We start from the raw sequence: 51585 nt of genomic DNA, 5'->3' as shown, positions 1-51585 counted from the left end.
GGAGCGCCGGATGGCGGGCAGCGTCAATGTGATTCGCTGCGGCGGCGGTTTGGGGGAGTCCTCGACGCCGACCACCATGCGGCTGGTCTCGTGCACGGCCGGGGTGTCCGGGAAGAGGGAGTTGATGTGGCCCTCTGGCCCCATTCCCAGCAGGTGGACGTCGAAATTCGGCACGGGCTGGCCGGGTTCGGCGTTGGCGGCCAGCAGCTGCTCGTAGGCCAGCGCCGCGGCCGCGAGGTCCGCGCCGAATTCGCCGTCGCTGGCCGGCATTGCGTGCACCTGGCTCGACGGGATGTCGACGTGATCGAGCAGGGCCTCCCGCGCCTGCTTGTCGTTGCGCTCGTCGTCGTCCTCGGGCACGTAGCGCTCGTCCCCCCAGAACAGGTGCACCTTGGACCAGTCGATCTGGTCACGACGGGTGGCGAGGTAGCGCAGCAGGCCGATGCCGTTGCCGCCGCCGGTCAGCACGATCAGGGCCCGGCCCCGCGCCGCCGCGGCGTCCTGGATGGTCTTGACCAGCCGTTCACCCGCGGCCTCGACGAGGGCGTCGCCGTCCTTGAAAACTTCGACGGTCGGGCTCATACGTACTGCACCTTCTTGATCCCCTCCAGCGCTGTTCGGTAGACCTCGTCGGCGTCCAGCCGCCGCAGGTCCTCGGCCAGGCATTCACCGGTTTCCCTGCGCGCCAACGGAACCAGGGCGTCCGGGCGCGCCGTGCGGCTCAGGGTGGCGGTCCTGCCCTCCTGGGGCCGGCTGAGTGTGATGGTCTCGCTCTGGCGGGTCAGCTCGACCTTGAGCTCACCGACCGCCCGGCGCACCGGACCGTCGATGCGGCTGGCCAGCCAGCCCGCCAGGATGTCGAGCGCGGGCTCGGTCTTGAGGCCGGAAACCACCGCCGACTCGATCGGTTCGTGCGGCGGCTGGTCCACGGCGGAGGTCAGCAGCGCCCGCCAGTAGGTGATGCGCGCCCAGCACAGGTCGGTATCGCCGGCGCTGTACCCGGGCAGGCGGCTCTTGATCGCCGACAACGGGTCGATGCCGTTGGTGGCGTCGGTGATGCGCCGGATTGCCAACTTGCCCAACGGGTCCTGCGCTGGCTTCTCCGGGGCGATGTCGGGCCACCACGCCACGACGGGGATGTCGGGCAGCAGGAACGGGATGACCACGCTGGCGGCGTGGCCCGACAGCGGCCCGGACAGGTTGAGGATCACCACTTCGCTGGCGCCGGTGTCGCCGCCGGAGCGCAGCTGGGCGTCCAGGCGCGGTTGGTCGGCGTACGGGTCGCCCCGCATCGTGACGATGATGCGGCTCGGGTGCTCGTGGCTCGCGTCGTTGGCCGCCTTGAGCGATTCCTCGAGCACGTCCTCGCTGTCGGGCGCGACGAGCAGCGTCAGCACCCGCCCCATCGTGACGGCGCCGGCCTTCTCGCGCAGCTCGCTCAGTTTCTTGTTGACCGCGGTGGTGGTCGTGTCGGGCAAATCGACGATCATTGGCGCCGCTCCTCAGCATCACTGCGTTCTGCATCGTCGCCGGCGCGGATCACGGCCGCCGCCATTCCCTGCCCGTGCGGCGCAGCATCTCGAACGCCGATTCCGGGCCCCAGGTGCCGGCCTCGTAGGGGTCGGGCTTGCCATGCGAAGCCCAGTTCTCGAGGACGGGATCGAGGATCTCCCAGGCCAATTCGACTTCCTCGTTGACCGGGAACAGGGATGGCTCACCGAGCAGCACGTCGAGGATGAGCTGCTCGTAGGCCTCCGGTGATTCCTCGGCGAACGCCGATCCGTAGGAGAAGTCCATGTTGACGTCGCGGACCTCCATGGCGGTGCCCGGCACCTTGGAGCCGAACCGCAGGGTGGTGCCCTCGTCGGGCTGCACCCGGATGACCATCGCGTTGGCGCCCAGCTCGTCGGTCATGGTCGCGTCGAACGGCAGATGCGGTGCGCGCTTGAAGATCAGGGCGATCTCGGTCACCCTGCGGCCCAGGCGTTTACCGGTTCGCAGGTAGAACGGCACGCCGGCCCAGCGGCGGGTGTCGACCTCGAGCGTGATCGCGGCGAACGTCTCCGTGGTGGAGTCCTTCGAGAACCCCTCCTCGTCGAGCAGCCCGACGACCTTCTCGCCGCCCTGCCAGCCAGCGGTGTATTGGCCGCGGCTGGTGGTCTCGTCGAGCGGTTCGGCGAGCTGCGTCGCCGAGAGCACCTTGATCTTCTCCGTTTGCAGCGCAGCCGGATTGAAGCTCACCGGCTCCTCCATCGCGGTCAGCGCCAGCAGCTGCATGAGGTGGTTCTGGATGACGTCGCGGGCCGCGCCGATGCCGTCGTAGTAGCCGGCCCGGCCACCCAGCCCGATGTCCTCGGCCATGGTGATCTGCACGTGGTCGACGTAGTGGGCGTTCCAGATCGGGTCGAACAACTGGTTGGCGAACCGCAGCGCCAGGATGTTGCGGACCGTCTCCTTGCCCAGATAGTGGTCGATGCGGAACACCGCCTCCTCCGGGAAGACAGCGTTGACGGTTTTGTTCAGCTCGCGGGCGCTTTCCAGGTCGTGACCGAACGGCTTTTCGATGACGACCCGGCTCCACCGGTCGCCCTGCGGGCGGGCCAACCCGGACTTGTGCAGCTGCTCGCACACCACCGGGAAGGCGTTCGGAGGGATCGCCAGGTAGAAGGCGTGGTTGCCGCCGGTGCCGCGCTCGGCGTCGAGCTTCTCCAGCGTCTCGGCGAGCCGGGCGAACGCCTCGTCGTCATCGAAAGCGCCTGGCACGAAACGGAATCCCTCGGCCAGCCGCTCCCAGTTCTCCTCCCGGAACGGCGTGCGGCAGTGCTCCTTGACGGCCTGGTAGACCACCTTGCGGAAATCCTGCGTCTGCCAGTCCCGGCGGGCAAAACCCACCAGCGAAAAGGTGGGCGGCAGCAACCCCCGGTTGGCCAGGTCGTAGATGGCCGGCATCACCTTCTTGCGGGCCAGGTCGCCGGTGACCCCGAAGATCACCATGCCGCACGGGCCGGCGATCCGGGGCAGCCGCTTGTCCTGCTTGTCCCGCAACGGGTTTCGCCACTGCGCGGCGTCGCGGGAGCCCGCCTTCGAGCCCGCCGGGCTCATTTGCCGAGGGAATCGAGTTGCTTCTGCGTCTCTTCCAACAGCTCGGTCCAGGACTCCACGAACTTTTCCACGCCCTCTTTTTCCAGCACCACGAAGACGTCGGTCAGGTCGACGCCGACCGCGGCCAGCTTGTCGAACACCTCCTGAGCGGCCGATGCGGTGCCGCTGACGGTGTCGCCCTTGATTTCACCGTGATCGGCGACGGCGTCGATCGTCTTCTCCGGCATGGTGTTAACCGTGTTCGGGGCGACCAGCTCGGTGACGTAGAGGGTGTCGGAGTAGTCGGGGTTCTTGACCCCCGTCGACGCCCACAGCGGCCGCTGCACGCGCGCCCCATCGGACTTGAGCGACTCGTAGCGATCGCCGCCCTTGAAGACCTCTTCGTAGGCGGCGTACGCCAAGCGGGCGTTGGCGACGCCGGCCTTGCCCCGCAGCGCGAGCGCGTCTTCGGAGCCGATCTTTTCCAGCCGCTTGTCGACCTCGGTGTCCACCCGGGAGACGAAGAACGATGCCACCGAATGGATCTTGGACAGGTCGTGCCCGGCCTCGCGGGCCTTCTCCAGCCCGGCCAGGTAGGCGTCCATCACCTGGCGGTGCCGCTCGACGGAGAAGATCAGCGTGACGTTGACCGAAATCCCCTCCGCCAGAACGGAAGTGATGGCCGGAATGCCGGCCTTGGTCGCCGGGATCTTGATGAACAAGTTGGGTCGATCGACGATCTTCCACAGCTCGACGGCCTGCGCGGTGGTCTTGTCGGTCTCGGCGGCGAGTCGCGGGTCGACCTCGATGGACACCCGGCCGTCGACACCGTCGGAGGCCTCCCACTGCGGCCGCAGCACGTCGCACGCGTTGCGGACGTCGTCGGTGGTGACCGTGCGAATAGTGGCGTCCACGTCGGCACCGCGTTCGGCCAACTCGGAGATCTGCTCGTCGTAGGTGTCGCTGTCGGCGAGCGCCTTCTGGAAGATCGAGGGGTTGGTGGTCACGCCGACAACGCTTTTGGTGTCGATCAGCTCCTGCAGGTTGCCCGACTGTAGCCGCTCGCGCGACAAGTCATCCAGCCAAACGGACACCCCTGCTGCGCTCAACGCCGCGAGGTTGGGGTTCTGACTGGCCATGTGAATCACCCTTTCTCAGTTATCGACTACCTGCTCCGCGGCCGCCGCGACGGCTTCGGCGGTAAAGCCGAACTCACGGAACAAAGTCTTGTAATCGGCGGATTCGCCGTAGTGCTCGATCGACACGATGCGACCGGTGTCGCCGACGAGCTTGTGCCAGGACTGCGCGATCCCCGCCTCGACCGCCACCCGCGCCGACACCGACGGGGGCAGCACGCTGTCGCGGTACTCCTCGGGCTGCGACTCGAACCACTCGACGCACGGCATGGACACCACGCGTGCCACGATGTCCCTGTCCGCCAGCAGGTTTCGCGCCTCGACCGCGAGCTGAACCTCGGAGCCCGTGGCGATCAGCACGACGTCCGGCTCGTCGCCGCCGTCATCACCGAGGATGTAGCCGCCGCGGCCGACACCCTCGAAGTTGGTGCCCTCCAGGACCGGCACGCCCTGGCGGGTCAGGATCAGCCCGACCGGACCGCTGCCGTTGCCGCGGGCCAGAATGGTGCGCCACGCGTACGCAGTCTCGTTGGCGTCGGCCGGGCGCACCACCGACAGGTGGGGGATGGCGCGCAGCGCGGCCAGGTGCTCGATCGGCTGGTGCGTCGGGCCGTCCTCGCCCAGCCCGATCGAATCGTGCGTCCACACGTAGATGGTGTCGATGTTCATCAGCGACGCCAGGCGCACGGCCGGGCGCATGTAGTCGGAGAACTGCAGGAACGTGCCGCCGTAGGCGCGGGTCGGGCCGTGCAGCACGATGCCGGACAGGATGGCGCCCATCGCGTGTTCGCGAACGCCGAAGTGCAGTGTGCGACCGTACCAGTCGGCGGTGTAGTCCTTCGTCGAAATCGACGGGGGCCCAAACGATTTGACGTTGTCCATGGTGGTGTTGTTGCTGCCCGCCAGGTCGGCCGAACCGCCCCACAGCTCGGGCAGTTTCGGCCCCACCGCGTTGAGCACCTTGCCGGACGCCGCGCGGGTGGCCAGCGGCTTGTCCTCCGGGGTCCAGGTCGGGACGTCGGCGTCCCAGCCGTCGGGCAGCTTCTCGGCGGTCAGCCGGTCAAGCAGCGCTTTGCGTTCGGGTTCGCGCTGCGCCCAGGCGTCGAATTCGGGTTGCCACTTTTCGTGTGCTTCCTTGCCCCGGTCCACCAACTTGCGGGTGTGGGCGAGCACCTCGTCGCGCACCTCGAAGTTCTTATCCGGGTCGAAGCCCAGGATCTTCTTGACGGCCGCGACCTCTTCGTCGCCGAGGGCGGCGCCGTGCGCCTTGCCGGTGTTCATCAGCTTGGGCGCCGGGTAGCCGATGATGGTGCGCAGCTCGATGAACGACGGCCGGTCGGTGACGGCCTTGGCGTTGGCGATGGCCTCCTCGATGCCGACGACGTTCTCGCCGCCCTCCACCCGCTGCACGTGCCAGCCGTAGGCCTCGTAACGCGCGGCGGTGTCCTCGCACAGCGCGATGTTGGTGTCGTCCTCGATGGAGATCTGGTTGTGGTCGTAGAACACGATCAGGTTGCCCAGCTGCTGCACGGCCGCCAGCGACGACGCCTCGGACGTCACGCCCTCCTCGATGTCCCCATCGGAGGCGATCACGAAGATGAAGTGATCGAACGGGCTGGTGCCCGGCTCGGCGTCCGGGTCGAACAGGCCGCGCTCGTAGCGCGACGCCATCGCCATCCCGACCGACGACGCCAGGCCCTGACCGAGCGGGCCGGTGGTGATCTCAACGCCCTTGGTGTGCCGGAACTCCGGGTGCCCGGGCGTCTTGGATCCCCACGTGCGCAACGACTCGATGTCCGACAGCTCCAGGCCGAACCCGCCCAGGTACAGCTGCAGGTACAGCGTGAGGCTGCTGTGCCCGGCCGACAGCACGAACCGGTCACGACCCAGCCAGTAGGTGTCGCTGGGGTCGTGGCGCATCGTGCGCTGAAACAGGGTGTAGGCCAGCGGGGCCAGGCTCATCGCCGTTCCGGGGTGGCCGTTGCCGACTTTTTGGACCGCGTCCGCGGCCAGCACCCGGATCGTGTCGACCGCGGCCGAATCGATCTCGGTCCAGTCGTCGGGGAGGTGCGGTTGGGTCAGCGTGGAGATCTCTTCGAGTGTCGTCACAGCCTCAGTCCTTGGGTCATCAAGCTGATATTGCCTACCCTAATGCGGGAGTGCCGGCTCCTGCAGTGCAGAGTTCTGTAGTACCCAACGCCGGCCGCTGTGAAAATACGCCCCGGTCGCCTGGGCTTTGCAATCTGTTCGGAATTCTCGGAAGAATCCCTTTCGGACCCTCCGGGCAGGCGGCCGCCGGCACGCGGTCTACCATCGTGCGTAGTAGATGCTGCGCGCTGCTGCGACCCCGAGGAGTTATTGCGTGAGCGTTCGCGGGCGCGTCGCGCCGAGTCGAGAGGCACCGGGCCGGGTGCAAGGCACGGTCCTGGCGTACCTGGCGCTCACCAAGCCGCGGGTCATCGAGTTGCTGCTCGTCACCGCGATCCCGGCGATGCTGCTCGCCCACCGCGGCACCGTGAACCCGCTGCTGATCCTCAACACGCTGATCGGCGGGATGCTGGCCGCCGGCGGCGCCAACACGCTCAACTGCGTGGCCGACGCCGACATCGACAAGGTGATGAAGCGCACTGCGCGCAGGCCGTTGGCGCGCGCCGCGGTGCCGACGCGAAACGCCCTGGTCCTGGGGCTGGTGCTCAGCGTGGGCTCGTTCTTCTGGCTCTGGTGGACGACCAACCTGCTGTCCGGGCTACTGGCCGTGGCCACCATCGCGTTCTACGTGTTCGTCTACACGCTGTTGCTCAAGCGCCGCACGTCGCAAAACGTCGTATGGGGCGGGGCGGCGGGCTGCATGCCGGTGATGATCGGCTGGTCCGCGGTCACCGGCACCATCTCCTGGCCGGCGCTGGTGATGTTCGCGATCATCTTCTTCTGGACGCCGCCGCACACCTGGGCCTTGGCGATGCGGTACAAGGACGACTACAAGGCGGCCGGCGTCCCGATGCTGCCCGCGGTGGCGACCGAACGTCAGGTCACCAAGCAGATCCTGATCTACACCTGGCTGACCGTGCTCGCGACGCTGGCGCTGGCGCTGGCCACCGGCTGGCTCTACGCTACGGTCGCCCTGCTGGCCGGGGTGTGGTTCCTGGCGATGGCGCATCAGCTGTACGCCGGTGTGCGCGCCGGCGAGCCGGTCAAGCCGCTGCGGCTGTTCCTGCAGTCGAACAACTACCTCGCGGTGGTGTTCTGCGCGCTGGCGGTCGACTCGGTGATCGCGCTGCCGACGCTGCTGTAGCACCGGTCACACCCGTCTCTCCGCGAGGCGGCACCCTTTGTGCCCGCCTCACAGCGACAACCTTTGTGGTGGAAGAGGTGTCGCTGCGAGGCGGGCAAAACGTCGACCCCTTCCCTTTTGGGGCTGCTGTGATAGGTGCGCCGAACCGTTATGGCAGCAGCACGATCGAGCCCGTCGTCTTGCGGCCCTGCAGGTCCTGGTGTGCGCGCGCCGCTTCGGCGAGCGGATAGCGGCCGCCCACCTCGATGGTGATGCCGCCGCTGGCGATCGCGTCGAACAGTTCGCCTGCGCGCCAATGGAATTCGTCGCCGGTGCGGATGAAGTGCGCCAGCGACGGCCGGGTCAAGAACACCGACCCCGCGGCGTTGAGGCGCTGCGGGTCGAACGGCGGGACGGGTCCGCTGGCGGCGCCGAACAGCGCGAGGGTGCCCCGGACCGCCAGGCTGGCCAGGCTGGCGTCGAAAGTCGTCGCGCCGACGCCGTCGTATACCGCGGCCACCCCTTCGCCCCCCGTCAATTCGCGGATCTTCTGGCCGAATTCGCCTGGGTCGTCGGGGTAGGAGAGCACCTCGGCGGCGCCGGCCTCCTTGGACATCCGCTCCTTCTCCGGCGTGGAGACGGTGGTGATGACCCGCGCCCCGAGCAAGGTGGCCCACTGGGTCAGGATCAGCCCGACCCCGCCGGCGCCCGCGTGCACCAGCACGGTGTCACCGCTTTTGACGGGATACACCGACTTCAGCAGGTAGTGCGCGGTCAGGCCCTTGAGCATCACCGAGGCGGCCACCTCGGACGTCACGCCATCCGGCACCTTCGCGGTCAAAGCCGCTGGGGCGGTGGCGAATTCGGCGTAGGCGCCCGAGGCCGCGGCGGTGCCCACCCGGTCGCCCTCGCTGAAATCGTCGACCCCGTCGCCCGTGGCGACGACGGTGCCGGCGGTCTCCTGGCCGAGGATGAACGGCACCTCGCGCGGGTACTGCCCCGAGCGGAAATAGGTGTCGATGTAGTTGACGCCAATCGCCTCGGCCTTGATCAAGAGTTCGCCGGGGCCGGGCGTGGGCTCGGGGACGTCGACATACCGCAGGACTTCGGGACCACCGGTTTCGCTGATTTCGATTGCGTGCATGTGGATATCATGCCCGGGCATGAAGCTGGCCCGCCCGGACGTCTTCCATCCGCGCATCGTGCTGGCGGGTGATCCCCGACACCCCGACGATGCGGGGCTGGTGCCCGCGCTGCGAACCCGCGCGCTGCACGCGCGCTGGTTGCCCTGGGACGACCCGCGGACCGTCGGCGCCGACCTGGTGATCCTGCGCCGCGCCCCCGAACCACGCGACGACTTCCTGGCCTGGATCCGCCGGGTGCGCCACCTGCTCAACCCGCCCGACGCGGTCGCGTGGAACCTCGGCGAGCGGTACCTGCGCGACCTCGAGGACGACGGGGTACCGGTGCTGACGGGCGGGACGGCTCGGTCGGCGCTGGTATTCATCGGCGGGCAGCGGTCGCACGCGTGGCCGGTCGAGCCGGAGTTCGAGTCGTGGGACCTCGGATACGCCGCCATCGCGTCGGCGGCGCAACGCGCCGGAATCGGCTCGCGCGAGCTGCTTTACGCGCGCGCCGACCTGGCGGGGGACCGGCTGGTGGGGCTCGACCTGGTGGCGCCGTCGCTGGGCTGGTCGCAGCTTGACGCCGACACCCGCGGGCGGGCCCAGCGCGAGTTCGCCCTCGCCGTGGAGTCAGCCTGCGAGCGGCTGGGCCTCGGTCCGTTGTCGCGTCGACGCCCATAGCGCCGCCGTCGCCGCCGTGCAGGCGGCCGCGCCGGCCACGTGCACCGCGACCAGGGCGGCGGGCACCCCGGTGTAGTACTGGGTGGTCCCGACCGCGGCCTGCGCGCACACCAGCGCGACCAGCACGCCCAGCCGCAGCCGGATCGCCCGGGTCGCGCCCACCGCCAGCAGCCCGAAGCCGAGCCCGACCAGCAGCGCCAGGTAGGAGACCAGCAGCGACGAATGGGCGTGCACCAGCGTGGTGATCTCGACCTTCAGCCGGGGCACCGTGCGGCTGGGGCTGCGGTCGCCGGCGTGCGGGCCGGCGGCGGTCACCAGCGTGCCGGTGACCAGCACCGCCGCCAGGTTCACCGCGCTCAGCGCGGTCAGCCCGCGCAGCGGCCGCGCCACCGCGTAGTGGATCACGCCATCGTCCGGCTCGCCCACCTTGACGTAGAGCAGCACCGACAGCCACACCATCGTCATCGACGTCAGCAGGTGCACGGCGACGGTCCACCACAGCAACCCGGTGCGCACGGTGATGCCGCCGATCACCGCCTGCACCACCGTCGACACCGGCATCAGCCACGCGTAGACCAGGACCTCGGTGCGCCGGCGCGCGCGGGTCACGGCCAGCACGGCCAACGCCGCGGTGATCACCACGGCGAAGGTGATCATCCGGTTGCCGAACTCGACGGCCTGGTGGATCCGTGGCACCTCGGCCACCGCGACCGGGGTGAAGCTGCCGGGAAAGCACTGCGGCCAGGTGGGGCAGCCCAGCCCCGAGGCGGTGACGCGCACGATCGCGCCGGTGACCGCGATGCCGCCTTGCGTGAGGATGACGAGGGCGGCGACGACGCGCTGGGCGCGCAGGCTGGGGTCGGGGAGCAGGTCCACCAACCGCCGCAGCGTTCGTCGTAGCACCGCCCGATGGTAAGCCAACAAAAACTACGGTCTGTAGTACGGGCCCGTTGCGCCGAAATTGCCGCCATGGCTGTGAATGGGCGCGACCCGCGACCATGGCGGCAATCTCGGCGACCTCAGCGCGGGTCCGTTAGGTAAAGCGGAACCAGCGCCGGGCGGCCAGCGCGGCCAGCGCGCCCCACACCGCCAGCACGACGACTCCGAACCAGTCCACCGACAGCGTCATCGCCTGGGAGAGGGCCTCGGTGAGCGCGCCCGACGGGGTGAGCCGGGAAAGCCATTTCACCACCGGCGGGATCATCCTGGTTTCCAGAGTGAGCGCGCCCAGGCCGGCGAAGACGAACCACATCAGGTTGGCCACCGCGAGCACGATCTCGGCGCGCAGCGTCCCGCCGAGCAACAGCCCAAGCGCCGCGAAGCCGGCGGTGCCCAGCGCGATGACGGCCGCGCCCAACAGCAACGCCGCGGGCGCGGGCCGCCAGCCGAGCGCAAAACCGATGGCGCCCAACAGGATTGCCTGCAGGAACACCACCGTGACGACCGCCAGCGACTTTCCGGCGATGATGCCCCAGACCGGCAGGGGGGTGGCCCCGAGCCGTTTCAGCGCGCCGTAGCGGCGATCGAACGCGACGGCGATGGCCTGCCCGGTGAAGGCGGTCGAGATCACCGCGAGGGCCATGATCACCGGGACGAACGTGGCCGCGCGGTTGCGGCCGAAGTCGCCGAAGGGCAGCAGGGTCAGCCCCACCAACAGCGTGATCGGGATGAACATGGTCAGCAGCAATTGCTCGCCGTTGCGCAGCAGCAGCTTGAGTTCCAGGCCGAACTGCGCCGCGAGCATCCGCGGCACGGGGCTGGGGCGCGGGTCGGGTTTGAAGGTCCCCGCGGGGAAGGTGTTCGACTGGGTCCGTGAATGAGTCACGGCCGTAGCTTCCTGCCGGTGAGGTCGAGGAAGACGTCCTCGAGGCTGCGTTGCTCGACGCGCATGTCGGTGGCCAGCACGTCGATTTGTGCGCACCACGCCGTGACGGTTGCCAGCACCTGCGGGTCGACCGGGCCCTCGACCAGGTACTCGCCCGGTGTCACCTCGGTGGCCTTGTAGTCCTCCGGCAGCGCGGACGCCAGCAGGGACAGGTCGAGGCGCGGCGGCGCGGTGAACCGCAGCTGGTCCTTGGCGCCCGCGCGCATCAGTTCGGTCGGGGTGCCCGACGCTACCGTCACCCCGTGGTCGATGATCACCAGCCGATCGGCGAGTTCCTCGGCCTCCTTGAGCTGGTGCGTGGTCAGCAGCACGGTCACGCCGTCGCGGCGTAGCGCGTCGATGAGCTCCCAGACCAGCAACCGGGCGTGGGCGTCCATGCCGGCGGTGGGCTCGTCGAGGAACACCAGCTCGGGCCGGCCGACCAGCGCACAGGCCAGCGCCAGCCGTTGCTGCTGCCCGCCGGAGAGCCGCCGGTAGGTGGTGCGGGCGGCGTCGGTGAGGCCGAGGGTGTCCAGCAGCCATGCCGGGTCCAGCGGGTCGGCGGAGTAGGCGGCCACCAGGTTGAGCATTTCGCCCGCCCGCGCCGCGGGATAGCCGCCGCCGCCCTGCAGCATCACCCCGATCCGCGCGCGCAGGCGCGCGTTGTCGGCGACGGGGTCCAGGCCGAGCACCCGGATCGTGCCGGCGTCGGGACGCGCGAAGCCCTCGCACATCTCGACCGTCGTGGTCTTACCGGCGCCGTTGGGCCCGAGCAGGGCCAGCACCTCGGCGGCGTGCACCTCCAGATCGAGGTTCGAGACGGCCTCGACGGCGGCCGCGCCGGACCCGTATTGCTTGGTGACCCCGCGCAACCGCACGACAGTGTCGGGCGTTTCGGGGAGCGGGCTCACGTGGAATCAGCGTAGGCGTCGGGTGCCGCCTCGGAGCGAGGGGCGGTCCTGGGGGGCTCGGCGGGCAGCGTGACGGCCGTCTGGCCGTTGGTTTCCGGGCCCGTCGGCCGCAGTTGGCGCCACGGCAGACGGGTGTAGGTCAACGCGATGAGCACCGCCACGATCAGGCTGCTGGCCAGCGTGGCGTCCACGATCTGAAAGAGGGCGAAACGGTCGCCATTGGCCGTCGGACCGAAGATGCCGACGACGAGGGTGATGACGATCACCGCCACCCGGAAGCCTGGGCGCGTCGCCCACGCGGCCAGCGGGATGATGGCCCACAGCAGATACCACGGCTGCACCACCGGGAACAGCAACACGCAGATGCCCAGCGCGACACCCAGGCCGCCGATCGGGTGCAGCCGCCCGCGGAAGACGGCCACCAGCAACCAGGCCACCAGCACCATGATGATTAGCACGCCGATGCCACGGGTCAGCCCCAGCACGGCGGTGGTGTGATCGCCGAGGCCCAGCAGGATGCCCACCTGCCCGGTACCCAGGGCCAGCAGCGTCGGCGGCGACATCCAGCTGCGCACCACGTTGGCGGTGCCCAGCGTGTAGATCCAGCCGAATCCCAGCCCGCTGGCCCAGCCGACCAGGGCCATCACGGCCAGTGCCAGCGCCGCCATCCCACCGCCCGCCAGCAGCAGCGCGCGCAGGTTGCCGCCGCAGCGGTAGGCCAGCGCCATCGTGACGAATCCGAGCGCCAGCAGCGACGGCAGCTTCACCTGCGAGGACAGGGTGATCAGAATCGCGCCCGCCAGCAGCATCCCCAACGGCTCCCAGCTCGGGCCCGGCCGCCACGAGGTGGGCAGCAGTCGCGGAGAGTCGATGCCGCGCAGCGCGAACTCGGCGCCGGCCAGCATCAGCCCGAGCATCAGCGCCTCGTTGTGGACGCCGGCGACCAGGTGCATGATCAGCAGCGGATTGGCGGCCCCCAGCCACAGGGCGCTCACCTCGGCGACGCCGCAGCGCCGGGCCAGCCGCGGGGTGGCCCACACGATCAGGCCGACCCCGATCAGCACCACGATCCGGTGGCACAGCACGGCGGCGACGATGTTCTCCCCGGTCAGCGCCGAGATGCCGCGCCCGATCCACAGGAACAACGGGCCGTACGGTGCGGGCGTCTCGCGCCACAGCGTCGGCACCGACAGCGTGAACACGTGGCCGAGGCCCAGCCCGGACGCCGGGCCCACCTTGTAGGGGTCGAGCCCCTCCAGCGAGATCTGGCTCTGGGCCAGGTACGAGTAGACGTCCTTGCTGTACATCGGCGGCGCGATCAGCAGCGGCAGCGTCCACAGCAGCAGGGTGCGGTCCAGGTCCCCGCGCGACATTTTCCGGTTGCCCAGCGCAAACCGCCCCAGCATCAGCCAGGCCAGCGCCATCATCACCGCGCCCGTCGTCGTCATCGTCAGCGACACCGTCTGGATGCGCGACGGCAGGTTGAGCAGCCGGACCCCGAATGTCGGGTCCTGTACGACGGGCCGCGCCCCGGCGCCCAGCGCGCCGATCGCCATCAGGACGGTGCCGGTGGCGCCGAACAGGCGGGTGCGCTGCAGCGCGGTGAGCTCGGTATCGTTCAGCGGCGAACCCACCGCTTGCTCGTCGCCGTGCAGGCTGGCGATCGACGAGCTCAGCGTGTGGTGGCGGGCTGCCATCAGAGCAGCGTAGCGGCACGCCCTTGTGACCAGCGCAACGCGCAGACAGGGGACCCTTGGTGGACCGATCCCCGGAATTGCGTCACACTGGTGTTGTGAAAATCCGAACCAGCCTCGATGAGGCGCCCGTGGCTCCCGTCGGCGCCGCGGTGCCGGACGGTCACACCCGCCGCGCCATCGTGCGCCTGCTGCTGGAATCCGGATCGATCACCGCCGTCGAGATCGGGGATCGGCTCGGGCTGACGCCCGCCGGCGTGCGGCGTCACCTCGACGCGCTGATCGAGGCGGGTGACGCCGAGTCGGTGGCCGCCGAGCCATGGCAGCAGGTAGGCCGTGGGCGCCCCGCCAAGCGCTTCCGGCTGACCGGGGCCGGCCGGGCCAAGCTCGACCACGCCTACGACGACCTGGCCGCGGCGGCCATGCGCCAGCTGCGGGAGATCGGCGGCGAGGGCGCCGTCCGCACCTTCGCCCGGCGGCGCATCGACGCGATCCTGGCCGGGGTCGAGGCGGCCGACAGCGGCGACGACGCCGAGGTCGAGGCGGCGGCCGAGCGGGTCGCCGGCGCGCTGACCAAGGCCGGTTACGTCGCGACCACGACGCGGGTGGGCGGGCCGATCCACGGTGTGCAGATCTGCCAGCACCACTGCCCGGTGTCCCACGTCGCCGAGGAATTTCCCGAGTTGTGTGAAGCCGAGCAGCAGGCCATGGCCGAGGTGCTCGGAACCCACGTGCAGCGGTTGGCGACCATCGTCAACGGAAACTGCGCCTGCACCACCCATGTACCACTCACGGTTCCGGCGGCCAGCCCACGTCGCGACACCACGAACACCGAAGGAGCGTCGTTATGACCCTTGAGGCCGACAGGGCCCCTGCCCAGCCGCTGACCCAGGAGGAGGCGATCGCCTCGCTGGGGCGGTACGGCTACGGCTGGGCGGACTCCGACGTCGCGGGCGCCAGCGCGCAGCGCGGACTGTCCGAGGCGGTGGTGCGCGACATCTCGGCGAAGAAGAACGAGCCCGAGTGGATGCTGCAGACCCGGCTCAAGGCGCTGCGCATCTTCGAGCGCAAGCCCATGCCGAACTGGGGCTCCAACCTCGAGGGCATCGACTTCGACAACATCAAGTACTTCGTGCGTTCCACCGAGAAGCAGGCCGCAACCTGGGATGACCTCCCCGAGGACATCCGCAACACCTACGACCGGCTGGGCATCCCGGAGGCGGAGAAGCAGCGGCTGGTGGCGGGCGTCGCGGCCCAGTATGAGTCCGAGGTGGTCTACCACCAGATCCGGGAAGACCTTGAGGCGCAAGGGGTTATCTTCCTCGACACCGACACGGGCCTGCGGGAGCATCCCGAGGTCTTCAAGGAGTACTTCGGCACGGTGATCCCGGCGGGGGACAACAAGTTCTCCGCGCTGAACACCGCGGTGTGGAGCGGGGGCTCGTTCATCTACGTGCCGCCGGGCGTGCACGTCGACATCCCGCTGCAGGCCTACTTCCGGATCAACACCGAGAACATGGGCCAGTTCGAACGCACGCTGATAATCGTCGACGAGAATGCCTACGTCCACTACATCGAGGGCTGTACCGCTCCGATCTACAAGTCGGATTCGCTGCACTCCGCGGTGGTGGAGATCATCGTAAAGCCCGGTGGCCGTTGCCGTTACACGACAATCCAGAACTGGTCGGGCAACGTCTACAACCTGGTCACCAAGCGGGCCCGCGCCGAGGCCGGCGCCACCATGGAGTGGGTCGACGGCAACATCGGCTCCAAGGTGACGATGAAGTACCCGGCGGTCTGGATGACCGGCGAGCACGCCAAGGGCGAGGTGCTTTCGGTGGCGTTCGCCGGCGAGGACCAGCACCAGGACACCGGCGCCAAGATGCTGCACCTGGCGCCCAACACCTCGAGCAACATCGTGTCCAAGTCGGTCGCCCGCGGCGGCGGCCGCACCTCCTACCGCGGCCTGGTGCAGGTGAACAAGGGCGCGCACGGATCGCGCTCGAGCGTGAAATGCGATGCGCTGCTGGTCGATACGATCAGCCGCAGCGACACCTACCCCTATGTCGACATCCGCGAGGACGACGTCACCATGGGCCACGAGGCCACGGTGTCGAAGGTCAGCGAAAACCAGCTGTTCTACCTGATGAGCCGCGGGCTGACCGAGGACGAGGCGATGGCGATGGTGGTGCGCGGCTTCGTCGAGCCGATCGCCAAAGAGCTGCCGATGGAGTACGCGCTGGAGCTCAACCGGCTGATCGAGCTGCAGATGGAGGGCGCGGTCGGATGACCGCTACTGCTCTGAATAAAGGCGAGCTCTTCGCGTCCTTCGACGTTGACGCCTTCGAGGTTCCGCACGGCCGCGACGAGCTGTGGCGCTTCACGCCGCTGCGGCGGCTGCGCGGCCTGCACGACGGTTCCGCAAAGGCCACCGGCCGCGCCGAGATCGCCGTCGACCAGCGGCCCGGCGTGCAGGTCGAGATCGTCCGCCGCGGCGACGAGCGGCTCGGCCAGGGCGGTGCCCCCGCCGATCGCGTTGCCGCTCAAGCATTTTCGTCCTTCAATTCCGCGACCGTCGTCACCGTCGGCCGGGACACCCGGATCGCCGAGCCGATCAACATCACCGTCACCGGCCCCGGTGATGGCGCCGTGGCCTACGGGCATCTGCAGATCCGCGTGGAAGAGCTCGGCGAGGCGGTGGTGGTCATCGACCAGCGCGGCGGCGGAACCTATGCCGACAACGTCGAATTCGTCGTCGACGACGCCGCCCGGCTGACGGTCGTGTGGATCGCCGACTGGGCCGACGACATGGTGCACCTGAGCGCGCATCACGCCAGGCTGGGCAAGGACTCGGTGCTGCGGCACGTCACCGTCACGCTGGGCGGTGAGGTGGTGCGGATGTCGGCCAACGTGCGATTTTCCGGTCCCGGAGGGGACGCCGAGTTGCTGGGCCTGTACTTCGCCGACGACGGCCAGCACCTCGAGTCGCGGCTGCTGGTGGACCACGCGCGGCCCGACTGCAAGTCGAACGTGCTGTACAAGGGTGCGCTGCAAGGGGATCCGGAGTCCGCGCTGCCCGACGCGCACACGGTCTGGGTGGGCGACGTGCTGATCCGCGCCGAAGCCACCGGCACCGACACCTTCGAGGTGAACCGCAACCTGGTGCTCACCGACGGCGCGCGCGCCGACTCGGTGCCCAACCTCGAGATCGAGACCGGCGAGATCGCCGGCGCCGGACACGCCAGCGCCACCGGGCGTTTCGACGACGAGCAACTGTTCTACCTGCGTTCGCGCGGCATCCCGGAGGATCAGGCCCGCCGCCTGGTGGTCCGCGGGTTCTTCGGGGAGATCATCTCGAAGATCGCGGTGCCCGAGGTACGCGAACGCCTGACCGCAGCCATCGAACACGAACTGGCCATTACGGAGAAAACAACCACATCATGACGACCCTGGAAATCAAAGACCTGCACGTCAGCGTCGACGACCCCAACGCCGCCGAGGGCGAGCGCGAGATCCCCATCCTCAAGGGCGTGGACCTGACGGTGAAATCCGGTGAGACGCATGCGCTGATGGGCCCCAACGGGTCCGGCAAGTCGACGCTGTCCTACGCGATCGCCGGTCACCCCAAGTACCGCGTCACCTCCGGGTCGATCACGCTGGACGGCGAGGACGTGCTGGCGATGAGCGTCGACGAGCGCGCGCGTGCCGGGATATTTCTCGCGATGCAGTACCCCGTCGAGGTGCCCGGGGTGTCGGTGTCGAACTTCCTGCGCTCGGCCGCGACGGCCATCCGCGGCGAGGCCCCGAAGCTGCGCCACTGGGTCAAAGAGGTCAAGGGGGCGATGACGTCCCTCGAGATCGATCCCGTCTTCGCCGAGCGCAGCGTCAACGAGGGTTTCTCCGGCGGCGAGAAGAAGCGTCACGAGATCCTGCAGCTGGAGCTGCTCAAGCCCAAGATCGCGATCCTCGACGAGACCGACTCGGGGCTGGACGTCGACGCGCTGCGGGTGGTCAGCGACGGCGTGAACCGCTACGCCGAGACCGAGCACGGCGGAATCCTGTTGATCACGCACTACACCCGCATCCTGCGCTATATCCACCCGGAGTACGTGCACGTGTTCGTGGGCGGCCGCATCGCCGAGTCCGGCGGTCCGGAGCTGGCCGACGAACTCGAGCAGAACGGATATGTGCGCTTCTCCCAAGCGGCGGCCACCGGGGCCTGAGATGTTGGACCTCGCGGCCATCCGTGCCGACTTCCCGATCCTCAAGCGCATCATGCGCGGGGGAAACCAGTTGGCGTACTTGGACTCCGGCGCGACCTCGCAGCGTCCGCTGCAGGTGCTCGACGCCGAGCGGGAATTTCTGCTGACCTCCAACGGCGCGGTGCATCGCGGGGCGCACCAGCTGATGGAGGAGGCTACGGACGCCTACGAGCAGGGGCGGTCCGACATCGCGGCCTTCGTGGGCGCCGACGCCGACGAGCTGGTGTTCACCAAGAACGCCACCGAGGCGCTCAACCTGGTTTCATACGTGCTGGGCGACAACCGTTTCGAGCACGCCGTCGGGTCCGGCGATGTCATCGTGACAACCGAGCTCGAGCACCACGCCAACCTGGTCCCGTGGCAGGAGCTGGCCCGGCGCACCGGGGCGACGTTGCGCTGGTACGGCGTCACGGATGACGGGCGCATCGATCTCGACTCGCTGCAACTCGACGAGCGAGTCAAAGTGCTTGCGTTCAGCCACCATTCGAACGTCACCGGCGCCGTCGCGCCGGTGGGCGAGCTGGTCGGGCGCGCCAAGGCCGTGGGCGCGCTGACCGTGCTGGACGCCTGCCAGTCGGTGCCGCACCGGCCGGTCGATTTCCATGCGCTCGACGTCGACTTCGCCGCGTTCTCCGGCCACAAGATGCTGGGCCCCACCGGGATCGGCGTGCTGTACGGGCGTGGCGAGCTGTTGTCGTCCGCGCCGCCGTTTCTCACCGGCGGTTCGATGATCGAGACGGTCGCCATGGAGGTCAGCACCTACGCGGCGCCGCCGCAGCGCTTCGAGGCCGGCACCCCGATGACCTCCCAGGTGGTCGGATTGGCAGCCGCCGCACGCTATCTCGACGCCATCGGCATGGACGCGGTGGAGGCCCACGAACGCGAGCTGGTCGCCGCGGCCATCGACGGCCTGTCCGGCATCGAAGGCCTGCGCATCGTCGGGCCGACGTCGATGGAGAACCGGGGCTCCCCGGTGGCGTTCGTCGTCGACGGCGTGCATGCCCACGACGTCGGCCAGGTGCTCGACGACGACGGCGTGGCGGTGCGGGTGGGCCACCACTGCGCGTTGCCGTTGCACCGCCGGTTCGGCGTGGCGGCCACCGCGCGGGCGTCGTTCGCGGTCTACAACACCCACGACGAGGTCGAGCGACTGGTGGCCGGCGTGCGACGCGCGCTGGATTTCTTTGGGAGAGAATGACGTTGCGCCTCGAACAGATCTATCAGGACGTGATCCTCGATCACTACAAGCACCCGCAGCACCGGGGGCTGCGGGAGCCGTTCGGCGCGCAGGTGTACCACGTCAACCCCGTCTGCGGTGACGAGATCACCCTGCGGGTTGCGCTGTCCGACGACGGTGAAACCATCACCGACGTCTCGTACGACGGGCAGGGCTGCTCGATCAGCCAGGCGTCGACGTCAGTGCTGACCCAGCAGGTGATCGGCCGCAGCGTCGGGGAGGCACTCAAGACCACCACCGCGTTCAGCGAGATGGTGTCCTCGCGCGGCACGATCGACGGTGACGAGGACGTGTTGGGCGACGGGGTCGCGTTCGCCGGCGTCGCAAAATATCCGGCGCGAGTGAAGTGCGCACTGCTCGGCTGGATGGCTTTCAAGGACGCCCTGGCTCAGGCCAGCGCAGGCTTCGAGGAGGACCAAAAATGAGCGAAACCACCGCACCGAACGACGAGTTCCTCGCCGACGTCGAGGAGGCGATGCGCGACGTCGTCGACCCCGAATTGGGCATCAATGTCGTCGATCTCGGCCTGGTTTACGGCCTCAACGTGGAGGAGGGCGACGAGGGAACCGTCGCCCTGATCGACATGACGTTGACGTCGGCGGCCTGCCCGCTGACCGACGTCATCGAGGACCAGTCGCGCAGCGCGCTGGTCGGCAGCGGTCTGGTCGACGACCTGCGGATCAACTGGGTGTGGAACCCGCCGTGGGGACCCGACAAGATCACCGAGGACGGTCGCGAGCAGCTGCGCGCCCTCGGCTTCACCGTCTGAGTCCCGCGCGCCCCTTTACAGGTGGAAGGGGAGGTGGGGCAGGTGCAGGTGGTGGTGCGGATGCCCCATCGGCGGGCACGTCTCCAGGCTGATGGTCATCGCGTGCAGCACGCCGGCGTCCTGAGTTCCCTGCGCCCCCATGCACTTTCCGTTCGTGATCGCCTGGGCGTCCGAAGCCGTCTGCTTCTGGTAGGACGTCGTGTCCGCGACCGTCACGTTCGTGGGCGTCGGTTGGGGACCGATACCGCTGACCGCGATGGTGTTGCCGGAGACCGAGCTGACCGTGCCGTAGAACCCGGCCGGCGGCGGGCACTTGCCGTCGACGGCCGGGGTGACCGTCACCGATTGGGCGGTGACCGCGCCGGGGGTGGGCGCGCTCTGTGGGGTGGCGCGCACGTTGACGCAGCTGCCGGGGGTGACGTCGGCGAGCTGGGCCGGCGAGGTCTCGACGACCCTGGTCTGCGGCGTGAAGTCCACCGTGGCCGACCCGGTCCGTGTCCTGAGCTGGATCGTGCCGCCGGACACCGACTGGACCAGGCCCTCGACGTAATCCTTGGCGGGAGGCGGCGGAGCGGGGGCCGGCGGCGGCACCGGGTCGGCGGCCGGGCTCCGCGGGGTCGCCGTCACGGTCGGTTTCGCGGTGGTGCCGGTGTTGCTTGCCGTGCCACCCGAGTGGCACATGGCGACGCTCAGCGCGATGAAAGCCACGACCGTGACGAGCGCGATCTGGGCCAGCCGAGGCTTCACCGTGCTGGCAGACATCGACGCGGCTCCGATCGTGAGGCGGGTGGGAGCGGGGTACCCGCTCGCACCCGAACATTCACTCTCCCGTAACCGGGATCACCCGCGCGGCTTGCCCGGGCACTTCCCGTCGACGGCCGCCCGCACGTTGATGCTGGTCGCCTGCAGCGTGCCGCCGTTGTCCAGGCTGCCGCGCGCGTTGATGCACTTGCCCTGTGCGATCGCGTCGGGCGTGGCGGTCGCCAGCTTGGAGTACTTGGTCTGATCGTCGACGGTCACGGGCGTCTGCGTGCTGTTACCGCTGGCGTCGGTGCCCGCGACGGTGATGGTGTTACCGGTCACCGACGCGACCGAGCCCAGCAACGGCTTTGGCTTGGCGGGCGCCGGCGACGGTGAGCCGGAAGGCGGCGGCGTGGTGGTCGAACCCTGACCGGACCCTTTGGCCGGAGGGCAGGTGCCGTTGACGGAGGGGCTGACGCGGACCGACGCCGCGGTGGCCGGCTGCCCGCTCTGGATCTCCTTGGTTGGCCGCACAGTGACGCAGCTGCCCTGGGTGACGTCGCTCAGCGTGGCCGGAGCGACCTCGGTGATCTTGGTTGTGGACGTGAAGTTGATTGCGGCGTTGCTGTTGTCTTCTTTCGTGACCTGGATCGAGTTGCCGGCGACCGACGCGATCAGCCCGCTCACCTTGGCCTCGCCCTGGGGCGGTGCCTGCGAGGTGGCGGTGGAGGTCACCGTCGACGTGGAGGTGGATGTCGACGTCGGAGCCGACTGGTTCGACGAACCGCAGGCGGCGACGGACAGCGCGGCGGCCCCCGTGACGGCGAGGATGGCGAAGCGGGTGAGTCGAGGAGCGGGACAGCTTGCTGATATCAACGTTTTCCCCCATTCGTGAGTTGGACCACGAAAAGGTGTACCCGCTCGAGCTGTGCCGGAACTGTGAAGCGTCAGAACGCGTCTTCGGAGACCCGCATGATGTCGTCGTCGATGGATTCGAGGACCCTGCGCTGCGCGGTCAGCCGGGGCAGCATGTTCTTGGCGAAGAACTTCGCCGTCGCGATCTTGCCCTGATAGAAGCTCTTGTCGCTCGCGGAGGGCGCGTCGGACAGTGCGGCGTGGGCGATGCCGGCCTGCACTAGCAACCGCCAGCCGATGAGCAGGTCGCCGACCGCGAGGAGGTAGCGCACCGATCCCAGCCCCACCTTGTAAATCTCGGTCGGGTGCTGCGTGGCCGACATCAGGTAGCCGGTCAGCGCGGCCGTCATCGCGGTGACCTCGTCCAGCGCGGTCTGCAGCAACTCGGCCAGCGGTTTCAGGTCGCCGTCGCAGGCGTCGATGGTGTTGCTGATCTGCGCCACCACAAACTGCAGGGCCTGTCCGTGGTCGCGAACGATCTTGCGGAAGAAGAAGTCGAGCGCCTGGATCGCGGTGGTGCCCTCGTAGAGCGAATCGATCTTGGAGTCGCGGATGTACTGCTCGAGCGGGTAGTCGACCAGGAAGCCCGAGCCCCCCAGCGTCTGCAGCGATTCGGTCAGAACCTCATAGGCCCGCTCCGAGCTCACCCCCTTGACGATCGGCAGCAGCAGGTCGTCGATGCGGTGCGCCATGTCGGCGTCGGCACCCGAAACCCGTTGTGCCACATCAGGATCCTGATGCGCGGCGGCATACATGTAAAGCGCCCGCAGCCCCTCGGCGTACGCCTTCTGGGTCATCAGGCTGCGACGTACGTCGGGGTGGTGCATGATCGTGACACGCGGCGCGGTCTTGTCGGTCATCTGGGTGAGGTCGGCTCCTTGCACGCGCTCCTTGGCAAACGCCAGCGCGTTCAGGTAGCCCGTGGAAAGGGTGCCCGCGGCCTTCACCCCGATCGTCATGCGGGCCTGCTCGATCACGGTGAACATCTGCGCGATCCCGTTGTGCACGTCGCCGACGAGGTAGCCGACGGCGGGCACGTCGCCGTCGCCAAAGGTCAATTCGCACGTCGGCGAGGACTTGATGCCCATCTTGTGTTCCAGCCCGGTGGCGAAAACGCCGTTGCGGGAACCCAGTTCGAACGTTTCGGGGTCGAACAGATACTTCGGCACATAGAACAGGCTCAATCCCTTGGTGCCCGGGCCGGCGCCCTCCGGCCGGGCCAGCACGAGGTGGAAGATGTTCTCGGCCGTCTCGCCCACGTCGCCGCCGGAAATGAACCGCTTGACGCCCTCGATGTGCCAGGTGCCGTCGGGTTGTTGGGTGGCCTTGGCGCGGCCCGCCCCGACGTCGGATCCGGCGTCGGGCTCGGTGAGCACCATGGTGGCCTGCCAACCGCGCTCCACACCCATTGCGGCCCAACGCTTTTGCTCTTCGTTGCCCTCGACGAAAAGCGCCTGGGCCATGAAGTAGCCCAGGCAGAAGAAGTTCGCCGACGGGTTAGCGCAGATAATCATCTCGTTGACCGCCCACACCAGCGGCGCCGGCGCCGACATGCCGCCGATCTCCTCGTCCAGGTTCAGCCGCCACCATTCGGCGTCCTTGATCGCCTGGACCGTCTTGGCCAGCTCGTCCGGCACGCTGATCGAGTGTGTGGCCGGGTCGAACACCGGCGGGTTGCGGTCGGCGGCCGCGAACGACTCCGCAACCGGACCCTCCGCCAGGCGAGCGGCCTCGGACAGGATCGTTCGGACGGTGTCCTCGTCGAGGTCGCTGTAGCTCCCGGTGCCGAGCACGGCGCCCAGTTCGAGAACCTCGAACAGGTTGAACTCGAGATCGCGGACGTTTGCGATGTAGTGCCCCAACGCGGTTCCCTCCCGCCCGATACGTCAGCGCCAAGTCTGTCGGACGCGGGAAAACGTACGCAACCGTAAGTAGGGGCCGCTACCGCTACCCGTGCGCGCCGTTTACGCCGAACAGCAGCCCGCGCTGGCCGCCGGTGCCATTGGGATGACCGCCGGCCCCGCCGTTGCCGATCAAAATGGCGTTGCCGCCGTTGCCGCCGTTGATGTTGGCGTTGCCTCCTGCTCCGCCATTGCCGATCAACCCGGCCTGGCCACCCTGCCCACCGATGCCGCCCATCGGGGCGGCGCCACCGTCACCGCCGCTGCCGACGAAAAACCCGCCGGTGCCGCCGGCTCCGGCCTGGCCGGCGTTGGATGCGAGTCCGCCGGTGCCGCCTTGGCCGAACAAGTAGGCCCTACCGCCGTTGCCGGCAACGCCGAGGGAGGTGCCGCCGCCGTCGCCTCCGTTTCCGTACAGAAGGCCGCCGTTGCCGCCAGCCCCGCCGGCTCCCATTCCGTTAGGGCTAGTACCGCCGGCGCCGCCTGCTCCGAACAACAATGCGGAGCCGCCGAGGCCGCCGGAGCCACCGCCGCCGCCGCTGGCGCCCCCGGCGCCGCCGCCGCCGAAGAACAGACCGCCAGTGCCGCCGGCGCCCCCGTTCGCTCCCAGCCCACCCACACCGCCGGCCCCACCGAAACCGAAGAGGCCCGCGTCGCCGCCCCGGCCGCCAGCCTGCCCGCCGTTGCCATCCGCGCCACGCCCGCCGTTGCCGAACAAGATTCCGCCGGCCTCGCCGTTCGCGCCGGGCGTAGCGCCGTTGTTCCCGTTGCCGATCAGGGGCCGGCCGAGCAGCAGCCGGGTCGGCTCGTTGATCAGGTCAAACAGCGGCTTGAGGGGGTTGGTGCCGGCGGCTTCGGTGGCGGCGTACGCTGCGGCGCCGCCGAGCAGGTTTTGCACGAATTGGTCGTGAAACGCAGCGATCTCGGCGCTGAGCGCCTGATAGCTCTGGCCGTGCGCGTCGAACACCGCGGCGATTGCGGCGGACACCTCATCGGCCGCGGCGGCAGGCACTGAGGTCGTCTGGGCCGCCACCGCGGAATTGACCTCGTTAATTGCCGAACCAATCCGGGCGAGATTCCCGGCTGCCCCTGACACCAACTCCGTATCCGCGACCAGAAATGACATCCCGCACCTCCCGGTGATGCGTCAGCGACTGCAGAATCCTATCGCGTATTCAGCAGCTGTGGAGTACGAAATTGTTTGCTGCCGTCGGGGTGGATTTGATGGCTCAGGCAGGCGACTCGCGTCGTATTTCGGGCCCGCGGCTTGGATTGCTGCCCAGGTGAGAGCAAACGCGGGAACATCACGTCAGTTACCAACGTTAAGCGCACTGTGACTACACGCGATCTCACTGCTGAGCAGTTCAACGAGACCATCGAGGGCAACGACATCGTGCTGGTCGACTTTTGGGCCTCCTGGTGCGGCCCATGCCGCCAGTTCGCCCCGACGTTCCAGGCGTCCTCGGAGAAGCATCCCGACATCGTCTACGCCAAGGTGGACACCGAGGCCGAGCAACAGCTCGCGGCGGCCGCCCAGATCCGGTCCATCCCCACGCTGATGGCCTTCAAGAAGGGCAAGCTGCTGTTCAACCAGGCCGGCGCGCTACCGGCGGCGGCCCTGGAGGACCTGGTCCAGCAAATCAAGGCCTTCGACATCGAGGCGGCCGAGGCCGCCCAGGCTGAGCAGGCCTAAACCAGTTGCCGCTGCAGCGCGGCGACGTCCCACAGCGGCGCCCCGCCGCGGCCTTCGGCGACGCGGAGGTAAATCGACTTCAGCGTCTCGAGGTAACGCGTAACCGACTCGCGGGCGACCGGGTTGTCGGGGAAAAACACCATCGCGTGCGTTTCCTTTTCATACCGGTTGACGCGTAAGTCGAATCGAGCCGGGACCCCGCCGTCGTGATGGATCTTGATGTTGGAACCGCCCCACTCCGACTTCACGATGGTGGACAGGGGAGGGCTGCTGGCGTCGAGGTGGAACAACAACGGAACGCGCCCTTGCGGCATCCGCAGCCACGGCGCCAGTTCCAGCACGCGAGAGAACGGCACGTTCGCCAGGGCCTTGCCCGAATCGAACGACTGCTGCGCGGCGCGCACGGCGGCACCGAACGATGACGAGCCGACGGGGATGGTGATCGGGACGAAGCCGGTGAACCAACCGATCGTCAGGAACTCGTCCCGAGAGCCGCGGGTGTCACAGGCGACAAGCCCGTAATACGTTTCGGCGCCGGTCAATTCGTACTGCGCGAGGGCCGCGGACGCAAACACGCCGCCGCTGAAGCGGCCGCCCGCTGCTATGCACGCGTCTTCGAAATCGGCCGTCTGATGTTCGTCCATCAGCCGGACGAACATCAGGTCGCAGGCCCCCGACCCGTCGCCCAGCGACACCGGGCATTCCGGCAGGGTGCCGTCATTTTGTTCGAAGAAGTCCACCCAGGCCTGCACCTGCGGGGAATCCAGCGTCAGGGCCGAGGTGTATTCGTGTTGCTGGACACAGTATTTCTCGTAGCTGCCCGCGGCCGGAAGCGCCGGCGGCGCGCCGCCGGCCAGCAGCGAGGTATACATCAGATACAGCTCCATGCGGATCGCGCCGAGAAACTGCGCGTCGATGTAGAGATGGTCGATGCTGAAGCAGAAGGTGAAGTGGTCCGCGCGCTGGATTACCGCAAAGCGGAAGCAATCCCATTCCAACGGGCTCGGCGTTGCCACGATGTGCTCGCGAAATTCCTCCGGCGTCATGTCGTCGTGCTTGACCGGAACGCATTGGATATCGGCCGGATTGCCAACCGTGTGTCGCAAAATCCGGTCACCGTCGGCAAACTCGAACCAGCTGTGATACGTGTCATGCCGGCGAAGATGCGTGTTGATGACGTAGGTCAGGACCCGGATGTCGCAGCGGCCGGCCATGTCCCAGCTGCCGATGCACAGCCTCGACATGTCGAGCCCGCGGGCGGCGTGGTCAACGAAATTGCGCAGGTGGCGGGCTTGTTGGTGGCTGGCCGGGACGGCGCTTACCGGGGCTTGCCGGACCTTGTTGAGCGAGGCCGGCGAAGGATGCCAGCACACGACCGCCCCCGGGTCTGGCAACCAGTCATGGATTGCCCCGAACGCCTCTTCGCCTGGGATGAACACATTCCCTCCCTAGTCTGCTTCATCGCCTGGACACAGCGGATTCATAGCTCTACCATTGCTTTGCCGAACGGCGTTCCTACCTCCACTGGCCGGATCCGGTTGCGGGACAGCACATTTGAGCGCCAGTGCCCTGCTTTTGTCGCCCGCGCAAGACATCTCAACGGGCCGTAGCTGACACGCGCCCAATGGTGGCTAAAGATAGCAGACCAAACCAAGCGCCGTGGGGCGTTTCGACGACATTTAACGTACGGTCGCGTACCGAAACCCGACCCGCGGGGCCGCGGCGCAATCGCCCCGAAGTACGAACGCGACCCTGCCCGTTCCCGGTAGAGTCGCGCCCATGTGGGGCACGGTGCTGGCATTGGCACTGGTCGCGGGGGTAGACCCGGGACGACTCGGCGTCGCCCTCCTGCTGTGTTCGCGGCGACGGCCCGTGCTCCATCTTGTTGCCCTCTGGCTGGGCGGGCTGGCGGTCGGCGTGGCCCTGGCCCTAGGCGCGCTCGTCGGGTTGCACGACGTCGCGCTCGGGGTGATGGATCGGGTGGAGGTCGCCACCTCGAGTTCCACAGCGGGGCGGATTCAGGTCGCGATGGGCGTGCTCGCGCTGGTGATCGCCGCGTCGATCGCGATTGGTGGTTCGGTGCGCCGCCCGGTGGCGGTGCCCGCCGGCGCCCCCCTTCACCAGGCCGAACCCACGGCATTCTCGCGGATATCGGCGCGCGCCCTGCAGGCGCTGCAGGCCGGCCCGCCGTGGATCACCTTCCTCGTCGGGGTGGGGTTGACGACCGACTTCCGCTACCTGGCGGCGCTCACCGTCATCCTGGCCTCCGGGGCCGCCCTGGGCACCCAAATCAGCGCCGCCGCGGCGTACACGCTGGTGGGCCTGGCGTTTGCTGAAATCCCGCTGGTCTGCCATTTGGCGGCGCCGGCCCGGACCGGTGCGACGATGTCGCGCGTGCACGACTGGGTGCAGGCCCGCAGGCGGGCGGTCCTCGGGATCGTGGTGGCGGTCCTGGGCGTTTTCCTGATGACGACCGGCCTGGGCCACGTCTGACCCAGCACGCGTTACCTTTCACGGGTGAGCCTGGTACTGGTAGAGCAACCGCGGCCCGGAGTCGCGCTGATAACCCTCAATCGGCCCGAACGGATGAACTCCATGGCCTTCGACGTCATGGTGCCGCTGAAAGAGGCCCTCGAGAAGGTCACCTACGACAATTCCGTGCGCGTCGTGGTGCTGACCGGGGCGGGCCGAGGGTTCTCCTCGGGCGCCGATCACAAGTCCGCAGGCACGGTGCCGCACGTCGCCGGGCTGACCCGCCCGACGTACGCGCTGAGGTCGATGGAGCTGCTCGACGACGTGATCCTGGGGCTGCGGCGGTTGCACCAACCGGTGATCGCCGCAGTCAACGGCCCCGCCATCGGCGGCGGGCTGTGCCTGGCCCTGGCCGCCGACATCCGGGTCGCCTCGACCAGTGCCTACTTCCGGGCCGCGGGCATCAACAACGGACTGACCGCCAGCGAACTGGGGCTGTCCTACCTGCTGCCCAGGGCCATCGGGTCGTCGCGCGCGTTCGAGATCATGCTGACCGGCCGCGACATCAGCGCCGAGGAGGCCGAGCGCATCGGGCTGGTGTCCTGCCAAGTGCCCGACGCCCAGCTGCTGGACACCTGCTACGCGATCGCCGCGCGGATCGCCGCGTTCTCGCGCCCGGGAATCGAGTTGACCAAGCGCACGCTGTGGAGTGGACTCGACGCCGGTAGCCTGGAGGGGCACATGCAAGCCGAAGGCCTAGGACAGCTCTTCGTCCGCCTGCTCACCGCCAACTTCGAGGAAGCGGTTGCCGCGCGCGCGGAGAAGCGGCCACCGGTTTTCACCGACGACAAATAACCAGCACACAAGGGAGCGGATGTGATCACGGCCACGGACCTCGAGGTCCGCGCTGGTGCGCGCATCTTGCTCTCACCCGACGGCCCGGACCTGCGAGTGCAGCCCGGCGACCGCATCGGGCTGGTCGGCCGCAACGGGGCCGGCAAGACCACGACCCTGCGCATCCTGGCTGGCGAGAGCCAGCCCTACGCCGGATCGGTGGCCCAGATCGGCGAAATCGGTTATCTCCCACAGGATCCCAAAGAGGGAGATCTCGACGTCCTGGCCCGCGACCGAGTGCTGTCGGCCCGCGGATTGGACGTGCTGCTCACCGATTTGGAGAAGCAGCAGGCGCTGATGGCCGAGGTCGCCGACGACGACGCGCGGGACCGCGCGATCCGTCGCTACGGGCAGCTGGAGGAGCGCTTCGTGGCGTTGGGCGGCTACGGCGCCGAGAGCGAGGCCGGCCGCATCTGCGCGAGTCTCGGCCTGCCGGAACGGGTGCTGACGCAGAAGTTGCGCACGCTGTCCGGCGGGCAGCGCCGCCGCGTGGAGCTGGCCCGCATCCTGTTCGCCGCGTCCGATAGCGGCGCCGGGTCGTCCACCACCCTGCTGCTGGACGAGCCGACCAACCACCTCGACGCGGATTCGCTTGGCTGGCTGCGCGATTTCCTGCGGGCGCACACCGGCGGGCTCGTGCTCATCAGCCACAACGTCGAGCTGCTCGCCGACGTCGTCAACCGGGTGTGGTTCCTGGACGCGGTGCGCGGCGAGGTCGACGTCTACAACATGGGCTGGCAGAAGTACCTCGACGCCCGGGCGACGGACGAGCAGCGCCGCCGCCGCGAACGCGCCAATGCCGAGCGCAAGGCGGCGGCGCTGCGCACCCAGGCCGCCAAGCTGGGCGCCAAGGCCACCAAAGCCGTTGCGGCGCAGAACATGCTGCGCCGCGCCGACCGGATGATGGCCGCGCTCGACGAGGAACGGGTCGCCGACAAGGTGGCCCGGATCAAGTTCCCCACCCCGGCCCCGTGCGGACGCACGCCACTGGTCGCCAAGGGGCTTTCCAAGTCGTATGGGTCGCTCGAGGTGTTCAGCGGTGTCGACCTCGCCATCGACCGCGGCTCGCGCGTGGTCGTGCTGGGCCTCAACGGGGCGGGCAAAACCACGCTGCTGCGCCTGCTGGCCGGCGTCGAGACCCCCGACAGCGGGGCCCTTGAGCCGGGACACGGTTTGCGGATCGGATATTTCGCGCAGGAGCACGACACGCTCGACAACGACGCGACGGTCTGGGAGAACATCCGGCACGCCGCGCCCGAGTCTGGTGAGCAGGAGCTGCGCGGCCTGCTCGGGGCGTTCATGTTCAGCGGTCCGCAGCTCGACCAACCGGCGGGGACGCTCTCCGGCGGCGAGAAGACCCGGCTCGCGCTGGCCGGCCTGGTGGCCTCCACGGCCAACGTGCTGCTGCTCGACGAACCCACCAACAACCTCGATCCCGCGTCGCGCGAACAGGTGCTCGACGCGCTGCGCAGCTACCTCGGCGCGGTCGTGCTGGTGACCCACGACCCGGGCGCGGCCGAGGCCCTCGACCCGCAACGCGTCGTGCTGTTGCCCGACGGCACCGAGGACTACTGGTCCGACGATTACCGGGATCTCATCGAACTGGCCTGATTTCGCCAAATCGGCCCGCGGCCGGCGACGGCTTCTTACTCTATGTGCTTGGGGATCGAGCCCACAGCATGGAGGGGACGTTGAAGACCGCAGTGCGCAAGCCGAAGAAGACGCGCGAGCAGATGTTGCACGAACTGCGCAACGCCTACGAGGGCGGCGCCAGCATCCGCAAGCTGGTGGCCACCACCGGCAGGTCGTACGGATCGGTTCACAGCATGCTGCTCGAGTCCGGCACCACGCTGCGCGGTCGCGGCGGCCCCAACCACACTTCGGCCCGGCGCCAGTCCGCGCGGGCGTAGCGTCACTGCGAAGTTACGTCCCCTCATTCGCAGTGGCGTTACGCCTGCGCCCCAGACTCCTTGCGCCGCACCGACTTTTCCACCAGATCGAGGACCGCGGACAGCCGGCGCGGATCCTCACCGGATGCCAGCCGGGCCACCAAGCCGTCGAGCACCAGTTCTAGGTAGCACTGCAGGACGTCGCCGGGAACGTCGTCGCGTACCCGGTGCGCCTCCTTTTGCCGGCGCAGCCGATCGGTGGTCGCCGCCGCAAGTTCAGCGGAGCGATCCGCCCAGCCCTGGCTGAAAACCGGATCGTTGCGCAGCTTGCGCGCGATCTCCAACCGGGTCGCGAGCCAGTCGAATTGGTCGGGCGCGGCGAGCATGTCGCGCATCACCTGGATCAGGCCCTCCCGGGACGCCACGTCGGCCATCCGCTCGGCGTCCTCGTGCGCCAGCGCGAAGAACAACGCGTCCTTGTCGCGGAAGTGATGGAAGATCGCGCCGCGCGACATCCCGATCGCCTTTTCCAGCCGGCGCACCGTGGCCTTGTCGTAGCCGTATTCGGCGAAGCAATGTCGGGCACCGTCGAGGATCTGGCGGCGGCGAGCCGCCAGATGGTCCTCGCTGACTTTTGGCACAGGCGGCGACGGCTATGACTTCAGCATGTTGCGCAGCACGTACTGCAGGATGCCGCCGTTGCGGTAGTAGTCGGCCTCGCCGGGGGTGTCGATGCGCACCACCGCGTCGAACTCGATCGGGTCACCACCGTCCTTAGTGGCCTCGACCTTCACCGTCTTCGGGGTCTTCCCGTCGTTGAGCGCCTCGATGCCGGTGATGTCGAAGACCTCGGTCCCGTCTAGTCCCAAGTCTCCGGCGGTCTTGCCCTCCGGGAACTGCAGCGGGATGACGCCCATGCCGATCAGGTTGGACCGGTGGATGCGCTCGAACGACTCGGCGATCACCGCCCGCACGCCCAGCAGCAGCGTGCCCTTGGCCGCCCAGTCGCGTGACGAGCCCGACCCGTATTCCTTGCCGCCCAGCACGACCAGCGGAATGTTCTGTGCCGCATAGTTTTGCGCTGCGTCGTAGATGAACGCCTGCGGACCGCCGTCCTGGGTGAAGTCGCGCGTGTAGCCGCCGGCGACGTCATCGAGCAACTGGTTGCGCAGCCGGATGTTGGCGAAGGTGCCGCGAATCATCACCTCGTGGTTGCCGCGCCGCGAGCCGAAGGAGTTGTAATCCTTGCGGTCCACGCCGTGCTCGTCGAGGTACTGGGCCGCGGGCGTGCCGGGCTTGATGCTGCCGGCGGGGGAGATGTGGTCGGTGGTGACCGAATCGCCCAGCAGCGCCAGCACCCGGGCCCCGGAGATGTCCTTGACCGGCTCCGGGTCGGCCGACATGCCCTCGAAGTACGGGGGCTTGCGCACGTACGTCGAATCCGGATCCCACTCAAAGGTATTGCCGCTGGGGGTCGGCAGGTTGCGCCAGCGCTCGTCGCCCTTGAACACGTCGGCGTAGTTCTTGGTGAACATCTCCTGGCTGATCGCCGAGGCGATGGTGTCCGAGACATCCTTCTGCGACGGCCAAATGTCCTTTAAGTAGACCTCTTTGCCTTCCTTATCAGTACCGAGCGGCTGCTGATCGAAGTCGAAGTCCATGGTCCCGGCCAGCGCGTAGGCGACCACCAGCGGCGGCGACGCCAGGTAGTTCATCTTCACGTCGGGGTTGATCCGGCCCTCGAAGTTCCGGTTGCCGCTCAGCACCGCCGCCACCGAAAGGTCGTTGTCGTTGATGGCCTTTGAGATCTCGTCGGGCAGCGGGCCGGAGTTGCCGATGCACGTCGTGCAGCCGTAGCCGACGAGATAGAAGCCGAGCTTCTCCAGGTACGGCCACAGGCCGGCCTTGTCGTAGTAGTCGTGGACCACCTGGGAGCCCGGCGCCATCGTGGTCTTCACCCACGGCTTGGACGCGAGCCCCTTCTCGACGGCATTGCGCGCCAGCAGCGCCGCGCCCAGCATCACCTCCGGGTTGGAGGTGTTGGTGCACGACGTGATCGCGGCGATCACCACGGCACCGTGGTCGAGCACGAACTCGCCGCGCTCGTCGGAGCGCACCGTCACCGGGCTGCTCACCCGGCCCTTCGCGTGCTTCGCGGCCGACTCCACTTTCGGGGCGTCGTCGGCGTGCCCATTCTCCAGCGCCCCCGGGTCACTCGCCGGGAAGGACTCGTCGACTGCCTCGTCCAGCTTCGAGTAGTCCTTCTTGTCGGGGTCGTCGCCGACGTAGCTCGTAATCTGTTCGCGGAACGTCGCTTTCGCCTCCGACAACGCGATCCGGTCCTGCGGGCGCTTGGGTCCGGCGATCGACGGCACCACATCGGACAGGTTGAGTTCGAGGTATTCGGAGAAGGCCGGCTCGTGCTTGGGGTCGTGCCACATGCCCTGCTCCTTGGCGTACGCCTCGACCAGTGCCAGCTGCTCGTCGGTGCGCCCGGTGAAGCGCAGGTAGGAGATGGTCTCCTCGTCGATCGGGAAAATGGCTGCGGTGGAACCGAATTCGGGGCTCATGTTGCCCAGGGTGGCGCGGTTGGCCAGCGGCACCTCGGCCACGCCCTCGCCGTAGAACTCGACGAACTTGCCGACCACGCCGTGCTTGCGCAGCATCTCGGTCACCGTCAGCACGACGTCGGTGGCCGTGACGCCGGCCTGGATCTCACCGGTCAGCTTGAAGCCGACGACCCGGGGGATGAGCATCGACACCGGCTGGCCCAGCATCGCGGCCTCGGCCTCGATGCCGCCCACGCCCCAGCCGAGCACGCCGAGGCCGTTGACCATCGTGGTGTGCGAGTCGGTGCCCACGCAGGTGTCGGGATACGCCACCCCGTCGCGGTCCATCACGACGCTCGCCAGGTACTCGATGTTGACCTGGTGCACGATGCCGGTGCCCGGCGGCACCACCTTGAAGTCGTCGAAAGCGCCTTGCCCCCAACGCAAGAACTGGTAGCGCTCGCCGTTGCGCTGGTACTCGATCTCGACGTTGCGCTCGAACGCGTCCGCGGTGCCGAACAGGTCGGCGATCACCGAGTGGTCGATCACCAGGTCGGCGGGGGCCAGGGGGTTGACCTTGGCCGGGCTGCCGCCGAGGTCGCCGATGGCCTCGCGCATGGTGGCCAGGTCGACGATGCACGGCACGCCGGTGAAGTCCTGCATCACCACGCGGGCCGGCGTGTACTGGATCTCAATGCTGGGCTCCGCCTTGGGATCCCAGTTCGCGATGGCCTCGATGTGGTCCTTGGTGATGTTGCTGCCGTCCTCGTTGCGCAGCAGGTTCTCGGCCAGCACCTTGAGGCTGTAGGGGAGTTTCTCGGTATTGGGGACGGCGTCTAGGCGGTAGATCTGGTAACTCTTGTCGCCGACCTTGAGGGTGTCGCGGGCTCCGAACGAGTTCACAGAATCAGTCACTTCAACTCCCAAGGATTAAGTTCTCCCGCCGACGGGCCATGTCGGCGGTGCGGTACCACTTTAACAGTACGCTTGTCCTGTATTACGGCGGGTGCCCCTAATCCCAGTCTTGTCGCGCGCGGCGCGGGTTTAAAGCCCCATTACAGTGTCGGCATGACCGGGCACCCGATCCTGCCGCTCTACATTCCGGTGGACGTCGACATGACCGCGATCAAGGCGCAGGTCGCCGCCACCGGCGTCAGCGCCCCGCCGGCCGCGATGCCCGGCCTGCTCGACATCGTCAACCAGGCGCACGCCGACGGCATCAACCTCAAGATCGTGCTGCTCGACCACAACCCGCCGAACGACACCCCTCTGCGCGACATCTCCACCGTCGTCGGCGCCGACTATCACGACGCCACCGTGCTGACATTGAGCCCGAGTTACGTCGGCACCTACAGCACGCAATTTCCGCGCGTGACGCTCGAGGCCGGCGAGGACAACGCCAAGACGGGCAACCCAGTCGTCTCGGCGCAGCATTTCCTGCACGAGTTGAATACGCCCGAGTTCCCCTGGACGGGCCTGACCATCTTCCTGCTGATCGCGGTGCTCGCGGCGGCCGTGGGCACCCGATTTCTACAGTTGCGCGCCAAGCGCGCAGCAACGCCGGCCGAGGCGCCGGGAACGACGGCGGAAGCGCCCGACGGCGCCTAGTAACGGCGTCTGACACGCGCATCCGGCGCGGGTCAACTGATGGGGCGGTCGCCCCAGACTCAGCGCGGCAAACACCGCAGGTCACCGTTCGGTCACATTAAACGCACGTCAAGAGTGCAGTTTGTGACTAGCGTTTCCACCGCGTCATATGTGACGTACGGTGCAAATGGTGCTCGTGTTGTTTGTGGCGTTTTCAGAAAGGCCGTGCCTGGCGCCGCCCGTCCGCGTTGAGCCGTAGGAGACCTGTCGAATGAGACGTACGCGCTGGGGACCCTCTGCGCGACCGGCCATCAGGTTGCTCCGGCCGGTCGTTCCGTCGGTGCTGAGCGTGGCCATGCTGATGTCCACCCCGGGCCTGGCCGACGCCGACCCCGCCGCGGACAGCATGGCCGCGTTGATCGCGAACGTCGCCAAGGCCAACCAGCGCCTGGAAGACCTGACGGCCGAAATCCAGACCGAGCAGGAAAGCGTCAACAAGGCACTGGTCGACGTCGAGACCGCGCGGGACAACGCGACCGCCGCCGAGCACGACGTCGAGGCCAGCCAGCAGGCCGTCAAGGACGCCAACGCGGCGATCGCCGCGGCCCAGCACCGGTTCAACACCTTCGCGGCGGCCACCTACATGAACGGGCCGTCGGGCAGCTACCTGACCGCGACCAGCCCGGAAGACATGATCGCGACCCAAAGCGCCGCCGAGACCCTGACCGCGAGCTCCCAGGCGGTAATGGACAAGCTGCAGCGCGCCCGGACCGAGCAGGTGAACAAGGAGTCGGCGGCGCGGCTGGCCAAGCAGAAGGCCGACAAGGCCGCCGCCGACGCCAAGGCCAGCCAGGACGCCGCGGTGGCCGCGCTCACCGATTCCAAGCGCAAGTTCAACGACCAGCGTGAACTGGCCACCCGCCTGGCCGACGAGCGGGACCAGGCCCAGGCGAAACTCGTAGCGGCCCAGCGTGAATGGGCGGCGGAGCACGGCTCGTCCGGCGTCGCGGTCTCGGGGGACCGGTGGGATCCGGGTGCCCCGGCCGGCGCCCCGCATTCCGGCGGCCGCCGGTGGGATGGCCTGTGGGACCCGACGTTGCCCATGGTGCCCAGCGCCAACGTCCCCGGTGACCCGATCGCCGTCATCAACCAGGTGCTGGGCATCTCGGCCACGTCGACGCAGGTCACCGCCGGCATGGGCCGAAGCTTCTTGCAGCAGCTGGGCATCCTCAAGCCCGATGACACCGGCATCACCAACGCCGCACCCGGCGGCACCGCCGGCCGCATCCCCCGGGTGTACGGGCGGCAGGCCACCGAGTACGTGATCCGGCGCGGCATGTCGCAGATCGGCGTGCCCTATTCGTGGGGCGGCGGCAACGCGGCCGGGCCCAGCAAGGGCATCGACTCCGGCGCCGGGATCACCGGCTTCGACTGTTCGGGCCTGGTCCTGTACTCGTTCGCCGGCGTGGGGATCAAGCTGCCGCACTACTCGGGGTCGCAGTACAACCTGGGCCGCAAGATCCCGTCGGCGCAGATGCGCCGCGGGGACGTCATCTTCTACGGACCTGGCGGCAGCCAGCACGTGACGATCTACCTCGGCGACGGCCAGATGCTCGAGGCTCCCGACATCGGATTGAAGGTTCGCGTCGCGCCCGTGCGCACCAGCGGGATGACGCCGTACGTGGTCCGCTACATCGAATGGTGACGACCAACTACTGAACGAGGAGCTATGCGCCGCAATAGGTTTCGCCTGATCAACTTCGCCTGGATCACCGCTGTGGTGGCCGGGTTGATGTTGTCTGTGGCCAGCCCCGCTCCCGTGGTTAGGGCCGACCCCGGCCAGTGGGACCCCACCCTGCCGGCCACCATCAGCGCCGGAGCGCCGGGCGATCCGCTCGCCGTGGCCAACGCCTCGCTGCAGGCCACCGCCCAAGCGACCCAGACCACGCTGGACCTCGGCAAGCAATTCCTCGGCGGGCTCGGGATCAACCTCGGCGGTGACCCGGCGCCGACGGCGGCGACCCCCACCAACCCCGGCGGCAAGATCCCGCGGGTCTACGGCCGGCAGGCCATCGAATATGTGATCAAGCGGATGGGATCGCAGATGGGTGTCCCGTATTCGTGGGGCGGCGGCTCGCTGGACGGGCCCAGCAAGGGCGTCGGCGACGGGGCCAACATCAACGGCTTCGACTGCTCGGGGCTGATGCGCTACGGCTTCGCCGGTGTCGGCGTGCTCATCCCACGGTTCTCCGGTGACCAGTACAACGCCGGTCGCCACATTCCGCCCGACCAGGCGAGGCGCGGCGACCTCATCTTCTACGGCCCGAACGGCGGCCAGCACGTCACCATGTACCTGGGCAACGGGCAGATGCTCGAGGCGTCCAGCCTCGCCGGCAAGGTCACCGTCAGCCCGGTGCGCAAGCCCGGCATGACGCCGTTCCTGACTAGGATCATCGAGTACTGATCGCGGGGCCGGCGAGGCATCAACCGGGCGAGCGTCGACGGAAACCGGCTGGCCTGGAATAGTTGGTCCAGGGCACGTCGCTGCCCGGCAGTCGTGTCCAGATGAGCGTGGAGGGTTCTTGATGACATCAGCAGGTGGGCCGCCCCCGGGCGCCAGCAATTACCCGGGCCAGGGTGGTCCGTCCGGCCCTCCGGCGCACGAGGCGCCTCCAGGCGGCGGTAACGGGCTGGCCGCCGAGGTCCACACGCTGGAGCGGGCCATCTTCGAGGTCAAGCGGATCATCGTCGGGCAGGACCAGCTCGTGGAGCGGATGCTGGTCGGCCTGTTGTCCAAGGGGCACGTGTTGCTCGAGGGTGTCCCCGGCGTTGCCAAGACGCTGGCCGTGGAGACGTTCGCGCGCGTGGTCGGCGGGACGTTCGCGCGCATCCAGTTCACGCCCGACCTGGTGCCCACCGACATCATCGGTACCCGCATCTACCGGCAAGGCAAGGAGGAGTTCGACACCGAGCTCGGCCCGGTGGTGGTCAACTTCCTGCTCGCCGACGAGATCAACCGCGCGCCGGCGAAGGTGCAGTCGGCGCTGCTGGAGGTCATGCAGGAGCGCCACGTGTCGATCGGCGGCAAGACCTTCCCGCTGCCCAACCCGTTCCTGGTGATGGCCACCCAGAACCCGATCGAGCACGAGGGCGTCTACCCGCTGCCCGAGGCCCAGCGCGACCGCTTCCTGTTCAAGATCAATGTCGGCTACCCGTCGCCGGAGGAGGAGCGGGAGATCATCTACCGGATGGGCGTCAAGCCGCCGGTGCCCAAGCAGATCCTCAACACCGGCGACCTGCTGCGGCTGCAGGACATCGCGTCCAACGTCTTCGTCCACCACGCGCTGGTCGACTACGTGGTGCGCGTCGTCACCGCCACCCGCAACCCCGAGCAGCTCGGCATGAACGACGTCAAGACCTGGGTCTCGTTCGGTGCGTCACCGCGCGCCTCGCTGGGCATCATCGCCGGCGCCCGCTCGCTGGCGCTGGTCCGCGGTCGCGACTACGTGATCCCGCAGGATGTCGTGGAGGTCATTCCCGACGTGCTGCGGCACCGGCTGATACTCACCTATGACGCGCTCGCCGACGAGATCTCGCCGGAGATCGTCATCAACCGGATCCTGCAGACGGTGGCCCTGCCGCAGGTGAATGCCGTTCCGCAGCAAGGTCATTCGGTTCCCCCGGTGATGCAGACCGTGGCGGCCAGCGGTCGGTGACCGAACCCCACAAGGCGGTGCGTCATCCGCCATCGTTCGAGCGCGGGCAGATTGACGACCCGAAGCTGTCGGCGGCGCTGCGCCAGCTCGAGCTCACGGTCAAGCGCAAGCTCGACGGGGTCCTGCACGGCGACCACCTCGGCCTGATCCCGGGGCCGGGTACCGAGCCGGGGGAGTCGCGCGAGTACCAGCCCGGCGACGACGTCCGGCGGATGGACTGGGCCGTCACCGCGCGCACCATGCACCCGCACGTCCGGCAGATGATCGCCGACCGCGAGCTGGAGACGTGGATGGTGGTCGACATGTCGGCCAGCCTGGACTTCGGCACCACGGTGTGCGAGAAGCGCGACCTGGCCGTGGCCGCCGCGGCGGCGATCACGTTCCTCAACAGTGGCGGCGGCAACAGGCTCGGCGCGATCATCGCCACCGGCGCGACGATCACCCGGGTCCCGGCCCGCTCGGGGCGCCAGCACGAGCAGACGCTGCTGCGCACCATCGCCACCACGCCCAGGGCACCGGTCGGCGTGCGCGGCGATTTGGCGACCGCGATCGACGCGTTGCGCCGGCCCGAGCGCCGCCGCGGCATGGCCGTCATCATCAGCGACTTCCTGGGCCCCATCAACTGGATGCGCCCCCTGCGGGCGATCGCGGCCCGCCACGAGGTGCTGGCGATCGAGGTGCTCGACCCGCGCGACGTCGAGCTGCCCGACATCGGCGACGTGGTCTTGCAGGACGCGGAAACCGGGGTCACCCGGGAATTCACCATCGACGCCCAGCTGCGTGACGACTTCGCCAAGGCGGCCGCGGCCCACCGCGCCGAGGTGTCCCGCACCATCCGCAGCTGCGGGGCCCCGGTGCTGACGCTGCGCACCGACCGGGACTGGATCGCCGACATCGTCCGCTTCGTCGAGTCCCGCCGTCGCGGGGCACTGGCGGGCCGGCAGTGACACTGCCCCTGCTGGGCCCGATGACGCTGTCGGGCTTCGCGCACGCTTGGTTTTTCCTTTTCCTGTTTGCCGCCGTCGGGTTGGCCGCGCTGTACATCGTGCTGCAACTCGCGCGGCAGCGGCGGATGCTGCGATTCGCGAACATGGAGCTGCTGGAAAGCGTTGCACCGCAACGTCCTTCGCGTTGGCGGCACGTGCCGGCGATCCTGCTGGTGTTGGCGCTGGTGCTGTTCACGATCGCGATGGCGGGGCCGACGAACGACGTCCGGATCCCGCGCAACCGCGCGGTGGTGATGCTGGTGATTGACGTGTCGCAGTCGATGCGCGCCACCGACGTTCCGCCCAATCGCATGGCGGCCGCGCAGGAGGCCGCCAAGCAGTTCGCCGACGAGCTGACACCCGGCATCAACCTGGGCCTGATCGAGTATGCGGGGACCGCGACCGTGCTGGTGTCCCCGACCACCAACCGGGAAGCGACCAAGAACGCGCTGGACAAGCTCCAGTTCGCCGACCGCACCGCGACCGGGGAAGGCATCTTCACCGCGTTGCAGGCCATCGCCACCGTCGGCGCGGTGATCGGCGGCGGCGACACGCCCCCACCCGCACGCATCGTGTTGTTCTCCGACGGCAAGGAGACGATGCCGACCAACCCCGACAACCCCAAGGGCGCCTTCACCGCCGCGCGCACCGCCAAGGACCAGGGCGTGCCCATCTCGACGATCTCGTTCGGCACGCCCTACGGCTTCGTCGAGATCAACGACCAGCGCCAGCCCGTTCCCGTCGACGACTCCACCATGAAGAAGGTCGCCGAGCTCTCCGGTGGGAACTGGTACAACGCCGCCAGCCTGGCCGAGCTGAAAGCCGTCTACGCGTCGCTGCAGCAGCAGATCGGCTACGAGACGATCAAGGGCGACGCCAGCACGGGCTGGCTGCGGCTGGGTGCGCTGGTCCTGGCCCTCGCGGGGCTGGCCGCGCTGCTGATCAACCGGCGCCTGCCGACGTGATTCTGCCGCCGAGCGTCACGCCAGCGTGACGGTGGGCGTCGAGCGTCGCGCTAGTGTGACGCTCGCGGCACGACAGGGGGCAGATTTCGGGGCACGCGCCGCGAGGCGATAGGTTGACGGGGTGACTGACACAGCCACCGAAACCGCTACGGACGTCCCCGCGGGCAAGCCTCCCTTCGTATCTCGCTCGGTCCTGGTGACGGGCGGAAACCGGGGGATCGGTCTGGCGATCGCCCAGCGGCTGGCCGCCGACGGGCACAAGGTGGCCGTCACGCACCGCGGGTCCGGGGCGCCCGAGGGGCTGTTCGGCGTGGTGTGTGACGTCACCGACAAGGACGCCGTCGACCGCGCGTTCAAAGAGGTCGAGGAGCACCAAGGCCCGGTCGAGGTGCTGGTGTCCAACGCCGGCATCTCCAAAGACGCCTTCCTGATCCGGATGACCGAGGAGCGGTTCGAAGAGGTCATCAACGCCAACCTCACCGGGGCGTTCCGGGTGGCCCAGCGGGCGTCGCGCAGCATGCAGAAGAAGCGGTTCGGCCGCATCATCTTCATCGGGTCGGTGTCCGGCATGTGGGGCATCGGTAACCAGTCCAACTACGCGGCCGCCAAGGCCGGCCTGATCGGCATGGCACGATCGATCTCGCGTGAGCTGTCCAAGGCGGGCGTGACGGCCAACGTGGTCGCCCCCGGCTACATCGACACCGAGATGACGCGCTCGCTGGACGAGCGCATCCAGGCGGGCGCACTGGAATTCATCCCGGCCAAGCGGGTCGGCACCGCCGCCGAAGTCGCCGGGGCGGTCAGCTTCCTGGCTTCCGAGGATGCGAGCTACATCGCCGGCGCGGTCATCCCGGTCGACGGCGGCATGGGCATGGGCCACTGATTCACGAAGCACGAAAAAGACGAGAAGGACGGATATGGCAGGACTGCTCGAAGGCAAACGGATTCTGGTCACCGGAATCATCACCGACTCGTCGATCGCTTTCCACATCGCGCGGGTGGCCCAGGAGCAGGGGGCCGAACTGGTGCTGACCGGATTCGACCGGCTGCGGCTGATCCAGCGCATCGCCGACCGGTTGCCGGCCAAGGCCCCGCTGATCGAACTCGACGTGCAGGACGAGAAGCACCTCGCCACCCTGGCCGACCGGGTCACCGAGGTGATCGGCGAGGGCAACAAGCTTGACGGCGTGGTGCATTCGATCGGCTTCATGCCGCAGAGCGGGATGGGCATCAACCCCTTCTTCGACGCCCCCTACGAGGACGTCGCCAAGGGTATTCACATCTCCGCGTATTCGTATGCCTCGCTGGCCAAGGCGCTGCTGCCGATCATGAACCCCGGCGGCGGGATTGTCGGCATGGACTTCGACCCGTCGCGCGCGATGCCGGCCTACAACTGGATGACCGTCGCCAAGAGCGCGCTGGAGTCGGTGAACCGGTTCGTGGCTCGAGAGGCCGGCAAGTACGGTGTGCGCTCGAATCTCGTTGCCGCTGGGCCGATTCGGACCCTCGCAATGAGCGCGATCGTCGGCGGTGCGCTCGGCGAAGAGGCGGGCGCCCAGATTCACCTGCTCGAGGAAGGCTGGGATCAGCGCGCGCCGTTGGGCTGGAACATGAAGGACGCGACGCCGGTCGCCAAGACGGTGTGTGCGCTGCTGTCCGACTGGCTACCGGCCACCACCGGCACCGTCATCTACGCCGACGGCGGCGCCAGCACCCAGTTGCTTTAGCGCGTAATGGATTTCGACGCCGTCCTGCTCTTGTCCTTCGGCGGGCCGGAGGGCCCCGAGCAGGTGCGGCCGTTCCTGGAGAACGTCACCCGGGGCCGCAACGTGCCGCCCGAGCGCCTCGACGAAGTCGCCGAGCACTACCTGCATTTCGGCGGAGTATCGCCGATCAACGGCATCAACCGCGCCCTGATCGCCGAGCTGCGCGCGGAACTGGATCTGCCGGTGTATTTCGGCAACCGGAATTGGCAACCCTACGTCGAGGACACCGTCGCGACCATGCGGGACAACGGTGTTCGCCGCGCCGCGGTGTTCACCACGTCGGCGTGGAGCGGATATTCCAGCTGCACGCAGTATGTCGAAGACATCGCCCGGGCCCGCCGGGTGGCCGGGCCGGGCTCACCCGAATTGGTAAAGCTGCGGCCGTATTTCGACCATCCGCTTTTCGTCGAGATGTTCGCCGGGGCCGTCACCGCCGCCGCCGAAACGGTGCCGAAGGGCGCCCGGCTGGTCTTCACCGCGCATTCGGTCCCGGTGGCCGCCGACCAGCGCTTCGGTCCCCAGCTCTACAGCCGCCAAGTCGCCTATGCCGCAAGGCTGGTCGCGGCGGCCGCCGGCTACACCGACTACGACCTGGCCTGGCAGTCGCGCTCTGGCCCGCCGCAGGTGCCGTGGTTGGAGCCGAGCGTCGAGGACCACCTCGCGACGCTGACGGGCACCGAGGCCGTCGTCGTCTGCCCGATCGGGTTTGTTGCCGACCACATCGAGGTGGTGTGGGATCTCGACCACGAGTTGCGGTTACAGGCCGAGGCCGCGGGGTTGGCCTTCGCCCGCGCCGCAACTCCCAACGCCGACAGGCGATTCGCCCGGCTCGCCGCCGACCTGATCGACGAGCTCCGTCACGGCCGGGCGCCGACCCGGGTCACCGGAAGGGATCCGGTGCCGGGCTGCCTCGCCAGCGTCAACGGCGCGCCGTGCCGCCCGCCGCATTGCATGGCGCGCCAACAGGATTAGCGGGTCGCCGCCATCAGACTTAGCGGCGATCGCGAGCGCGGCGTAGCCGGGCGAAGCGGGTCGCGCCATCAGACGTAGTCGGCGATCGCGAGCGCGGCGTAGCCGGGCGAAGCGGGTGGCCGCCAACAGGATTAGTCGGCCCAAGCCGATTGCAGGATCGCGTCGACCGCGGCCATCCGCGCCGAACGCACCACGGTGGTCAGCGGGCGCAGCGCGTCGGTGGCGATCTGCGCCTGTGACGACGACTGCGTGATGCCCGCGGCGATGCGATCCGCGGGGGAATCGGACCGGCTCAGCCCGGCGCTGACGGCGATGATGGCGTCAACGTGCGCGGCGTTCTCCAGCACCCGCAGGGCTCGCGACGGCGCATGGTCGGGAATGCGGTGCTGCCGTGCCGATTCCAGCAGCTGCTCAACGAGCCCGCGCGGATCGTCGACGTCGGCGGCGGCGCCCAAGCCGATGGCGCCGAGGGCATCCGCGGCCGAGCGTACGGCGGACCGCAGCGCGTATTCCGCGTCCCCGAGCTCGTAGTGGTGCAGCGGCGGCGCGCCGGGCAGTGAGTACACGGTCCACGACAGCGCACACAATTCTGGTAGGTCCGCGTCGTCGTTGGCGCCGTCCAGATCGCCGTAGCTGAACTCGGGGACCAGCCCGACGGCGGTGGTCGGATCGTCGGGGTTGGCGATGATCACGGCCTCGCCGGAGGCCAGCGCGTCGCTCTCGAACTGCGTCCCCGCTGCCAGCCCACGAACGTCGCCGGGGACCGGCAGCACCACGCTGATGGTCCCGCGCAAACGAGCCGGCAACCCTGCGGACGCCGGCACGGACGGCCGGCCGACCGCCGCGCGCAGCGTCTGCAGCAGTGTGACCGTCCCGGCGTCGTGCACATCGGGCCACGGCAGTCCCGTGTGGCCGGCGGCGACGGCATCATACGCCGTGACCGATTGCTTTGGCGCCCAAAGGGATAACGCGTCCAACACATCGTCGGGCGCGGCCTTGCCCGCGAGCCAGGCGTTGGCCCACAGGGACAGCGAGACACTGGGACACCACATGATCTCGGAGTGTAGTTGTTTGGTCCGGCAAAGGCGGATTACGCGTATTCTGACCGCATGCCCGCCGCGGTGATTTGGCTCATATTCGCGCTGGTGCTGGCCGGTGCGGAGGCGCTGACGGGCGACATGTCGCTGTTGATGCTTTCCGGGGGCGCGCTGGCCGCCGCGGGCACCACTTGGCTGGTGGGCTGGCCGATCTGGGCCGAGGCGGCGGTGTTCGTGGTCGTCTCGGTGCTGCTGCTGGTCTTGGTGCGGCCGGCGCTGCGGCGTCGGCTCACACCCGCGAAGGGGCTGCCGACCGGCATCAAAGCGCTGGAGGGCAAGAGCGCGCTGGTGCTCGACCGCGTCGCCCGCGACGAGGGTCAGGTGAAGCTGGACGGTCAGGTATGGACGGCCCGGCCACTCAACGACAACGATGTCTACGAACCCGGCGAACGGGTGACGGTCATGCAGATCAACGGCGCCACCGCGGTGGTGTTCAAGGACATGTAATACCTCTGAAGAAACGGGAGGAAGCACCATGGCTGGGATCGCTCTTTTGTTGGTGGCCCTTGCGATCATCGTCTTTGGGATCATCGTGGTGGCGAAGTCCGTCGCGCTGATCCCGCAGGCAGAGGCCGCGGTGATCGAGCGGCTGGGCCGTTACAGCCGCACGGTCAGCGGGCAGCTCACGTTGCTGGTGCCGTTCATCGACCGCGTGCGCGCCCGGGTGGACCTGCGCGAGCGGGTGGTGTCATTCCCGCCGCAGCCGGTGATCACCGAGGACAACCTGACCCTCAACATCGACACCGTGGTGTATTTCCAGGTCACCGTCCCACAGGCTGCGGTCTACGAGATCAGCAACTACATCGTCGGCGTCGAGCAGCTCACCACGACCACGCTGCGCAACGTGGTCGGCGGGATGACGCTCGAGCAGACGCTGACCTCCCGCGACATGATCAACGGCCAGCTGCGCGGCGTGCTCGACGAGGCCACCGGCCGCTGGGGCCTGCGGGTCGCCCGGGTAGAGCTGCGCAGCATCGACCCACCGCCGTCCATCCAGGCCTCGATGGAAAAGCAGATGAAGGCGGACCGGGAAAAGCGGGCCATGATCCTGACCGCCGAAGGGAACCGGCAGGCCGCGATCACTCAGGCCGAGGGAGCCAAGCAGGCGCAGATCCTGGCCGCCGAGGGCGCCAAGCAGGCCGCGATCCTGGCCGCCGAGGCCGACCGGCAGTCCCGCATGCTGCGCGCCCAGGGTGAGCGCGCGGCGGCCTACCTGCGGGCGCAGGGGCAGGCCAAGGCCATCGAGAAGACGTTCGCCGCGATCAAGGCCGGCAGGCCCACCCCGGAGATGCTCGCCTACCAGTACCTGCAGACGCTGCCGGAGATGGCGCGCGGTGACGCTAACAAGGTGTGGGTGGTGCCCAGCGACTTCAGCTCGGCGTTGCAGGGCTTCACCAAACTGCTGGGTGCCCCCGGCGAGGACGGCGTATTCCGGTTCCAGCCATCCCCGGTCGACGACGTCCCCAAGCACGCCGCCGAGTCCGACGACGCCGACATCGCCGACTGGTTCTCCACCGAGACCGACCCCGCGATCGCCCAGGCGGTGGCCAAGGCCGAGGCGAGCGCCCGCGCGCCGGTGGACGGCGAGCCCGGCGCGCCGCCGCAGCTGACCCAATAGGCTCGCTTGCATGAGTGCGCTGACTTCACCGAAAACCTATGCGGCGCTTGCCGTGTTCCACGCCGTCGACGCGGTGGCGTGCGGGGTGCAGGTCGCCCCGATCAAGAAAGTTCTGGACGACGTCGGGGTGCCGGACGAGATCCGACCCGTGCTGCCGGTCGTCAAGGCGGCCGCGGCGGTCGGCCTGCTCTCGGTCACCCGGTTCCCCGGCTTGGCGAGGCTGACGACGGCGATGCTGACGCTGTATTTCACCCTGGCCGTCGGCGCGCACATCCGGGCGCGGGACAAGATCGTCAACGCGGTGCCCGCCGCGACGTTTTTGGCCACCTTCGCGGCGATGACGATCAAGGGTCCGGAGCGGGATTAGTCCCCGCTTCAATCTTGGCGAACGATTGCGCTTTTCGGCCGAGCCCGGACGGGGATCGAATAGTTGCGCGGCGTTTCGGGTAACTGACCTACCCAATGAGTGGAAATGCTGAGGTCCGGGCCGCCGATCGCCGAGCGGCGCATCGGTCCATCCAGGGCACGGCCATCGGCAACTTCATGGAGGCGTACGACTTCACCCTGTTCAGCCTCGTCGCCACGCTCCTTGCGCAGACGTTCTATCCCGGGAGCAATTCCGACGCGGGCAACCTGATCGCCACGTTCGGCACGATGACGGCGGGATTCGTCGTCCGGCCCCTCGGTGGGTTCATCTTCGGCCCGCTCGGCGACCGGATCGGGCGCAAGCCCGTGCTGGTGATGACGATCTCGCTGATGGCGGTCTGCGGCGCCTTGACCGGCGCACTGCCCGGCTACCACACCATCGGGATCTGGGCGCCCATCCTGCTCACGGTCATTCGCATCGGTCAGGGACTTTCCTCCGGCGGCGAATACGCGGGCGCCATGACGTTCATCGCCGAACACGCCCCCGACCACAAACGCGGGATGATGGCCGGATTTCTCCCGGTGGGCACGCTCGGCGGGTTCGTCGTGGGCGCCGTGCTGGTGACGGGCCTGCAAACGGCGCTGTCGAGCGCCGAGATGCTGAGCTGGGGCTGGCGCATCCCGTTTCTGCTGGCCGCGCCGCTCGGCCTGGTCGCGATCTACCTGCGTTCGCGGATCGAGGAGTCGCCCGGTTACGAGAAGGTGCATAAGGTCGCGGTGCCGGTCTCCGTCCGCACCCAGTTCGTGCTGACCGTCGTGCGGCAGTGGAAAGGGTTACTGATCTGCCTCGGGGTGGAGCTCGCGGTCACCGACACCAGCTACATGGTCAGCGGGTACGTGCCGACATATCTCAAGAAGACCGCGGGCGTGGGGGACACCGCGGCCCTGGTGATGGTCCTGGTGGTGCTGGCGGTCCTGACGGTCGGGGTGCTCCTGGTCGCGATGCTGTCCGACCGCATCGGGGTCAAACCGCTGATGTGGACGGGCTGCGGGCTGCTGGTCGGGGTCTCGCTGCCGGCGTTCGCGTTGATGCGGTTCGGCGGGGCGTATCCGACGAAGTTCGCCGGCGTGGCGCTCGTCGCCTTGCCCATGCTCTTCCTGAGTAGCCTCGAGCCGGCGATCCTGCCCGCGCTGTTTCCCACCCACGTGCGCTACGGCGCGGTGTCGATCGGGTTCAACATCGCGGTTTCGGCCTTCGGCGGCACCACGCCATTGATCGCCGAGACGCTGGTGGCCGGAACCGGCAATCCGATGATGCCCGCGTACATGCTGATGTTCGCCGGGCTGGTCGGCGCCGTCACGTTGATCTTCGCCCCGGAGGTGGCGGGCAAGCCGCTGCTTGGTTCCGGTGTCGTCGACCTCAGCGCGGCAGCGGCGGCACGGGCGGAGCCGGCATGACGCTTGGCGCGGTGCCCGACGGCGGCGCCGGGAACTTGAAGCGAACCTGAAGATAGCGGGCTGGACAGGCAGGTCCAGCAAAGTGGCGCTAACAATGAGGCATGGTGAGTAACCCGCGCGCGGGCAGGCACCCGGCGGCCGGCACACCGCGGGTGCTGGTGGTCGAGGATTCCGAGACGATCCGGGAGATGGTCAGCGAGGCGCTGACCGACGCCGGATACCACGCCGACGCCTGCCCCGACGGCGACGGTCTGGAGGCCGCGCTCGACGGCCTGCGACCGGACTTGGTGGTGCTCGACGTGATGCTGCCGGGCCGCGACGGATTCGAGCTCATCGAGGTAATCCGCGATTGGGGCGACGCGGGCATCGTGCTGATCACCGCGCGTGACGGCCTCGACGACCGGCTGCGCGGCCTCGACGGCGGGGCCGACGACTACGTGTCAAGCCGTTCGAGCTGGCCGAACTCGTGTCGCGGGTCGGTGCGGTGTTGCGCCGGCGGGGACGGCTGCCGCGGGCGCTCCAGGTGGGCGACCTGATGCTCGACGTCGACGCGGGGGTCGCCGTGCGCGCGGGACATCCGCTGGACCTGACCGCCACCGAGCTGCGGTTGCTGCGATTCCTGGTCGAACAGCGCAGCCGAATCGTGAGCGCCCCGCAGATCCTGAACGCGGTGTGGGGCTACGACGCCTACGACCCCAACCTGGTGCAGGTGCACATCAGCGGGCTGCGCCGCAAGCTCGAGGCACACGGCCCGCGAATCGTGCACACGGTCCGCGGCATCGGCTACCGCATGCAGGCCCACCGATCATGACGGCACCAGCCGATCCGGCGACCCCGACGCCGTCGCTGCAGCGCCGGGTCGTCGTCGTCGCTATCGGCGTGCTCGCCGTCGTGTTGCTGATCCTGGGCGTGATCATCGACGTCACCGTGCGCGCCCAGGCCCGTCGAAACCTCAACGACCGGCTTCTCGCGGCCACCTCCCGCGCGGACGCCCTGGCGATCGCGCGCACGCCGCCGCAGCAGATCGCCGCCCAACTGGGCGGCGGCACCGTGCGCGCGCTCGTGGTCACCGCGGACGGCACGGCCTACGGCGACCCGGCGATCAGCCCGCAGACCACCGCCGGCGCGTTCGTTCCCCCGCTTGGGCCACCGCCACCGCCGCCGCCCGGTTACCCGCCGTTCGGGCCGCCGCCGGGCGTGCCGCCCCCGCCGCCGGACGCGACCGCCACCGAGCTGGTGCATCCGTTGCCCGACGGCGGTCGCGTGATCCTGGTGGCGGACACGACGCAGACCACGCAGGTGACCCGGGAGCTGCGCCAGCTGATGATCGGCGCGGGTGTGGCGACGCTGGTGGTGGCGGCGCTGCTGCTGATCGCGGTCAGCCGGGTCGCGCTGCGGCCACTGGACCGGCTCACCGCGCTGGCCACCAACATCGCGACGGGTGATCGCGGCCGACGATTGCGCCCGAAGCGCGCCGATACCGAATTAGGCCGTGCCGCAGCAGCTTTCGACGGAATGCTGGAGGCGCTGGAAGCCTCCGAGCGGCGGGCCCAGCACTCGGCCGAGGATGCCCGGCGCGCCGAGGCGGCCACCCGGCGATTTCTCGTCGACGCGGCGCACGAGCTGCGGACGCCGATCGCCGGCATCCAGGCGGCCGCCGAACAACTCGTCAGCAACGCCGGCCAGCAGCGCGACGACGCGGCCCGTGCCCAGCACCGCCGTGCCAGCCTGCTGCTGTCCGACGCCCGCCGCGCCGGGCGCCTGGTGGCCGACATGCTCGACCTGAGCCGAATCGACGCGGGACTGCCGCTGGATCTGCAAGATGTCGACCTCGCCGCTGTCGTCGACGCCGAAGCCGACCGGGCGGCCTTGCTGGCGCCTGGCGTCACGGTCATCCGGACCGGCCCGGACGAACTGCGAATGAAAGCGGACCCGAACCGGCTGGCGCAGATCCTGTCCAACCTGCTCGACAACGCCCGGCGCTACACCCCCGAGGCCGGCGCCATCCACGTCGACCTGCGCTCCCGCGACCACGCGGCCGAGGTCACCGTCACCGACACCGGCCCCGGCATTCCCGACGACGAACGCGACCGCATCTTCGAGCGGCTGGTGCGCCTGGATGCCGGGCGCGCCCGCGACCACGGCGGTGCCGGGCTGGGCCTGCCGATCGCCAGGGCGCTGGCGCGCGCCCATGGCGGGGAGCTGACGTGCCTGCCGCGCGAGGGCGGGGCTCAATTCCGGCTCAGCCTGCCGCTCGACGCGGGCGTGAATTGAGGGAGCGGTGGTCGCCCCAACCGGATTGTTGGGGCGACCACCGCTCGCCGGTGCGCTGGACGGCCGGCGTCAGAATCCCGGCGGCGGTGGAGGTGGTCCGCCGGGATGCTGCCCAAAGGGTCCGCCCGGTGCACCGGGCCCGGGCGGGGGAGCCCCGAACGGTCCGCCAGGACCCCCCGGACCCGGCGGCGGTCCGGGTTGCCCCGGTCCCGGTGGTGGCGGCGGCGGATCGGCGCTGGCCACCGCGGCGCCGAAGCCGGCCGCGGCCACCCCGAGGGCGCCCGCGAGCAACGAACCGGCGATCGCTTGCTTGATCTTCATTGTCGGTTTCTCCTTTGCTGCGTTATCGGGCCGGCGGTGGTGACGACGGCGGGGACGCCGGACCGCCGGGAGGGGCCGGGAGGCCGGGCTGCGGCGGCTGGCCCGGCGGCGGCGGGGCGGCCCAGGGCGGCGGCGGGTGCCAGGCGAACGGCGGTGGCGGCGGGGGACCCAGGGCGCCCGGCGGCGGCGGAAAACCCCAGCCCGGCGGTGGGGGCGCGGGGGCCCAGAGGCCGATCAGGGTGGCGGCACCGAACGCGCCGACGGCGAGCCCGGCCAACCCGCTGCCGACCGCGACGCCCACGGGGTGCCGCTGCAGGACCGAAGGTGGGGTAGCGGGCTGCGTGGTGTGTGTCGATTCCTCGCTGGTCACTGTGCCTCCTCGTTGCTCGGGTGATGCCGGCGACGTTAGAAAGGCGATCTGAAATCAACCTGAAGAGCGGCCCTCAGTGCCCATATCTTCAGGTTTGGTTCAGAAATCCGCGGGCGACGTCAGCGGACGACGGCCGGTTCTGGGGAGGGCGTGGCGGTGTGCGCCTTACGGCGGTGGTGGCGCCGGAACTGGCGGATCTCGACGATCAGCCCGGTCAGCCCCAAGGCGCCGGTGCACAGCGACACCAAAAGCAGCAGCGGGCTGGGGTGGCTGGCGAGGGCGTCACCGAGGATCACCACGGCCGCGGTGCCAGGCAGCAAACCCGCCAGCGTTGCCAACGTGTACGGCACAGCCCGCACCGCCGAGGCGCCGGCGGCGTAGTTGATCGCCGAAAACGGTACGGCGGGGATCAACCTCAGCGAGAAGACCGCGAGCCAGCCGCGTTCGCGCAGGCGCTCGTCGACCGTGTCGATCGCGCGGTGGCGAACCAGGCGGTTGAGCTGCCACCCGGCCGCGCGCACCAGCAGCATCGCGATCACCGCGCTCGCGGTGCTGGCGGTCACCGCGATGGCGATCCCCAGCGGGGGGCCGAACAGCAGCCCGGCGGCCAGGGTGAACGCGGTGCGGGGCACCGGCACCACGGTGACCACGATGTGCGCGGCGAGGAACGCCAACGGGAACCAGGGGCCGACCGACTCGGCCCAATCCCGCATCTGCACCGGCGTCGGCAGGGGAAGCCAGGTGGCCACCACGATCAGGACTGTGATACCGACCACTGTCGCGACCGTCCGGGGCCCGGACAGCCGACGTGCCCTCGCGCCCACGACGCAGCCGGCGTCGCGGAGTCTTCGGGTGATTTTGCAGGTGGCGGAAGCCGTCACGGCTGTCAAGGTTACGGGGCGGAGGAGGATAAGTCCTTTCAGAAGCCTGGCGTTTCCTTGCCGCACTCGGCCGGGACGCCCCGACCACCGGTGCGCGCGGTTTTTTGCGGGGAGGCCCCATCAA

The 51585-nt window shown here is 68.8% G+C and carries 49 protein-coding genes and 2 pseudogenes; 30 read left to right on the top strand and 21 right to left on the bottom strand.

Translation table 11 applies throughout. The features are described from left to right. From pgl to tkt, 5 genes are all read right to left on the bottom strand, one after another. Positions 1-582 (bottom strand): 6-phosphogluconolactonase (pgl, locus tag N415_RS10330; RefSeq protein ID WP_068180555.1); only part of this gene is annotated, 582 nt, incomplete at its 3' end. Next, positions 579-1490 (bottom strand): glucose-6-phosphate dehydrogenase assembly protein OpcA, encoded by a 912-nt coding sequence (gene opcA / locus N415_RS10325; RefSeq protein ID WP_068180552.1) that lies wholly within the window; start codon positions 1488-1490, stop codon positions 579-581. The genes pgl and opcA, both read right to left, overlap by 4 nt. Before the next feature lie 49 nt (positions 1491-1539). After that, positions 1540-3102, bottom strand: coding sequence for a glucose-6-phosphate dehydrogenase (gene zwf / locus N415_RS10320; RefSeq protein ID WP_068180549.1), 1563 nt, complete (start codon positions 3100-3102; stop codon positions 1540-1542). Continuing rightward, positions 3099-4220, bottom strand: coding sequence for a transaldolase (gene tal, locus N415_RS10315; protein ID WP_068180546.1), 1122 nt, complete (start codon positions 4218-4220; stop codon positions 3099-3101). Before tal ends, zwf begins: the two co-directional genes overlap by 4 nt. Positions 4221-4235: 15 nt before the next feature. Next, a complete protein-coding gene (gene tkt / locus N415_RS10310) occupies positions 4236-6326 on the bottom strand; it encodes a transketolase (protein WP_068180543.1) in 2091 nt (696 codons plus the stop codon). Between the two features lie 253 nt (positions 6327-6579). On the opposite strand from tkt, the gene N415_RS10305 reads away from it, so the two are divergent. Further along, on the top strand, positions 6580-7509 hold the full coding sequence (locus N415_RS10305; protein WP_068180540.1) for a heme o synthase: 930 nt from the start codon (positions 6580-6582) through the stop codon (positions 7507-7509). Positions 7510-7657: 148 nt separating this feature from the next. Here the strand turns inward: N415_RS10305 and N415_RS10300 are convergent, their stop codons facing one another. Beyond that, the gene (locus N415_RS10300; protein ID WP_068180537.1) at positions 7658-8632 is read right to left on the bottom strand and encodes a quinone oxidoreductase; all 975 of its coding nucleotides are present in this window, start codon (positions 8630-8632) and stop codon (positions 7658-7660) included. A 19-nt stretch (positions 8633-8651) separates the two neighbouring features. Here N415_RS10300 and N415_RS10295 point away from each other — a divergent pair, with 19 nt between their 5' ends. Continuing rightward, entirely contained in the window at positions 8652-9293 is a 642-nt protein-coding gene (locus N415_RS10295; protein WP_068180535.1) for a hypothetical protein, read from the top strand. On the opposite strand, the gene N415_RS10290 is transcribed toward N415_RS10295, so the two are convergent. The 4 genes from N415_RS10290 to mptB all read right to left on the bottom strand — a co-directional run bounded on the left by N415_RS10290 (position 9243) and on the right by mptB (position 13765). Then, the gene (locus N415_RS10290) at positions 9243-10172 is read right to left on the bottom strand and encodes a heme A synthase (RefSeq protein WP_239645496.1); all 930 of its coding nucleotides are present in this window, start codon (positions 10170-10172) and stop codon (positions 9243-9245) included. The two genes, N415_RS10295 and N415_RS10290, sit on opposite strands and share 51 nt — an antisense overlap. Positions 10173-10326: 154 nt before the next feature. Continuing rightward, the gene (locus N415_RS10285; RefSeq protein WP_231981933.1) at positions 10327-11037 is read right to left on the bottom strand and encodes an ABC transporter permease; all 711 of its coding nucleotides are present in this window, start codon (positions 11035-11037) and stop codon (positions 10327-10329) included. 77 nt (positions 11038-11114) lie between these two features. Then, a complete protein-coding gene (locus tag N415_RS10280; protein WP_152531317.1) occupies positions 11115-12068 on the bottom strand; it encodes an ABC transporter ATP-binding protein in 954 nt (317 codons plus the stop codon). Next, positions 12065-13765: a polyprenol phosphomannose-dependent alpha 1,6 mannosyltransferase MptB gene (gene mptB / locus N415_RS10275; RefSeq protein WP_068180526.1), complete on the bottom strand. Its 1701-nt coding sequence runs from the start codon at positions 13763-13765 to the stop codon at positions 12065-12067. Before mptB ends, N415_RS10280 begins: the two co-directional genes overlap by 4 nt. Before the next feature lie 56 nt (positions 13766-13821). Between mptB and N415_RS10270 the strand changes: the two genes are divergently transcribed. The 7 genes and pseudogenes from N415_RS10270 (at position 13822) to N415_RS10240 (ending at position 20030) form a co-directional block, all read left to right on the top strand. Beyond that, entirely contained in the window at positions 13822-14613 is a 792-nt protein-coding gene (locus N415_RS10270; RefSeq protein WP_068180523.1) for a metalloregulator ArsR/SmtB family transcription factor, read from the top strand. After that, complete coding sequence (gene sufB / locus N415_RS10265) at positions 14610-16052, top strand: Fe-S cluster assembly protein SufB (RefSeq protein ID WP_068180521.1); 1443 nt, start codon at positions 14610-14612, stop codon at positions 16050-16052. The genes N415_RS10270 and sufB overlap by 4 nt, the downstream gene beginning before the upstream one ends. Continuing rightward, positions 16049-17206, top strand: a complete 1158-nt coding sequence (sufD, locus tag N415_RS10260) for a Fe-S cluster assembly protein SufD (RefSeq protein WP_068180520.1) — start codon at positions 16049-16051, stop codon at positions 17204-17206. Before sufB ends, sufD begins: the two co-directional genes overlap by 4 nt. After that, positions 17203-17985, top strand: coding sequence for a Fe-S cluster assembly ATPase SufC (sufC, locus tag N415_RS10255; RefSeq protein WP_067148242.1), 783 nt, complete (start codon positions 17203-17205; stop codon positions 17983-17985). Before sufD ends, sufC begins: the two co-directional genes overlap by 4 nt. 1 nt (position 17986) lies before the next feature. Further along, entirely contained in the window at positions 17987-19222 is a 1236-nt protein-coding gene (locus tag N415_RS10250; RefSeq protein WP_068180517.1) for a cysteine desulfurase, read from the top strand. Beyond that, a pseudogene (gene sufU / locus N415_RS10245) lies at positions 19219-19702 on the top strand (Fe-S cluster assembly sulfur transfer protein SufU); the annotation flags it as partial. The gene N415_RS10250 and the pseudogene sufU, both read left to right, overlap by 4 nt. After that, complete coding sequence (locus N415_RS10240; protein WP_066929521.1) at positions 19683-20030, top strand: metal-sulfur cluster assembly factor; 348 nt, start codon at positions 19683-19685, stop codon at positions 20028-20030. The pseudogene sufU and the gene N415_RS10240, both read left to right, overlap by 20 nt. Positions 20031-20045: 15 nt before the next feature. Here the strand turns inward: N415_RS10240 and N415_RS10235 are convergent, their stop codons facing one another. Together N415_RS10235 and N415_RS10230 are read right to left on the bottom strand one after the other, a co-directional pair. After that, positions 20046-20792: a DUF5666 domain-containing protein gene (locus N415_RS10235; RefSeq protein WP_193376426.1), complete on the bottom strand. Its 747-nt coding sequence runs from the start codon at positions 20790-20792 to the stop codon at positions 20046-20048. A 78-nt stretch (positions 20793-20870) separates the two neighbouring features. Then, on the bottom strand, positions 20871-21506 hold the full coding sequence (locus N415_RS10230; protein WP_239645494.1) for a DUF5666 domain-containing protein: 636 nt from the start codon (positions 21504-21506) through the stop codon (positions 20871-20873). On the opposite strand from N415_RS10230, the gene N415_RS32620 reads away from it, so the two are divergent. Next, positions 21496-21666: a hypothetical protein gene (locus N415_RS32620; RefSeq protein WP_231982174.1), complete on the top strand. Its 171-nt coding sequence runs from the start codon at positions 21496-21498 to the stop codon at positions 21664-21666. The genes N415_RS10230 and N415_RS32620 overlap by 11 nt on opposite strands. A 52-nt stretch (positions 21667-21718) precedes the next feature. On the opposite strand, the gene N415_RS10225 is transcribed toward N415_RS32620, so the two are convergent. Continuing rightward, positions 21719-23548 (bottom strand): acyl-CoA dehydrogenase, encoded by a 1830-nt coding sequence (locus N415_RS10225; RefSeq protein WP_068180514.1) that lies wholly within the window; start codon positions 23546-23548, stop codon positions 21719-21721. Positions 23549-23633: 85 nt separating this feature from the next. After that, the gene (locus N415_RS10220; RefSeq protein ID WP_068180511.1) at positions 23634-24713 is read right to left on the bottom strand and encodes a PE family protein; all 1080 of its coding nucleotides are present in this window, start codon (positions 24711-24713) and stop codon (positions 23634-23636) included. A 177-nt stretch (positions 24714-24890) separates the two neighbouring features. On the opposite strand from N415_RS10220, the gene trxA reads away from it, so the two are divergent. Then, positions 24891-25280 (top strand): thioredoxin, encoded by a 390-nt coding sequence (gene trxA / locus N415_RS10215; RefSeq protein WP_255342521.1) that lies wholly within the window; start codon positions 24891-24893, stop codon positions 25278-25280. On the opposite strand, the gene N415_RS10210 is transcribed toward trxA, so the two are convergent. Continuing rightward, on the bottom strand, positions 25277-26719 hold the full coding sequence (locus tag N415_RS10210) for a condensation domain-containing protein (RefSeq protein WP_239645493.1): 1443 nt from the start codon (positions 26717-26719) through the stop codon (positions 25277-25279). The two genes, trxA and N415_RS10210, sit on opposite strands and share 4 nt — an antisense overlap. 340 nt (positions 26720-27059) lie before the next feature. Here N415_RS10210 and N415_RS10205 point away from each other — a divergent pair, with 340 nt between their 5' ends. The 4 genes from N415_RS10205 to N415_RS10190 all read left to right on the top strand — a co-directional run bounded on the left by N415_RS10205 (position 27060) and on the right by N415_RS10190 (position 30556). Continuing rightward, positions 27060-27773, top strand: coding sequence for a GAP family protein (locus tag N415_RS10205; RefSeq protein ID WP_068180505.1), 714 nt, complete (start codon positions 27060-27062; stop codon positions 27771-27773). 24 nt (positions 27774-27797) lie between these two features. Further along, positions 27798-28607 carry an enoyl-CoA hydratase gene (locus N415_RS10200; RefSeq protein WP_068127110.1) on the top strand — a complete coding sequence of 270 codons (810 nt, stop codon included), beginning with the start codon at positions 27798-27800 and terminating at the stop codon, positions 28605-28607. A 21-nt stretch (positions 28608-28628) separates the two neighbouring features. Then, the gene (locus N415_RS10195) at positions 28629-30257 is read left to right on the top strand and encodes an ABC-F family ATP-binding cassette domain-containing protein (RefSeq protein WP_068180502.1); all 1629 of its coding nucleotides are present in this window, start codon (positions 28629-28631) and stop codon (positions 30255-30257) included. A 92-nt stretch (positions 30258-30349) separates the two neighbouring features. Continuing rightward, the gene (locus N415_RS10190; protein ID WP_068180575.1) at positions 30350-30556 is read left to right on the top strand and encodes a helix-turn-helix domain-containing protein; all 207 of its coding nucleotides are present in this window, start codon (positions 30350-30352) and stop codon (positions 30554-30556) included. Positions 30557-30594: 38 nt separating this feature from the next. Here N415_RS10190 and N415_RS10185 read toward each other — a convergent pair whose 3' ends face one another. Both N415_RS10185 and N415_RS10180 read right to left on the bottom strand, forming a co-directional pair. Beyond that, positions 30595-31176 carry a TetR/AcrR family transcriptional regulator gene (locus N415_RS10185; protein ID WP_068108368.1) on the bottom strand — a complete coding sequence of 194 codons (582 nt, stop codon included), beginning with the start codon at positions 31174-31176 and terminating at the stop codon, positions 30595-30597. A 12-nt stretch (positions 31177-31188) separates the two neighbouring features. After that, positions 31189-33999 carry an aconitate hydratase gene (locus N415_RS10180; RefSeq protein WP_068180499.1) on the bottom strand — a complete coding sequence of 937 codons (2811 nt, stop codon included), beginning with the start codon at positions 33997-33999 and terminating at the stop codon, positions 31189-31191. Between the two features lie 153 nt (positions 34000-34152). On the opposite strand from N415_RS10180, the gene N415_RS10175 reads away from it, so the two are divergent. The 9 genes from N415_RS10175 (at position 34153) to N415_RS10135 (ending at position 43076) form a co-directional block, all read left to right on the top strand. Next, the gene (locus tag N415_RS10175; protein ID WP_068180496.1) at positions 34153-34692 is read left to right on the top strand and encodes a DUF6676 family protein; all 540 of its coding nucleotides are present in this window, start codon (positions 34153-34155) and stop codon (positions 34690-34692) included. A 250-nt stretch (positions 34693-34942) separates the two neighbouring features. Then, complete coding sequence (gene ripA, locus N415_RS10170) at positions 34943-36376, top strand: NlpC/P60 family peptidoglycan endopeptidase RipA (RefSeq protein ID WP_068180495.1); 1434 nt, start codon at positions 34943-34945, stop codon at positions 36374-36376. A gap of 24 nt (positions 36377-36400) precedes the next feature. Beyond that, positions 36401-37135 (top strand): NlpC/P60 family peptidoglycan endopeptidase RipB, encoded by a 735-nt coding sequence (gene ripB, locus N415_RS10165; RefSeq protein WP_068180491.1) that lies wholly within the window; start codon positions 36401-36403, stop codon positions 37133-37135. Positions 37136-37256: 121 nt separating this feature from the next. Continuing rightward, the gene (locus tag N415_RS10160) at positions 37257-38387 is read left to right on the top strand and encodes a MoxR family ATPase (protein WP_067160734.1); all 1131 of its coding nucleotides are present in this window, start codon (positions 37257-37259) and stop codon (positions 38385-38387) included. Beyond that, positions 38384-39334: a DUF58 domain-containing protein gene (locus N415_RS10155; RefSeq protein ID WP_068127098.1), complete on the top strand. Its 951-nt coding sequence runs from the start codon at positions 38384-38386 to the stop codon at positions 39332-39334. Before N415_RS10160 ends, N415_RS10155 begins: the two co-directional genes overlap by 4 nt. Continuing rightward, the gene (locus N415_RS10150) at positions 39331-40338 is read left to right on the top strand and encodes a VWA domain-containing protein (RefSeq protein ID WP_068180487.1); all 1008 of its coding nucleotides are present in this window, start codon (positions 39331-39333) and stop codon (positions 40336-40338) included. The genes N415_RS10155 and N415_RS10150 overlap by 4 nt, the downstream gene beginning before the upstream one ends. Before the next feature lie 121 nt (positions 40339-40459). After that, positions 40460-41221 carry a 3-oxoacyl-ACP reductase FabG1 gene (fabG1, locus tag N415_RS10145; protein WP_068180485.1) on the top strand — a complete coding sequence of 254 codons (762 nt, stop codon included), beginning with the start codon at positions 40460-40462 and terminating at the stop codon, positions 41219-41221. A 34-nt stretch (positions 41222-41255) separates the two neighbouring features. Further along, entirely contained in the window at positions 41256-42065 is an 810-nt protein-coding gene (gene inhA / locus N415_RS10140) for an NADH-dependent enoyl-ACP reductase InhA (protein WP_068103250.1), read from the top strand. Positions 42066-42071: 6 nt separating this feature from the next. After that, entirely contained in the window at positions 42072-43076 is a 1005-nt protein-coding gene (locus tag N415_RS10135) for a ferrochelatase (protein WP_068180482.1), read from the top strand. Positions 43077-43207: 131 nt separating this feature from the next. On the opposite strand, the gene N415_RS10130 is transcribed toward N415_RS10135, so the two are convergent. Continuing rightward, complete coding sequence (locus N415_RS10130) at positions 43208-44128, bottom strand: hypothetical protein (protein WP_068180479.1); 921 nt, start codon at positions 44126-44128, stop codon at positions 43208-43210. A 57-nt stretch (positions 44129-44185) separates the two neighbouring features. Between N415_RS10130 and N415_RS10125 the strand changes: the two genes are divergently transcribed. The 6 genes and pseudogenes from N415_RS10125 (at position 44186) to N415_RS10100 (ending at position 49889) form a co-directional block, all read left to right on the top strand. Continuing rightward, a complete protein-coding gene (locus tag N415_RS10125) occupies positions 44186-44620 on the top strand; it encodes an NfeD family protein (protein WP_068180474.1) in 435 nt (144 codons plus the stop codon). A 28-nt stretch (positions 44621-44648) separates the two neighbouring features. Further along, the gene (locus N415_RS10120; protein WP_068103241.1) at positions 44649-45791 is read left to right on the top strand and encodes an SPFH domain-containing protein; all 1143 of its coding nucleotides are present in this window, start codon (positions 44649-44651) and stop codon (positions 45789-45791) included. A 10-nt stretch (positions 45792-45801) separates the two neighbouring features. After that, positions 45802-46158 carry a DoxX family protein gene (locus tag N415_RS10115; RefSeq protein WP_068180471.1) on the top strand — a complete coding sequence of 119 codons (357 nt, stop codon included), beginning with the start codon at positions 45802-45804 and terminating at the stop codon, positions 46156-46158. 95 nt (positions 46159-46253) lie between these two features. Next, the gene (locus N415_RS10110) at positions 46254-47615 is read left to right on the top strand and encodes an MFS transporter (RefSeq protein WP_068180469.1); all 1362 of its coding nucleotides are present in this window, start codon (positions 46254-46256) and stop codon (positions 47613-47615) included. 101 nt (positions 47616-47716) lie between these two features. Next, positions 47717-48426 (top strand): annotated as a pseudogene (locus N415_RS10105) (response regulator transcription factor). Then, the gene (locus N415_RS10100) at positions 48423-49889 is read left to right on the top strand and encodes a HAMP domain-containing sensor histidine kinase (RefSeq protein WP_068180467.1); all 1467 of its coding nucleotides are present in this window, start codon (positions 48423-48425) and stop codon (positions 49887-49889) included. The pseudogene N415_RS10105 and the gene N415_RS10100 overlap by 4 nt, the downstream one beginning before the upstream one ends. A gap of 69 nt (positions 49890-49958) precedes the next feature. Here the strand turns inward: N415_RS10100 and N415_RS30580 are convergent, their stop codons facing one another. The 3 genes from N415_RS30580 to N415_RS10095 form a co-directional block, all read right to left on the bottom strand. Next, positions 49959-50210: a hypothetical protein gene (locus tag N415_RS30580; protein ID WP_081665169.1), complete on the bottom strand. Its 252-nt coding sequence runs from the start codon at positions 50208-50210 to the stop codon at positions 49959-49961. A 22-nt stretch (positions 50211-50232) separates the two neighbouring features. After that, positions 50233-50580 (bottom strand): hypothetical protein, encoded by a 348-nt coding sequence (locus N415_RS30575; RefSeq protein WP_081665168.1) that lies wholly within the window; start codon positions 50578-50580, stop codon positions 50233-50235. A gap of 119 nt (positions 50581-50699) precedes the next feature. Beyond that, positions 50700-51461, bottom strand: coding sequence for a TVP38/TMEM64 family protein (locus N415_RS10095; RefSeq protein WP_068180465.1), 762 nt, complete (start codon positions 51459-51461; stop codon positions 50700-50702). Positions 51462-51585 lie beyond the last annotated feature (124 nt).

The organism is Mycobacterium sp. UM_CSW (assembly GCF_000455205.1).
Taxonomy (GTDB): Bacteria; Actinomycetota; Actinomycetes; order Mycobacteriales; family Mycobacteriaceae; genus Mycobacterium.
Note: the sequence above shows the minus strand (reverse complement) of the source record. Positions and strands in the feature narration are given on the sequence as shown.

Excerpts from the sequence above, each read along its gene's own strand:
- opcA (WP_068180552.1), bottom strand. The coding sequence starts at position 1,490 with ATGATCGTCGATTTGCCCGACACGACCACCACCGCGGTCAACAAGAAA.
- zwf (WP_068180549.1), bottom strand. The coding sequence starts at position 3,102 with ATGAGCCCGGCGGGCTCGAAGGCGGGCTCCCGCGACGCCGCGCAGTGG.
- tal (WP_068180546.1), bottom strand. The coding sequence starts at position 4,220 with ATGGCCAGTCAGAACCCCAACCTCGCGGCGTTGAGCGCAGCAGGGGTG.
- N415_RS10300 (WP_068180537.1), bottom strand. The coding sequence starts at position 8,632 with ATGCACGCAATCGAAATCAGCGAAACCGGTGGTCCCGAAGTCCTGCGG.
- N415_RS10295 (WP_068180535.1), top strand. The coding sequence starts at position 8,652 with ATGAAGCTGGCCCGCCCGGACGTCTTCCATCCGCGCATCGTGCTGGCG.
- N415_RS10285 (WP_231981933.1), bottom strand. The coding sequence starts at position 11,037 with ATGCTCGCGGCGCAGTTCGGCCTGGAACTCAAGCTGCTGCTGCGCAAC.
- mptB (WP_068180526.1), bottom strand. The coding sequence starts at position 13,765 with ATGGCAGCCCGCCACCACACGCTGAGCTCGTCGATCGCCAGCCTGCAC.
- sufB (WP_068180521.1), top strand. The coding sequence starts at position 14,610 with ATGACCCTTGAGGCCGACAGGGCCCCTGCCCAGCCGCTGACCCAGGAG.
- sufD (WP_068180520.1), top strand. The coding sequence starts at position 16,049 with ATGACCGCTACTGCTCTGAATAAAGGCGAGCTCTTCGCGTCCTTCGAC.
- sufC (WP_067148242.1), top strand. The coding sequence starts at position 17,203 with ATGACGACCCTGGAAATCAAAGACCTGCACGTCAGCGTCGACGACCCC.
- N415_RS10250 (WP_068180517.1), top strand. The coding sequence starts at position 17,987 with ATGTTGGACCTCGCGGCCATCCGTGCCGACTTCCCGATCCTCAAGCGC.
- N415_RS10240 (WP_066929521.1), top strand. The coding sequence starts at position 19,683 with ATGAGCGAAACCACCGCACCGAACGACGAGTTCCTCGCCGACGTCGAG.
- N415_RS10235 (WP_193376426.1), bottom strand. The coding sequence starts at position 20,792 with ATGTCTGCCAGCACGGTGAAGCCTCGGCTGGCCCAGATCGCGCTCGTC.
- N415_RS10220 (WP_068180511.1), bottom strand. The coding sequence starts at position 24,713 with ATGTCATTTCTGGTCGCGGATACGGAGTTGGTGTCAGGGGCAGCCGGG.
- N415_RS10205 (WP_068180505.1), top strand. The coding sequence starts at position 27,060 with ATGTGGGGCACGGTGCTGGCATTGGCACTGGTCGCGGGGGTAGACCCG.
- N415_RS10175 (WP_068180496.1), top strand. The coding sequence starts at position 34,153 with ATGACCGGGCACCCGATCCTGCCGCTCTACATTCCGGTGGACGTCGAC.
- ripA (WP_068180495.1), top strand. The coding sequence starts at position 34,943 with ATGAGACGTACGCGCTGGGGACCCTCTGCGCGACCGGCCATCAGGTTG.
- ripB (WP_068180491.1), top strand. The coding sequence starts at position 36,401 with ATGCGCCGCAATAGGTTTCGCCTGATCAACTTCGCCTGGATCACCGCT.
- N415_RS10160 (WP_067160734.1), top strand. The coding sequence starts at position 37,257 with ATGACATCAGCAGGTGGGCCGCCCCCGGGCGCCAGCAATTACCCGGGC.
- inhA (WP_068103250.1), top strand. The coding sequence starts at position 41,256 with ATGGCAGGACTGCTCGAAGGCAAACGGATTCTGGTCACCGGAATCATC.
- N415_RS10135 (WP_068180482.1), top strand. The coding sequence starts at position 42,072 with ATGGATTTCGACGCCGTCCTGCTCTTGTCCTTCGGCGGGCCGGAGGGC.
- N415_RS10130 (WP_068180479.1), bottom strand. The coding sequence starts at position 44,128 with ATGTGGTGTCCCAGTGTCTCGCTGTCCCTGTGGGCCAACGCCTGGCTC.
- N415_RS10125 (WP_068180474.1), top strand. The coding sequence starts at position 44,186 with ATGCCCGCCGCGGTGATTTGGCTCATATTCGCGCTGGTGCTGGCCGGT.
- N415_RS10120 (WP_068103241.1), top strand. The coding sequence starts at position 44,649 with ATGGCTGGGATCGCTCTTTTGTTGGTGGCCCTTGCGATCATCGTCTTT.
- N415_RS10115 (WP_068180471.1), top strand. The coding sequence starts at position 45,802 with ATGAGTGCGCTGACTTCACCGAAAACCTATGCGGCGCTTGCCGTGTTC.
- N415_RS10110 (WP_068180469.1), top strand. The coding sequence starts at position 46,254 with ATGAGTGGAAATGCTGAGGTCCGGGCCGCCGATCGCCGAGCGGCGCAT.
- N415_RS10100 (WP_068180467.1), top strand. The coding sequence starts at position 48,423 with ATGACGGCACCAGCCGATCCGGCGACCCCGACGCCGTCGCTGCAGCGC.
- N415_RS30580 (WP_081665169.1), bottom strand. The coding sequence starts at position 50,210 with ATGAAGATCAAGCAAGCGATCGCCGGTTCGTTGCTCGCGGGCGCCCTC.